This window comes from Mesoplasma florum L1, assembly GCF_000008305.1.
GTDB classification, from domain to species: domain Bacteria; phylum Bacillota_I; class Bacilli_A; order Mycoplasmatales; family Mycoplasmataceae; genus Mesoplasma; species Mesoplasma florum.
Map to the genome: position 1 here is coordinate 403,699 of NC_006055.1, position 57,671 is coordinate 461,369.

Sequence of the window (57,671 nt, forward strand, 5' to 3'; positions counted from 1 at the left end):
AGCTGATGAATTAACTCTTGCTGATGTTTGAGTTATATAATCAATTGAAATATCAGAAGCTAATAAATTTGAGTTTTTTGCTAAAATACTTGCTTGAATTGTTGAAGCATTATTATCTTGTAGATTACCTAAATTAGTATTAATTAAAACTGAACTTAAATTTTGTTTAACAACTTGAATAGTAAATGTTACATTTACAGAACCTGTATATCTTCCAGAAGCTGATGAATTAACTCTTGCTGATGTTTGAGTTATAGAAGTGATATTAATATCTTTTGTTGTTAATTTAGGATTTAATTTAATGACTGCTTGTTGAATTGTTAGCACGTTGTTATCAGATAAAATACCTAAATCTTTTTTAGTAATTACACTACTTAAATTTGGTTTTATTGTTTGTAATGTAAAAACAACTGTGAGTGAACCATTATATATAAAATCATTACCTATTATTAATGCTGATGTTGAATCTATTTCTGTGATTTCAAAACCATTAATGTTAATATCTGGATTTTTTGATAAGATTGCATTTCTAATCGTACTTTCTGATTTATTACTTATTGTACCCAGATCAGTATTTATGATATTGTCTTCTAAAGCTGGAACAATGTAAAAAGAAACTGTAATTTCACCATTATATTTATCTTGACCAATTAAAGTTGCTTTTCCTGAACTTTCACTTGTACTAATATTAGTTATTTCAAAATCTGATGTAACTAACTTTGGATTATTTAATAAAACAGCTTGTCTTATTTCATATTCTGTTGGTTTATTTATAATTCCTAAACTCTTTTTTTCAATGACTATTGCAATATTAATTTTTTTAGTATTAGTGCTACATGATACAGCTAAAATTGTTGTTGGAACTGTCAATGATATCGTGCCTAATAAACCTAATAATTTTTTCAAAACATTTTTCCTCACTATTTATTTACAAAATCATTATAAGTTATATAAAATTGTTAATAAATAAAAGATAAGTGTGATATGTAAGTTTATTTTTGAGTAAATTTAAAAAGTAATTTTATAAGTGTTTAAAAAATAAAGTTAAAATTAAAATTGCACATTTTTTTAATAATTTAAAATAAAAAATATGCTTTGGCTCGAAAGACCAAAACATATTTTTAATTATATTTTTTAATTATTTTTTAGCTTGTTGCATTGCACGCATTGTTTTTTTAATATCTGATTCACTTGGTTTTCTTCCCATGCTCATGTACATTGCGCGAATTTGTTTTTCTGTAACAGGTGGGTTGTCTTTTAATTGTTTTTTAACCATTGCTCTAGTAATGAAAAAACCAATAATTGCTCCTAAGATAATTGCTCCTAAGATAACTCCGATTAGCATTCCTGCTAATCCTCCTGCTGAAAATTCTGTTGTTAATAATACCATAATTTCACTCTATTCTATTTTTTCTTAATTTTAAATTATTTTATAACCTTTTTAATTTTATTAAAAATTTGCTCACTTGTAAATCCATATTGACTAATTACTGTATTAGCTGGTGCACTTGCTCCAAAAACATCAATTCCAATGTTTAATCCATTGTCACCTGTATATTTGCTTCATCCATAAGTTGTTCCCATTTCAATTGAAACTCTTAAAGTTGATTTATCAATAATTTTATCTTTATATGATTGATCTTGTTGATCAAATAAGTTTGTTGAAGGCATTGAAACTACTTTTGCAATGATGTTATCTTCTTTTAGTCTTTTAGCTGTTTCTATCGCTAAACCAACTTCACTACCTGTTGCTATTAAAGTTACTGAAGCATTAGGTTGATCAAAAATAATATATGCTCCTTTTTTAACTTCTTCATAAACATCATTATGTGGTAATTGAACTAAGTCTTGTCTAGTTAAAACTAAAGTAGAAGGACATTTTTTTAAGTCTTGTAAAGCTATTTTATAAGATGCTAATGTTTCAGCATAATCAGCTGGTCTAAATGTAATGTGATTTGGAATACTTCTAATCATTGCTAATTGCTCTATTGGTTGATGAGTTGGTCCATCTTCTCCAACAGCAACTGAATCATGAGTAAATATAAACAATTGTTGTGTATTCATAATTGATGATAAACGCATTGCTGGTTTCATGTAATCTGAGAATACAAAGAATCCACTTGAGAATGGAATTAAACCACCATGTTGATGAATACCATTATTTATAGCTCCCATAGCAAATTCTCTAACACCATAAAGAATATTTCTTCCACTTCTGTTATCAATATCAAATTGACCATCAGCACCTTTAATTCTTGTTGATGAAACTAAATCAGCTGAACCACCAATTAAAAATTTAACTTGAGAATTTATGCTATCTCAAATGTTTCCTGAACTAACTCTAGTAGCTTCTGCTTTTTCTGGAGTTTTACCTTTTAATGCTTCAAAATCAAAATTAATTTCTTTGTTAATAGCATCTGTAAATTGTTTTGCTAATTCTGGATTTTTAGTTTTTAAAGTATTTAATGTTTCGTTTCATTTTTTTTCAATTATTAAATTTTTTGAAATATTTTCATTTCAATGTTTATAAATATCAGTTGGTATTTCAAAATCATCAAATTTTCAATCAAAAACGTTTTTAACTGTTTCGATATCTGAACCAATTGGGGCACCGTGTACTGCACTAGTCCCTTGTTTTGTGGCCCCTATACCAATAATTGTTTTAACTTCAATATATGTAGGTTTATCTGATACTTTGGCATCATTAATAGCTTTTTCAATAGCTACTAAATCTTCACCATCATTAATTTTTAAAGTATTTCATTGAGCAGCTTTAAATCTTTCGTGCATATTTTCACTTTGAGCTTTTTCAACTTTGTCATCTAATTGAATATCATTTGAGTCGTGAATTAAAATTAATTTGTTTAATTTTAATCTACCAGCTAAACTAATTGATTCTTGAGCTACACCTTCTTGTAAATCTCCATCACCACATAAAACAAATGTATGGTGATCAACTAATTTTAAATCTGATTGATTATATACTGATGCTGTATGAGATTCAGCAATTGCCAATCCAACAGCCATAGCAATTCCTTGACCTAAAGGTCCAGTTGTTACATCAACCCCTTCAGTTAAGTGAGATTCAGGGTGACCTGGTGTTTTACTATTTCATTGTCTAAAGTTTTTAATTTCATCCATTGATAAATTATAACCAGCTAAATGTAATGCTGAATATAATAAAGCACTTCCATGCCCTGCTGATAATACAAAACGATCTCTATCAAATCACTTAGGATTTTTAGGATTGTGTTTCATAATTTTGTTAAATAAAGTATAAACGATTGGTGCAGCGCCTAATACAATACCTGGGTGACCTGAATTTGCTTTATTAATTGCAGAAACTCCTAAAATTCTTAAAGCATTTAAATTGTTGTTATTTTTGTTTATCATATTTATCTCCTTCATTCTTTAGTTTGCTTGGTGTTACATCATTTCCTTGTGCATCTATTACTTTTGTACTTTTTAATTGTTGTTCAAAACCATTTCTAAAGTAATTCAAGTATAGAACTTTTAATTCTTCTCTATATGCACTTTCTTCTGATGTCAGTTCACGATCCTTTTTGATTTTTGCCAAACGATTTATTTCTTGAATAACTTCTGGCATTGACATTTCTTTTGATTGACTCATTTTAATACCCCTTTAAACTTATTTTATACTAAACTAATGGTTTTCTTAATGTTGTTTCAACTTCAACATTACTTGTAGGAATATTTATTGTTACTTTCATTGGATTTTTAACTTTAAAGTTAAATCAACCTAACCCTGAAATAGATATTTCAAATTCTTTGTTTATATCTTTTTCATTAAATATAAACTCTCTTTTAACAAAGTTATTGTCTAAATTATATGGAACAATATTTTCTTTATTTCTTGTGTAATAATCAAATGCGTTTTTTGTATTAGTTCTATGTAATTTGATTTCTTTGTTATTGAAGAAATGAAAACTGTTAATTTCATCACTTTCTCATTCAAAATCAACTCAAGCAATACCTGCATAAAAGATTGAATTAAATGGCTTTAATTGAAAAGTATTTTGTGCAACTTCTTTATTGAAGTAAATATATTTTCAATCTTCTTTATCTAATAAATTAGCTGCAGAATTGCTTCTAGCGATTCCTGGTGTATCAAATATAATATCATCACTTGATAATTTAATTTGAATGAAGTCTAATGTTGTATTAAAGTATTTAGATTCAACTATTTGAGGTATTAAGTTATTAGTTCTTAAAAGTGAATTAATAATTGAAGATTTACCAACATTAGAGCTCCCAATGAAATATTTTTTAGTTTTAGTTTTCTTAATTTTATTTAACAAACTATTTGTAAAATTATTTTTAAAACTTGTGTTTAAAATAATATTTGCATCGTATATAGCACTTTTTGCAAATAGATCAGTTATATATCTTCTTATTTTTGCTAGTTTTACAGCTTTAGGGAGTAAATCTATTTTATTAACTACAATTGTAACTGGGTATCTTTTAATAGCTTCTTCAATTTCTTTAACTCTACTTCCTTCTAAATCAAAAATATCGATTATATAAAAGAATTCTATATCTTTTGGTTTATCATTTTGAATTAAAGTTTTTAATTTTAAAATAAATTGCTCAGCATTTATTTCTTGATTAATTAATTCATTATAGTTTTTAATTTTAAAACATCTTAAACAATATTCATTTTCTGGTTTAATGACATAACCAGGTTTATTTTGATCTTTATTTTGTTTTAAAATTCCACAACCTATACACTTGCTCATGTTTCCCCCATTTGTTTGTTCATAATATAACTTAAGAACTTTATTAAAACTAATATTTTTAATACATCATCATAACAATGTGATCTAGCTTCTTTTAAACTTTTAGATAGTTTATTGTGTTCATATTGTGAAACATTTTCTAAACTAAATAGTTTTAAAGCTCTACTACATAAGAATGTTATATTATCATCTTTAAAATTATATTTATTATGTAGATCTTCTGTGTAGTCGAAGAATTTTTTTAAACTTCTTATTTTAATAGAATCATCTACATCACCCTTTTTAAGGTTTTGTTCATTATAAAATTTTTCCCCATTTTTTGAATAATTAGAAAAACTTAAATTTTGTTCTAACGCATCATATATATCAAAACTATTTAACTTATAGCTTTTTGTATCTTTATTGAAAATAAATAAATCAGTTTTTTTATTCTTAAATAAAGCTTTATATGTATTAATTCATTGTTCGATTATTTTTTTATCATTATCTTGTCCTGCAAAAATAATTGTTCTAATGTTTTTGTTAACACACATATTAATAAAACATTTAATCATTGACTGATATTGATTTTTAAAATTATATTTATCATCATTGATTTTTCTTTTAATTGATAAACTGTTTATTGATTTATGATTGTTTCTTGTTAAAACTTCATTGAAATTCTTAGCAAATGAATAGTTCATTAAATAAACTATATCTTTTTCTTCTTCACTATATAATTTAGGTTTTATGTTTTCAAAGTCATGACTACGATTAAAAAATTCTGTATCTAATATTAGAACCGGAAATTTAATTTCTTTTAATTTATTTTGTAAACCTTCAAAATTAAAATGAATTGATTGGTATTTATTCAGTTTTATTGAATTATCTTTAATTTCCAAATTTTTATACTTCATAGTTCTCTTCTTTTCCTTTTTATATTTTAACAAATTAATATATTATTTCATTGTTGTATAATCTTATTTATAGGTTATAAACACTAAATGGAGGTATTTTTAATGATATTAAGTAAATTAACTAGTAACATTTTAATTAATGAATTAATTGATGATATAAATTCTTGCATTAAAAATATGAATTTAGTTGAGGAATTGAACCAAAGTAAAGATTATAATTTCAATAATTTGCATGAGATTTATAATAATAAATTAATAGAATTATTTGAATTAGATAACAATCTTTCTTCTATAAATATTTTTATAGAAGATTTTACTCAGCAGGTAAGTAAGATGTTAATTGATGAAAAGCAAACATTTAAATTAAATGATTCAAAAGAACAAGAAAATAAAAAAAGAGTTTTTGAATTCATTATTTTCATTCAAAATAAACTTTTAAATTATAAAAAAATAATTATATCTTTAAACTGAATTCTAGAAAAAATGGGTAATGCCATTGAAATAAATGAAAATAATAAGAATGAGTTTGATTCATTAGTTGATTTTAATATTGAAAGAAGATTTAAAAAAATAAGAGAAGATATTGAATTAAGTTCAAATTTATTAGATTCTCAAAATCTATTTATCAATGAATTTGAAAAATTGAATTTAAATGATAAAAAGGAAATACTAGAAAAATTATTAAACTCAATCAATTTTGATTCCATTTTAGAAATGCATGATATTGACGAAATTATTAGAATATCACAAATGTCTACTTCAATAAATTTTTTAATTAAGTTTATTGAAGTTATTAATAAAATATAAAATAAAAAACACTTTTAAAAGTGTTTTTTATTTTATTTCAATTACTAATTCAATAGAGTTATCTATATCTCCATTTTCGCTAACTAATACTGTTTCAATTGTTTCACCTAAGTCGTTTGTTTTTTCACTCATACCAACAACAACATATTGTGTGTTGTTGTAATCTATAATTTCTCCAACTTTAGCTATATGATCAAGTTTAATTATATCTATTTGGTCGACATCATCATCAGAATGTCAATTTAAGTTATCAATTGTACCTAATTCATCATCATCCATTGATTCAAATAAATCTGAATATTTTCCTTCAACATCATCTAGAAATTTTAAAGCATCCATTGTTGAATCAGTTTCAGTTTCTTCTAATGTTTCATCTTTTAATGATTGATTTAGTATACTTTCATATTTATCTTCAACATCATCTAAGAATTTTAAAGCATCGATTGTTGAACTTACTTCATTATCATCATCTAAATCAAGAGTTAGTATACTTTCATATTTATCTTCAACATCATCTAAGAATTTTAAAGCATCCATCGTGCTAGTTTCTTGATCAATTCCAGATGATAGTGTAACGTTTTCAAACATTGTATCATCAACATCTAAATCTTCTGGTTCAAATTGGAATAGAGTTCTTTCTTCTTCACTAAATATTAATTCATCAAGATCACTATTAACTTTTTCAGTGTAACTTTCAAGATTGCTAATTGTTTCTTCAATTTGTGTTAATTCTTTTTCAATTTCATGATCAAAATTTTCATCAATGTCACCATATAGAATTTTTGATTCAGATAAATGATTCATTTCTTCATTATTAACAGTTTTAATACTTAATTTTTCTACTTCATCATAAGAATCAAATTCGCCTTCATTGTTTATTGATAATCTGTTATCTGTATCAAATTCAAAGCTATTTAAACTATCTTCTCCAGTTCCTAAAAGACTTGCTGTTGTCATTTCTTCTAATTCTTCATAATCTTCTGTTTTAATTACATCTTGATCAAAAGTAAAATCAACTAATTCAGTTTCTTCTTCTGAAACAACATTTTTAAATGGTTTATTAACACCTTCTTTAATGTATGCTTTTTCATGTAAGAAATGAACTTTATCTTCTTCAGAATTAAATCTGATTTCTTTGTTAGGTTCTTCAAATGATAACGTTTCACCATTTAATTCATTGTAATCAGCTGTTTGAATAGAATCATCATTTTGTCCGTTTAAATCAGCTGTATTTAAGAATGTATCATCATGTTTTGTATCTTCTGATTCTTCAAATATAGCTAATGTTTCTTCTTCTAATTCTTCATAATCTTCTGTTTTAATTACATCTTGATTAAAAGTAAAATCAACTAATTCAGTTTCTTCTTCTGAAACAACATTTTTAAATGGTTTATTAACACCTTCTTTAATGTATGCTTTTTCATGTAAGAAATGAACTTTATCTTCTTCAGAATTAAATCTGATTTCTTTGTTAGGTTCTTCAAATGATAACGTTTCACCATTTAACTCATTGTAATCAGCTGTTTGAATAGAATCATCATTTTGTCCGTTTAAATCAGCTGTATTTAAGAATGTATCATCATGTTCTGTTTTTAAAGAATCATCTAAAATATTTAATTGTTCTTCATCATCTGAATACTCTATTTCACCAAGAATATCTATTGTTGAATAATCATCTATTTTGTCATCAAATAATGATAAAGTTTTTTCATCTTCAGGTAATTCATCATAATCTTCAAAAATTAAATCTTCATTATCAGATTCAAAAGAAATTGGATCTGTTGAGTCATCTAATAAAATTTGTGTTTTATCTGCTTGTAATGTTGCTGAAATGATTTCACTAATTGTTTTTTCACCATCATGAACTAATCCACTTGTTTTTAGTTCTTCAAAAGTTGATGTTAAATCTATTAATTCATCATCAAAGTTTAATTCTTCTGCTTTATCAAAATTATTACTTATTGTTCTATTAATTGAATCAATTAACGCTGAAGCATCATCAGATTCATTTTCAAAAGTTTTTGATGTGTTATCTTCTGTAATTTCTTCAACAGTTTCTTCTGTAAGTTCATTATCGATTGTTTCACTAACAATATTTGTAATTAAAATCTCACCTTCATCTGATAAAACCTCTTCAAATGCTATTTGTTTTGGTTTTTCTTCTTCTTGTCTTTTTCATAGGTTATTAGATAAAGAATTTAATCTGCTACGTTTTTGTTTATTTTGATTAATTTTGCTAAAAGGATCTTGTAAGTCTCTAATTAATTTTTCTGTTTGTTTTTCATTAACTACTTTAACATTATTCTTAGCTTCTAAAACTTCAACTCTCGCAACATATTTTTCTCATGCATTAGTTGAATCTTTTTTATTATCATCTAATCATATTAAATACAGTGTGTACTTTTTAATATGTTCTTGAATTTGTTTATCATAATTTGAAATATCTTTAGTTAAGATTGCTAAAGTTGCATCAGCTGAAAATTTTTGCTTTAAGATGTAATTATTTATTTTATTTATTAATTCTATTGAAACTCTTCTCATATTAACCTCTTTTATTAAATTATACTTTATTTACATATATTTTATTATTTAGAAATAACAAAAAAACGGTGTTTTTACCGTTTTTTTACATTTTATTTAGTTTATCTTGAATTAGTTCTAATTGTTGTTTGTATAATTCATATTTTTCTTTTTCTTCTTCTATTTTTGAAGGAGCTGCTTTTGATATGAAATTTTCATTACTTAACATTCTTTCAGATCTACTTATTTCATTTTCAAGTTCTTTTTTCTTAGTTGCTAATTCTTCTAACATTTTTTCTTTATCAATGAAATCATCGTTAGGAATTTCAATAAAGAAGTCAAGTACTGATAAACTTGTTGTTTCGCTAACCAAAGATTCATTGATTGATAAATTAGCATTAACAAACTCATTTAAAAAGTTATTTATTTCTAAATTGTATTTAGTTATTATTTCTAAATTACCATTAGTTGCATTTCAATTTAAAAGCACATTATTCTTGATATTATTTGTTGCTCTAAATTCTCTTATTGAATTAATTAATTCAATAACAACATTAATGTAATCTGTTTCAAATACAAATTCTTTATCAAATCAACTTTCTTCTAAAATAGAGTTTTTCATATCTAATGTTTTATAAATATGTTCAGTTACAAATGGCAAGTATGGGTGCAACATAATCAATATATTTTTTAATAAATAAACAATTGTTTGTTGAGTAGCTTCTTTTGTTTTTGGATTATTTAAATTAACTTTCGCAAATTCAATATATCAACTACAGTATGTATTTCACACAAAGTCATAAAGCATTTTACCAGCAATTGCAAATTCATATTTATCTATTAAATAATTAACTTGTTTTGAAACTTTACTAAATTCTGTTAAAACTCATTTATCAGTTTCATTTAGAGAATTTGAATTTAAGATTGCTTGTTCTTCTCAAGGTTTAAAGTCTTCTTCCAAATTCATTAAAACATATCTTGATGCATTTCATAATTTATTAATGAAATTTCAAGCAGCTTTAACTTTAGAATCACTATATCTAATATCTTGTCCAGGTGTTGAATTAGTTAATAATGAGAATCTTAATGAATCAGAACCATTGTTAACAATTACATCCATTGGATCAATTCCATTACCTAATGATTTACTCATTTTTGCTCCATGCTCATCTCTTACTAAACCATGTATTAGTACATCTTTAAAAGGTATTTGTCCAGTGTATTCAATTGTTTGAAATATCATTCTTGAAACTCAAGAAAAAATAATATCATGACCAGTTACTAATACACCATTTGGTAAATATTCTTTAAAATATTTAGATTCAAATCCTTCTCCACGCATTAAAGTGGCAAAAGGTCATAAACCAGATGAGAATCATGTATCAAGCACGTCTTCATCTTGAATTCAATTTTCTGCATCTTTAGGCGCTTCCATACCCACATAAATTTTTGTTTTATCTTCTTTGTTATATCAAGCTGGAATTCTGTGACCTCATCATAATTGTCTTGAAATAGTTCAATCATGAATGTTTTCCATTCATTTTTTTAATACTTGATCAAAACGTTCAGGGAAAAACTTAATTTTATCATTGCTTTCTTGAAGTTTTAAAATCATATCAGCAAAACTATCCATTTTAACAAATCATTGATCACTTAAATAAGGTTCTACTATTGCATTGCTTCTTTCACTAAATCCAACTTGATGAATCATAGGTTCTGCTTTAATAAAAGTTTTTTCTTTTGTTAAATTTTCAATAATTTTATTTCTTGCTTCAAAACGGTCTAAACCTTGGTATTCTTCTCCACCCATTTCATTTATTGTTCCGTCTTCATTCATACATATTGGTTTTTCTAAATTATGACGAACAGCAATTTCAAAATCATTTAAATCATGTGCTGGAGTACATTTCATAACCCCAGTTCCAAAATCTAATTCTACATAATCATCAGCAATAATTGGAATAGCTTGGTTATTAACTGGATTAATGGCTTTTTTCCCTATAAATGATGTATATCTTTCGTCTTTAGGGTTAACAACTAAACATTGATCAGCAAACATTGTTTCTGGTCTTGTTGTTGCAACATTTAAAAATTCATTAGTTCCTTGAATCATGTATTTAAAATGATACATAAATCCTTCAACTTCTTTATAAATAACTTCAACATTTGAAATCGCAGTTTTTTGCATTGGGTCTCAGTTAACTATTCTTTTTCCTTTGTATATTAATCCTTTATTATAAAAATCAACAAATATTTCTGTAACTATTTTATTAATATCGTCATCCAATGTAAATTTTTCCATACTGTAATCAAATGCTAGACCTAATTTAGATCATTGTTGTCTAATGATTGCTGCATATTCATGTTTTCATTTTCAAGCTTGTTCTAAAAATTTTTCTCTTCCTAATTCAAAACGACTAATACCTTGTTCTCTAAGTTTTGCTTCAACTTTAACTTGAGTACTGATACCAGCATGATCCATCCCTGGTAAATAAAGTACATCAAATCCATTTAATTTTTTAAATCTGATAATGGCATCTTGCAAGCTTCCATCTCATGCATGTCCAATGTGCAATTTACCTGTTACGTTTGGTGGAGGTAAAACAATTGAAAATTTTGGTTTTTTAGAATCTGGGTTAGCTTTGAAATACTCATTTTGAATTCATCATTCATATCTATTTTCTTCAACTATTTCATAACTATATTTAGCTTCTAATTCTTTTTTCATTTCTATTATCTCCATTTCAATATATTAATTTTATAATATTTACTCTTTAACAAAAAGTGAAAATAAAACATTTGTGTTTAAACGTAAAAAATAATGAGACAAACTCATTATTTTTTACGTTTTTTGTTTTGTTCTTTAGCATCTTGGTTAATCATTTCAGCAATTAATATTTGATTTTTTTGTCAATTACCAACTGATAAATGATATGAGTAAAATACAATTGTATCTATCATTAAGATTAATAAGAACGGAACAATTGAAATTGCAAATGCTACAAACATAATTCATATATTATCACTTGTTCATTTTGAAGTAGCTTTTGAATATCCTACTAATCCTAAAATACTATCATTTAATCCAGGAATTGTTATAACTCCGATTGATAATACTAATGCTATTAATGATGCATATATTAAAGGCTTAGAAATTTGTAATTTAATTTTATTTGATGCTTTTCAATTAGAAATTTTAATTAAATGTGCAAAGAATAATGGTGACATAACTATTGTTATAAACATTGCTGTTCTTCCAAATACAATATATTCATCTAAAATTTTATTTCTTATAATACCATCTGAAACATTATTCATGATTTCATGAATTTGACCTAATCATGTTGTTGAACTTAATTCAAAGTTAATTTTAAATTGAGCATAAAAATCATAATCTATTCAAGCTTTTGTATCTGTTGCCATCATTCCAATAAAGAAAGAACCAACAGAACATAATGCTGATAATACTCCAATTTTAATTATTGGTAATATTAATCCTTTTAATAAACCATTCTTACCAACCTGTGGTTTCAGTTTCATTAAAGTATCATCTAAAGGACCCATACCAATCGCAATCGCTAAACATGACTCAACAATTAAGTTGATATATAAAATATTTGTTGCTTCTAATGGTGATATTTTAAATATTAATGAAATTATTAAAATAGATAAAACGTTAGCCAAGTTGAATCCCATTAATAAAGTAATTGCTCGTTTAATTTTTTGATAAACGTTTCTTCCTTCGTTAACTCCAGTCATAATAGTTGCAAAGTTATCATCAGTTAAAATAACATCACTGGCTTGTTTAGCCACATCAGTACCTGTAATACCCATAGCAACCCCAATATCAGCTTTGCTTAAACTTGGTGCATCATTTACTCCATCACCAGTCATTGAGACAATATATCCCTTTTTCTGTAATGTAGCAACAATCTTAACTTTATGTTCTGGATTAACACGAGCAAACACTCTTATGTTATCAATAACTTCTTCCAATTCTGCATCAGACATAGTATCAAGTTTATCTGATGAAATAACTTGTTTTTCTTCATAAGCTAATCCTAAATCTCTAGCAATAGCTAAAGCAGTAATCGCATGATCACCTGTAATCATACAAACCTCAACTCCAGCAGCGTGAGCTTCTTCAATTGCTTGAACAGCTTCTTTTCTAACTGGGTCAATCATTGCAACTGCTCCAATAAAAGTAAGACCTTTTTCTTCAAGTTTATTATTTTTAACTTCTTTATACGCAAAAGCTAAAACTCTTAAAGCATCATCACTTAAATTAATACTTGCGCGCATAATTTCATGTTTATGAGATTCAGTTAATTTAATAACTTTGTTTTCAATCATTATATGATCACAAATACTTAATAATTGGTCAATAGCACCTTTTGTAAATGCTATTGTTTTTTTATCAACAGTATTTAAAGTACTCATTAACTTTCTTTCACTATCAAAAGGTATTTCATCAATTCTTTCGAATTTCTTACGATAAACTAATTCATCAACACCCATTAATTCTGCAAAATCTACTAATGCTAATTCTGTTGGATCTCCAATTCTTTCGTTTCCCTCAGTAATACTATCATTTGGTAAAACTAAAGCTTTAAGTAATAATTCTTTTTGAATACTTTTATCTAAATCAAGATATTCATCTGAATCCATAATTCTATTATTATCAATAACTTTTTTAACTGTCATTTTATTTTGAGTTAAAGTTCCAGTTTTATCTGTACAAATAACATTAACTGAACCTAAAGTTTCAACACTAGCTAATTTTTTAACAATAACATTATTATTTGCCATTCTTTTTGTTGAGAAACTCAATGTAATAGAAATTACAGCAGCCAATGATTCTGGTATAACACCGATTGCTAAAGTAATTGCCACCATTAAATAACTAGCTCATGCTTCAAATCCACCAACTAAAGATAATAATAAGAAAACAAAAATTCCTATTAGACCAGCTACACAACTAATCACATATCCAAATTTACTAATTTTTTTCTCAAGTGGAGTTTCAGTTTCTTCGTTTTTATCAATAGCTTCTGAAATTTTCCCTATTTCTGTGTTTAAACCAGTTCCAATAACAATACCAACAGCTCTACCAGCTGTAGTAAATGTTGACATGAATGCTATATTAGTTTTTTCTGCTAATATAGTTGTCTCTTTTATTGCTTTGTGTGTTTTTTCAACAGGAACTGATTCACCAGTTAAAATTGCTTCATCAATCATGAAATCAGCTGATTGTACAATTCTTAATTCAGCAGGTACATATTTACCAGCTTCAAGAATTACAATATCACCAACTACAAGATCAGATGCATCTATTTCTTTTTGATTATGATCTCTTAAAACTACAGCTTTTGGTTTAGAAAGTGATTTAAGTGCGTCAACACTCTTTCTAGCTTTAACTGTTTGAACTGTCTCTAAAACAGCATCAACAATAACAATAAGCATAATAACAACAAAGTCTATAAATTCATGAAAACCTATTTTTTCACCAGGAGATGAAATTAATGGAGCTACAACTGATATAACAGCAGCAAACATTAATATTAATTGTAATGGTTCAACAAAGGCATGCAAGAATGTAACTCATCAAGGAGTAACCTTTGCAGTTGGTAATTCATTTTTACCATTCTCTATAAGTCTTTTTGTTGCTTCTTCTTCTGTTAAACCTGTTTTTATATCAGTATCTAACTTATTTTCAATTTCTTTTATCTGACTACTCTCTCAACTATCCATTTTCTACCTCTAATAATCTAATTAAAGCATCATAACTTTCTTTAATATTTATTTTATCTAAATTTGAAACTTTAACAAACACATCATTTTGATCAAACTCTAAAGTTTCTTTTATTAATTTTTCGTTTTTTGCAATTTCATTTCTTTTTAATTTATCTAACTTTGTTCCAATCATTAATACTGGGATATCATTAGCTTTTAAAAAGTCATACATTTGAACATCATCATTTGTTGGTTTATGCCTTAAATCTACTAACATGCAAACAAGTTTAAGATTTTCTCTTGTTGTTAGATAATCCTCCATCATAATACCAAACTCAACTTTCATTGAATTAGAAATTTTAGCATAACCATATCCAGGTGCATCCACAAGTCTAAAGCTACTATTGTTAATATCAAAGAAATTTAATAATCTTGTTTTACCTGGTGTGTTAGCTACTTTAGCTAATTTTTTGTTATTTGCTAAAGTGTTAATAAAACTTGATTTACCAACATTACTTCTTCCTACAAAACAAACTTCTGGAATGTTATCTTCGATTCAACCAGACTTATTTGCTGCTGATTTAATAAATACGCTTTGTTTAAACATTTTACCTCCTAAATAAATTCTGTTTTCATTTTTAACTCAATTAAAAAGTCTTTTAATTCTCAATGATATGAAACTTTTATTATGTCATATCCTTCAATTTCTTTAACTTTAAAAATTATTTTTTTACGTTTAATATCATTTTTTATTTTTTCTATTTCTTCAAGACCAAAAACTTTATCTCATATAACTATTTTACTGTTCTTAACAACTACATATATTGATTTAATTTTAATTTGAATTAAAGTTATTCAAATAATTAGCATTATCATGTAGATTACACATATAATTGATTGTACTAATAACATTATGTTTGTAATAAATACTAAACAAATGATTGTGATAATAACAAATGCTAAACTAAATATCATTAGTGATATCAAATAACCAAGGCATATATATAGTAATTTTGAATTTTGAAAATATCTGCTATCTTGTTTAATCAATTTTTGAATTTGTTTAAAATATTTTCAATCTTTTATAGCAATGTAAAATGCATACGCCATTAAAATTAAACTTATTAATAGCGGAAATATAATTAATTTCATCTTACTCATTCTCCAATCTGAATTTTGAAATGATAGATTTCAGTTTTAGATCATTAGTTACAAAATATATTTCTTCATTTTTCGTTTTTAAGTAAATAGTTTTCAAATATTCACCGTTAAAATTTCAAACATAATTTTCAACTAATATAACATTATTAAATTTTATAATTTTAAATTCTGTGCCATTGTCTAAAACAATTCTTTTATTGCTTATATAAGTTAGCGTTTTTTCTAATTCGTTTTGTTTTCCTTTTATTTTAAAAAGAGAATAATTTTTTTTAAGATTTTTAATGTATTGATCATATTCATCATCAAATTCTTTTTTCTTATTTTTTTTATTTTCATTTTCATTAAAAGATACTTCTAATTCATCCACAAAATAAATGTTTTCATTTTCAGAAAGTTCAAATTTTGTTTTAATTGGTTTTAGTTTTCTAAGTATTTCGTCTTCTACTTTTTTATATTCAGCAATTTCTTTTAGATATTCATCATTAATTACTTTAAAAGGTTTGTGTTTAACTGAATAAACATATGACAAAATTCCAACAATTAAAAGTATTATTGCATATAAGATTATTATGCAAATTGCAATTATAAATTTTGAGTCCATTTTATTCTTCTTCAAAATCCATTTCATATTGTGATCAAATATCAATTAAATTAATTAATGATTCTGCTTTATTTAATATTTCTAAAAATTCATATTTTTTTTCATCATTTATAGTTCTATCAATTTTAAGTAAATTTATCATTAATTTACTTGCTTCTCTTAAATCATTTAAATTAGATTCTTCAAATGCTATTTTTAAAACTTTAATAAATTCATTTTCATTATCATAGACATTTTTAAATTTTGAAAGTGATTCACCATAAACTTCATTAACTTTTTTAATTATTATTTCTTTGAATATTTCTAAAATATTTTCTTGATTTACAATTATTTCATTTGCTTTTGATTTAGCTTCTATTGAATCAGTAAATTCAAATAAAAATTCATTAGGTGCTAAAAAATTACTCATAGCTATAGCTATTTGTAAATCTGAAATAATTTCAAATTCTTCCTTGTGGTTTAAAGATTTAATCTCTTTTAATAAATCTTTTTCTATGTCATTAAGTTTATTTAATAATTTAGTTAAATCCTCTAACTCTTCAACTTCATTTAAATTATCTAAAAGACTTGTTAATTCTTTTTTATTTTTTAATTCAGCTTCAACATTTTCTAAACTTGAAATAACAATTGCTAAACCAGGTTCTAAAAAATCAACTTCGATTTCGTTATTCATCTTCTTTCTCCTTTTAAAGTATAATTATATTTAATTATACCTTATAATATAAAAAAGAATAAGAATAGAGGAGTTATAATGATTCAAATATTTAAGTTAAAAGAGTTAAATCAAGTTGAATTATCACATTTGGAAGAATTAAATTCTTGATGAGATAAACCTGTTGATAAAAAAATTGCAAAATGCAAATTGTTTATTTCAAAGTTTGGACTGCAGCCAAATGATTACATTACATTTGATAGTTTAAAAGAAGTTAATTTTAATGATTATATAAGGGGTGTAAATAATTATTTAAATTTTTATACACCGAAATTAAAAACAATTGTAAGCGAAAGACATGCTTTTAAAAAATTTGATAAGTCAATTATAAATTATATGCAATTAAATGGTTATACAGCATCAATAAGTACTATAGCATCATTTTATACAGAAGAAGTAGATCATGATTTAAATAAATTTAATAAAATTGATGCAATTAATTTTGCAAATAAAGTTTTATTAGAAAAATGAAATAAATTCAAAAGAGAAGTTTTATCTACTTTTGGTGGGAATGAAATAATTAAAGATGTTATAAAAGGAATATTTGAAAACGAAGTTATTTATGATGGTGTATTTTTTGACTCAAGAATCATTGTAAATACAATTGTAAAATATGCATCAAATCTTTTAAAGAAAACTGAAATTACAGAAAAGCAATTTTTAAATATTATGTACTTAGCTTATCTTCAATCTAACTTTATTGAATCTTTTATTTATATTTACAAAGGTTTCACAATAAACCTAAAATAAAAAAACTATTAGGAATTAAACTAATAGTTTTTTATTAATAAACTTTTATTTCTTCACCGTTAATATCACTTTCAATAACGTTAACAAAAGCTAATGCAGCTTTCTCAACAGGGACAGGTTTTACACCTTTGAAATAATCTTCATATTCAACCATTGATTCATTAAAAACTGAAGGACTAACGCAATTTATTCTAATGTCTTTTTCTATATCAAAAGCGGCTGCTTTAGCAAAAGAAGCTACAGCTCCATTAATCAAGGCATACATTGTTCCCATTTTAATAAACTCTTCTTTAATTATTCCTGCAATTAAAGTTATGCTTCCTTTTTCATTTAAATACTTACTTCCTATTAAAACCATATTAACTTGTCCTAATAATTTACTATTTAAAGAAAACTTTATATCTTCTTGAGTTAAGTTTTCTAAAGGAGCCATTGTAGCTGAACCTGCAGCATTCACAATATGATCAACATTCCCAATCTTTTGAAACATTGCTTCAATACTTTCTTTTGAAGTCATATCTACCTGAATATCTCCAGATTTTCTTCCAGCTGTTATTATTTCATATTCTTTTTTGCTTTTATTCAATTCTTTAACTATAGCAGTTCCTAGTGTTCCATGACCACCTAAAATTAATACTTTCATTTAAATCTCCTTTTTTAATTAAATTGATTATATAACTATTTTAAAAAATTGATTATTTTTAGTTTATAAATTTAATAAAAAAAAGATGCAAAAAGCATCTTTTTAGCAAACTAAATTGCTTTATTATTATTTGTATTTACGGTTTTGTTTTTGTTTGTAAATTCTTTTTTCTTTTTTACTTAGGTGATATTCACGTTTTCTAGCTTCAGCTTTGTTTGATGATGCTACTTTTTGAAATCGTTTAAGAGCTTTTTCGATTGATTCTCCCTCGTGTACGATAATACTTGCCATTTTTTCAACTCCAATTCAATAAACTATTAATATTTTATCTCAATTGGGTTGTAAATTACAATACTTTTAATAAAAATAAAAAAATTTAACCTTTTTTTGTTTTGGTTAAATTTTATTTTCTATAAAAATCATCAAAGTTTTTTGTCAGATTTTTTTCTCATAATAAAGTAAGGTATAAATATTACTAATAAAACAATAGCCAATATTGTGAAAAAAATTAACATACAAAATTTATTAGCTGCTTTCTTTAAAGCTATTTGTTCAGCAACTCCAACAATTTCATATCCATAAAATGAATCTATGTTTCCCTTTCTCGAATAATTAAATATTAAAGAAAAAATTTGGATTATTGCAGTTAATGATAAAATCACAATAAAAATCATAATTTCTGAATCTAAACTAACTTTATCTGATTTATTAACTAAGAATAAAATTAATGTTGTTAATCCTCCATATAAATAAATACCAAAACAAGTTCAGTTTAAATATATATGTCTTTTTACTATTTTTTTATAACTTTTGATTATAAAGAATGGGATTCTTTCTTTTCCCATTAATAAGTCAGATTTATAACCTTTAACATCAATCATAATATGTCTTAAATCAATTAATGCAATTACCATAACAATAGAACTTAAAATTAAAATAGTAATCATGATAGCAGCACTTGGAATTAATTTTGGATCAATTCTTAAGAAGTTTTCTCCATCTTGTAATTTAATGTAATTTAATGCTATGAAAAATGCAGATACAATCGAACATATTATTGAAGTAAACATTAAGAATGCTATTTTATATTTTTCCATTTTAATTTCTTTTGCAATTCTTTTGTTTACTGTTACTGCTTCTAATTCTTTTTTTGAAAATTCAGGTGTAATACCTCTAAACTTATTTTCACCAAATACTGAATCACTAGAATTTACATAATTAGGATTTTTTATTTGATTTTGTTCATTTGGATTAGGCTGTTGAATCCCATTCATAATTTCATTATTCATTATTTGCTTTCCCTTTCTTTAAGTTTTGTTTCTCTAACTATTGAGTTAATTTCTTCATCTATTTTAATTTTTTCAATTTCTAGATTATTACTACTTTTATCTATTTTTACTTTTGTAACAGCAAACTTTGTTAGATAAATTAGCAAAGATATCAAAAGAAGTGATGCAAAGAAAATAAAAATAAATAAAAATGGAATTGGTTTCCCAAATATAACTAAAGCATTATTTATGTCAAATATCCCCTTCATGTCATTTCCCCTTTAAATAATTTTATCATTTTTTATTTTTATTTGTTTTTAGTTTAAATAGTGAGCACAGAATAAAAAACTAAACAATGAATGTTTAGTCTTATTTTATTGTTTTAATACTTAATTCACTTAATTGATTGTCTTCAACATAACTAGGTGCATCATTCATCATATCAATCCCTTTTGAATTTTTAGGGAAAGCTATAACGTCTCTAATTGATTCTGAATGAGTAAGTAACATGATTACTCTATCAATTCCAAAAGCAAAACCAGCATGATTTGGTGCTCCATATTTATATGCATTTATAAATCAACCAAAGTTTTTCTCAATAGTTTCATCATCCAATCCTACAGCTTCAAACATTCTTTGTTGAATTCCTGAGTCTGTAATACGAACTCCACCACTTCCAAGTTCAAATCCATTTAAAACTAAATCATATGAATCTGCTATTGCATCTTCTTTATTAGTTTCAAAATCATCAATTGATTTAATGTTTGGCATTGTAAAAGGGTTATGAGCAGCTACATATCTAGATTCCTCATCACTTCATTCATATAATGGGAAATCAATAATTCATAATAATTTATAATCATTAGGATCAGCTAAGTTTAAAATTTCAGCAACTTTATTTCTAACTGCACCAAGCATATCTGATATCTTCTCATATTTACCAACGTTTAGTAGAATAGTTGCTTTATCTTTAATATTAAATTGTTTAATTAAAGCTTGTTTTTCACCATCTGATAAACTTGAAGCGATTGAACCACTTCAAGTTCCATTTTCAAATTTAGCAAATGCTAAATTATTAAAACTCTTTTGTTTTGCAGTTTCTGTTAAAATTTCTAATTGTTTTTTGCTCAATAATTCTTCAACACAAATTCCTCTAATTGATAATTTATTTTCTTTAAAACTTTCAAATAATTTGATTTGAGTTTTATCAAATATTTCATTTAAAGTATTAATTTTTAAATCAAATCTAATATCTGGTTTGTCACTACCATATAAATCTATTGCTTCTCTAAAAGGCATTTTAATTAATTTTTCTTTAAAATCAATTCCTTTAACTTCTAAAAAGATTTTCTTAATTACCTTTTCAATTTGGTCTTGAACCTCTGTAGCAGATGCAAATGACATTTCCATATCTAATTGAGTAAATTCAGGTTGACGATCATTTCTTAAATCTTCATCTCTAAAACATCTAACAATTTGATAATATTTATCAAATCCACTAACCATTAATAATTGTTTATACAATTGGGGAGATTGAGGTAATGCATAAAAAGTATTTTTATTTAATCTTGATGGAACTAAGAAATCTCTTGCTCCTTCTGGAGTTGATTTCCCAAAGTATGGAGTTTCAACTTCAACAAAATTATCAGCTTCAAATTCTTTACGAATTATACTGTTAACTTTTGCTCTTAAAAGCATATTATTTTGTATCTTTTGACGTCTTAAGTCTAAATATCTATATGACATTCTTGTTTCTTCTGAAACTTCTACATCATTTTCAATAACAAAGGGAGTTAATTCACTTTTATTAATTAATTCAATATTTTTAACTTCAATTTCAATTTCACCAGTAGGTATATCTGCATTTTTTGATTTACGTTCAATAACTTTACCTGTTATTGAAATTACATACTCAGGTTTTAAATTATTAATTAATTCTTGTTTGTTTTCACCAACAACAATTTGTGTAATACCATAAAAATCCCTTAAATCAATAAATGTAATTTGTCCCATTTTACGAATTTTTTTAATTCATCCCTTTAATGTTACTTCTTGATTTACATTTGAAATGTTTAATTGATTACAATTATGTGTTCTTTTCATTTCTATTTTTCCCCTTTTAAGTATTTAACAATATCTTTAAATTTCAATTCTTTAGTTTCACCAGATTTTTGATCTTTTATTGCATAAATATCACTATTAATTGAATTTTCACCAATAATAACGATATTTTTAGATTTCAATCTTTCTGCTGATTTAAATCCAGCTTTTAAATTTTTAATATTTCAATTTGTATCAACTTTTAGGTTTGCTGTTCTAGCTTCTAATAAAAGTTTATTTGTTAAAAATTGAGCATCATCAGACAACGGTATTATAAATAAATCTAATTCATCTTCATCAGCAACTTTTATTTCTTGATCACTAAGAATCATCATTATTCTTTCAATGCCTATTGCAAAACCACTAGCAGGTAAATTTGGTCCACCTAGTTCTTCAACTAAATTATTGTATGAACCACCAGCGATAATAGCTTGGTCTGTTTTAATATTTTTAAATTCAAAAACTAAGCCTGTGTAATAATCTAATCCTCTTACTAAGTTAAAGTTTATTTTTGCTTCAATTCCTAGTTGCTTTAATTGATCAAATGTTTTATTCAATCTTTCTTTGTTTTCTTGACTTGCAAATAAAGTCATTTTTGGTGCTTCTGCAAATTTATTACCATCAATTTTACAATCTAATACACGTAAAACATTTTTATTAATTCTTATTTCACAATCTGAACATAAATCATCAAATAAATTCAAATATTTTTTAAGTTCTAATTCGTATTCTTTTCTTTCATTTCCACTTATTAAATAATTCATTTCAACAATTACGTCTTTATTAATTTTTAATTCTTTTAAGAATGACTGACCTAAAGAAATTAATTCAACATCATGACTAATTGAATCTATACCAAATGTTTCTACCCCTAATTGATTAAATTGTCTATATCTTCCAGCTTGTGGTCTTTCATATCTAAAAATAGGTCCTATATAAAATGTTTTGTATGGTAGATTCTCTTGAATATATAATTTATTTTCAATTAAAGCTCTTACAGTTGGAGCTGTTCCTTCTGGTCTTAAAACATATTCACGACCTTTTCTGTCTGTAAACTCATACATTTCTTTGCTTACAATATCACTTGAGTCTCCAACACCTCTAACAAATAATTCTTTAGATTCAAACATAGGAGTAATGATTTCACCATAGTTAAAAAGATTTAGAACTTTTCTAAATTTTTCTTCTACTGCATTTCATTCTTTAGAATTATTTAAAAATAAATCTTGAGTTCCTCTAGGTTTTTGAATCATAAAATCTCCTTTTGCTTTAAATATTATAACATTTTCATTTATTAACAAATAATAAGGTTTTACAAAATAAAAAAAATGATAGAAACCTATCATTTTGATATTAGTTTTGTTCTTGTTCGTCTTCATCAAATAATGAAGGATCTATTTCATAATGTTTTCCTTGCATAGCAGCCATTGTTGCATTTGCTTGTTCAGTTCTTGCTTTCATAATTTTTTGTACATCTTTTTTAGGATTTACAATTACTAACATTAATGCACCCATTAAAGTTAAAATTGAAGATACTAAAGTTATTACAGATAAAGTTATAATAATGTCTATTTGAGATTTAAAATCTGAACTTAAAGCTTTTATAAAATCATTATAATAATTACCAGTAACTTCTCCTGGGTTTGATGTATCAGAAATTTGTTGGATTGTTAGATTTTCAAATGCTTTTCATTTGTTCATAACTAAATCATTTGATATAGAAGCAGAAGAAGTTATAACTATATAAATAAGAAGAATCGCTATTATTAATAGCATAAAACCACTAACTCTATATTTTAATCTTGATGCATCTTGTTTTTTTCAAAAAGTAAATCCAATATAACCAAATCAAATTAAATAAAATGCTCCAAAAATTATAGCTCCTACATTTGTTGTTGATTGTGCAAAAATATTCATAGAGTTAGGTATATTAACTCTTGTTGAAGAAGTGTTGCTAATTACATAAAAGAAATCCTTAAATTGATCTCATTTTTGATCTTGAAATAATATGTGCATGTAAGAATTATCATTTTTAGAAAGATCAACTTTTATTGTTCCAACATATATTGTTAAAGCTACATAAAAAATAATTGTAATCAGCATAAGTACTGTGAATAATTTTTTAATAAGTGGCATATATTTTGGTTTTGTTTTAAAAGGATAAAATTTAGGATTCATAAAAATATTTGGTGGCACATTACCACCCATATTTCCACCAAAAAAGTTTTGTTGTTGATTAAAGTTTTGCTGATTCATGTTTTCAGTACTTGAATTAGTTTTCTTTTTGTCAGAATTTGCTTTTTCTTTCTCAGCATTTTCTTTTGCTTCTTTTTCAGCTTTCTCTTTTGCTTCTTCAGCTAATTTTTCATCCATTTTTTTAACATAATCTGAAGATAATTTAGCATTTGATTCGATGTCTTCAATTGTAAATATTTCTTCTTCATTTGTTAATGTTTTTCTCATTACTTTATAATTTTCGTTAATGAAAGTAACAACACGTGAATATTCAGCATAAATTTCTTCGCTATTGATGTCATCATCTGCTGCTTCAAATCTATTTGAAACTTTAGTTATTTTTACATAAGCCTTTGCAAATTCTGCTGCTACTTTTTTACGGTTATATCTACACTTGAACTTGTCGCTTTCCAAAAGTAATAATAAGTCAATTAACTTAATAACTTCTTTTCTAAAAGCTTCTTCTTTTCTTAGAAAATACTTTAATTTATCATTTTTAATAATATTAAACAGTAAATGTGAAATACTAATATAAATTTTTTTATTATGCATTTTTATCCTCCATGTTTTTAATAAATCTGTATTCAACTATATTGTCTTTATCCATAGTGTTATTTAAAACACCTTGTTGAATATAATATAATAATTTAATTTTATCATTTAATTCTCTAATGTTAAGTTTATTTGAAATAGCTATCTTAACTCTATAAGGGTGTGCTTTTGTTATTTGAACAATTTCTTCATTTCTAATTCCTTGTTGTTTCATAACATTTACATCTCTAAAGAAAACAACAGTTGAACTTAATAATGCTATTAATTTCGAAATATCATCATTCATAAGTAAATAATCTTTATAAAGTTTTAAAAATGTTTTTGTTTCATTATTAACAAAAGCATTTGATAATTCAAAGATGTCGTTATCAATATATTTAGATAGATTATTTTTTATATCATCAAGTGTTATAACATCTGATTCTATGTGAGAAAGTTTAGTTAATTCATTTGTTAAAGTTTGCATATCTTTTGGAATAGATTGAAATATAAAAGCTGCATCATGATCTGTTATTGATTTTTCATTTCTAGTGAAAAATGCTTTAATATAATTTAAAACTTCATTTTCTTGCATAGTTTTAACATTAGTTACTTCTAGATTTTCTTCTATATATTTAGCTATTTTTAATCTTTTAGAAATTCTTTCGTTATTTAATGTAAAAATTACAACATTGTCGGTTTTACTTTCAAGAATTCTATAAAGTGCTTCTTCTGAATAGTTTCTATGCAAACTTATTTTTTCTTCTGTTGCAAATCAAGCATCACTTATTATTAAAATTTTAGGTTCTCCAAATAAGGAGAAAGTATTTAATGAAGTATATATTTCGGATATATCATTATAAATTAAGGAATAATTTTCAACTTCATATTCTTTTTCAGTCAATAAGTTCTTAACTAATTTATTAACTGTTTTAGTTAATAAAAAATGATCCTCTGAATAAATAAAATACATACTTACCTCCACAAATGTTATTCTTATTTTATATCAATGTTTAGATAAAAATGTTTAAAGAATAAAAATGTTTAATTTTATCTACTTATTTGTTATAATCTAAATTGTACTAAAAATTATATAAAGGAGTTGAAATTATGCCAAATATTAAATCACAAAAAAAACGTGTTTTAACTAATGAAAAATCAAGAGCTTCAAATAAAGCAATTAAATCAGAAATTAGAACAGCGATTAAAAAAGCTTTAGCTGCTAAAAAAGATGAAGCTACTGATGCAACAGATTTAATTAATCACGCAGTTAGTTTAGTTGACAAAGGTGTTAAAAAAGGTATCTTAAAACCTAATAAAGCTGCAAGAGAAAAATCACGTTTAATGCAAGCGTAATTCTCAACTAAAAAGAAATAATGTAAGGCAACAATTGTTGCCTTATTTTTTTATTATCTTATAGCTTTTAAATAAGACAAAGATATTATCTAAACCATTTGTGATGTAATATTGTATTTTTAATTTTTTGAGTGTGTCTATTGTTTCTTTATGAGGAAACTTTTTATTTCCGCCTTCATTTTCACCACTAATTAAAGCAATTTTAGGTTTTATTAAATTAATGAACTCAAAACTTGAACTTGTCTTACTCCCATGGTGGCCTATTTGTAAGATATCTACTTTCTTAAGATTTAAGATATAAATAAAATCAATTCTATTCATTAAGTACATTTCTGTTTCTTTTTCAGCATCTCCCATAAATAAACTTCTTATATTTCCAATATCTACTATTAAAACTAAACTCTTATTATTTTCAGAATTAGCATATGGATTTATAAAAATATTAATAATAATGTTTTTTATTTTTATAGTGTTTAATATATCTTCATTTAAAATAATTTGCTTTATTTTAAAATTTTCTTTTAAACTGAATAAATTATTATAATGGTCTTCATGTGTATGAGAAATAAAAATTAAATCTATTTTATTGATACCTTGATACTTTAAAAAATTACTTACGAGTTCTGGACTTCTTTGCTTTCCAACTCCAGCATCAAAAATTATAGTTATATTATTCCACTTGTTATGATAAACAAAACTATTACCGTTACCTACATTAAGCATTGTCAAATATTCTGAGGGCTTAAATAAAAAGTTTAAAACTAAAAATAAGAAAAATGCAATTATTGAATATATCTTTATTTTTATTGATACTAAATCACAAACAAAGTTTATTATTGTTAAATAACCAAATAATATAAAAATAATATTGAAATAACCAACATTTAATATAAGACTTATTCTTTTAAGCAAAATAACTACAGTTAGTAATACATCGTATAAATTATTTAATAAATCTTTGTTAATTAAATACACTAATGGCGTAATTCAGTAATATACACTTATTATTGGTGATAATAAAAAAGCGTAAAACATCGAAGTACCATTTATTTGATAAGTGAAATATACATTCAATAAATTTAATAGCATAAAGAAGAAAATGAAATTAAAAAGTTTTTTTTCTTTATTAACTAAAGATCAAAAGAGAATAATTAAAACAATGTATCAAAAACCAGAACTAAAAGCAAAGTTAGGAAAAATTAAAATGATAACGACAATTGAAACAAGATTTTTTAAATATTTATCAGTTTTTAATGTTTTAAATATATCTAAAATTTGATTAAACATTATCCTTGTAAACATAATAGGTCAACAAGTTAAATAGCTTCATACAAACAATATAAAAGTTGAAATGTATTTAAATTTTCTAAGAGTTATTTTATTAAATAATTTAAAGATTAAAAACATATTTATAAAATTAAAATTAATTAAATATTTTAAACCCAATTGATTTAATTCAGAAACCATTAAATCACTTGAATCATACTTATTTAAGAAAAGCACATTAATTAATAAAGGAGCATTATTCAAATTAAAATGTTTATAAATTAAAACTCTTATATTGAAGTTATTTAATATTTCTAAATTTGATGTTTTAATTTGGTATCTAATATTATCCTTGCTAAGATATTCTTTAAAATCAAATTCGTAGTAATTAGAAATGCTATTTATTTGATTTACTTTTCCTTTTATGTTTAGTTTCATACCTACAACATAATTATTTTTGTTAGCTTGTATATAAAATTTTGTATTATTAATTTTAACTATTATGTAATTAGTTTTACATTTTAATATTTTTGCTTTTCCGACTATTTCTTGTTCTTCTTCAAAACTATTTGAATTTCAGTATTGATATATCAATAACATTATTATTGCAATAACTATTCAAGCAGTTACGAACAATATTTTTCTTTTGTTTTCTAATCAGGTAAATATTAAAAGTATCAAAAGGCTTATAAACAAATAAATTATTTCTTGTGTATAAAAAAATGATACATAGATACAAGTGAAATTAAAAAAATAAAATATAAAATAGGTTTAAAATGTAATAAGTTTTGAAAGTCCTTTTTCAAATAAGAATTGTTCATTTTTAGATTCACAAAATGCTTTCACCTCACTTTCAATAACAGAAGAAGGCTTTGCTTGATCAATAATTAAGAATAGTTCAATAGAATATGATGAGCTTAAGTTAAATACTAATAAATCGCTCATTTTTATATTCAGATAATTTATTTTTTGAATATATTGATCTTTGATGTCTAAAACTATTTTATCTTGTTTTAAATTTATTTTAATTGGTTCGAACCAATTCAAATTACTGTTAACCTTTTGAAATTCATTTCAATAATTTTTATAATTATTTTTAGGCAATTTTTTAGGGTATGTAAAATTTTCAATATTTGTTATTAATTCATATCTAATTTGAAAAATAAATTCTTCTTTATTGCTAAAATTATCAATACTAAAAAAACTTGTTACAAAAACAAGGATTAAAATGATAGTAAAGGCTATTAAATATTGAAACTTTTTCATATTAGTTATTAAGGTAAAAAAAATAAAAAAATCTACATAAGTAGATTTAATTTTAATTATTTGTTAACTTTATTTAAAATTTCTTCAATTCTATTAGCATTCTCCAAACTAGTATCATATTCAAAGAATAAATCTGGTACTGTTCTTGTATTTAATTTATGTGCTAACTTCATACGAATAGTTTTTTTATTTTCTTCAAGTTCACTTGCTATTAATTCTTTTGTTATTTCTTTATTTAACGGTAAGAATGATCAATAAATTTTAGCTATTTCACTATCATTTGTTAATCTTACTTCAGCAATTGAAAGTGCTCTTAAAACATCGTTTTTCATTTCTCTTTCAATAATAATTGTAAGTTCTCTTAAAATTGTAGCTTCTTTTCTACCTTTAATTTTGTGATTTGCCATAAATCCACCTCGAGTTCTATACTATTATTATAATATTTTTTTCAAGATTTCCAAAATTTCTTTTCCAGCTATTTTAATAAAATCGTTAAATTGAACATTGTTTGTGTTTTTTTCTCCAATTACATCACTAATAATTTTTATTACACTAAACTCTTTTTCAAACAAATAGGCTGTTTGAGCATATGCAAAACATTCCATATCTAAAACACTAATTTTATCTTCAATTTTATTAATAAAATTTTTAACTTGTTCAGTTGAGTGGATAAATATATCTGATGAAGCAATATTTTTTATTTTTGCTTTACTGATAGTCTTAATAATATCTTTATTACTTGTTTCATAATATTTTGGCATTCTTGGTACTTGACCATAAGCATAACCAAATGCAGTTGCATCAGCAACGCTGTTATAAATTTTATCAATAATTAAAATATCACCTTGTTTCAATTCTTTATCACAACCACCACTAGTTCCAATATTAATTATTGAATCTATATCGTATTTACTTAAAATATATGACAATTGAGCAGCTGCATTAACTAAACCAATTCCAGTTATACAAAACATAATTTCTTCATTTTTATAAATTGTAAACTTTTCATTTTCAACTTTATTTAATTTGTAAAAAGCAATTGAATCCTGCAATTCTTCATGCATAGCTCCTATAATTAATTTCATTATTTTTCTCCTTTTACATAAAAGTTATAAGTTTTTAAAAGTTTATCGCCAATAGAATCTATTCCATGAGTTTTAATTGCAACTTCATATTGGTTTATTAGTAATTTAATAAAACCATTTTTTAAATTTTTAAAACATTCTTCTCGATAATATTCAACATCTTTATAATCTCGTTCTGAACTAATTTTATCTGCACAAAAAACAATCATATCCAATGTTGACATATTTTCACAACCAACAGTGTGATTGTAAACTGCATTAATTATTTCTTCATCTCTTATTAATCAATCATATTTTAAATGAAACGCACCTGTATATGAGTGTCAGACAGGTTTTGGTTCAACTAATAATGCTTTTTCATACTTATTAATGTATAAAGCTTGTTTTTCTTCTGATCATCTTTTAGTAATATCATGCAATGTACCAGCAACTTTTGCTTGTTGAGGATCTATATTATTAATTTCAGCTAGTTTAGCGGCCATATCTCCAACATTCAAGCAATGTTGATATCTTTCTTCATCCATAAATGGTTTCATTCTTGTTTGAAGATATAACAAGTGATAATTTATATAATCATTTACTTTAGGTGTTAATAAATTCAACTCTTCAAGATTTCTTATTTTTGTTGAACTTAAAAAATTGTTATCAAAATGATAAATAGGTAAACTATATTTTATTGCTACATCTTTTTTATATTCATTAGTTCTTTCAAACACAATAAAATTAACTAAATTAATAAGTTCGTCAAAATTATTTCATTCTTCTAATCTATCTAAATTATCTGAACCAATAACAAAAGAAAAATCATATTCTGGATACATTTTTTTGAAATGTGAAACTGTTTCAAAAGTTGTTGTAACTCTTTGATTGTTCATTTCAAATTGATTAATTTTAATATAATTTTCATCTTCAAAAATAAGATTAAGTAAATTTAATCTTTCTTCATTTGAAGTTTTTGTAGACGATTTAAAAGGATTTAAAAATGTAGGTATTATTCAAACTTCTTCATAACCAAGTTTGTCATGACAAGTTTTTGCCATATTAAAATGATCAGTGTGTACAGGGTCAAAACTTCCACCAAAAAGTGCTATTTTTTTATTATTTTTCATCTTTTCATCTTTCGCTCATAATATAGTCTTTACCTTTTTGCACTTCTGTTTTACTTAATGTTGGATAATCTCATTGTCTTAATATTTCATAAGTCACTATCCCTACTGTATTAGCAACATTAATGCTTCGAGTTTGAGGTGACATTGGAAGTCTAAAAGTATTTTCATAGTTATCTTTAATAATTTGTTTTGGTATACCTGTAGATTCTTTACCAAACATTACAAAAACAGGTTTTTGATATGAATTAAAATCAAAATCACTATGTGGTTTTTCACCATATCTTGAAATACAGAATAAATCAATACTTGGATTTTTTTCACAAAAATCTTCTCAATCATCATATAGTTGGTATTCAACTAAATCAAAAGTTCCAGCACTAGCTCTGTTCATTTCTTCTTTTTTAAATATAAAACCTAGAGGTTCTATAATATGTAACTTAGCATTTGTAGCAACACAAGTTCTAATTATTGCTGCTACGTTTTGAGCTATTTCTGGCTCATATAAAACTATATTAACTTGTCTTTCCATTTTATTTAATTTCCTTTTCAATTATTTTTTTAATATCATTCAACGCATAAGCTCTAGCTGAACAATTAATTTTATCTTCTTCAGTTAAATCTGCACAATAAACATTAAACGGTTCAGGTTTAAAAATATAATCATATCCAAAAGTATGATCTGATACTTTTAATTCCTCACCCATTAAACCTTTTGTGATTCCTAAAGCTTCAAAACTTTGATTTTCTTCATAATTGCAAATTACAATAGCAGTTTGCATGCTCATGTTTTTATTATCTGAATCTTTAGTTTTTTGCATTATCATTTTACATATCTCTTTAAAATCAGTTACAGGGTATGCTCATCTTCTTGAATAAACTCCAGGAAAACCATCAAGCGCATCAAAAAAGTATCCTGTGTCATCTCCAATAGCTCAACCATTGATGTATTTTGATAATGCTTCAGCTTTAATCTTTGCATTTTCCAATAATGTTTCACCGTTTTCTTCTGGTTCTACATATTCTGGTAAATCTTTAACGCTTTTAATTTCATAATCAGGTAATAATAATTTAAATTCTTTGATTTTACCCTCATTATTGCTAGCTATTCATAATTCTTTTTTATTCATGACTGCCTTTCTGAGATAATTTGATAATATATATTATATATTTTAGAGGTTTAGGTATAAAAATGAAAGCAGTTAGCGGTTTAAGTAATAAAATAATTGTAAAAGAAAAAGTTTTAGTTAAAGAATCTTATTCATATGTTGATAAATACCTTGACAGAGACAATGAAATAAAAATTTATGAGCAATTAAGTAATTTAAAAAATGATTTTATGATAATACCTTTTGAATGAAAAATTAATAAAACACAAATGGTATCTAAAACTGAATTTTTTGATAATGCCATAACTCTTCACGAAACAGATATCTGTGTTAATAAAATGAAATCAATAATCAAAATAATTAGTAAAATACATAATTTAGAATTGATTGATATAAAGGTATTTAATCCTAAAGAATTTTTAAACTTCTTTATTAAAAATACAAAAGAATGCTTATTTGATTTAGACTTTATTAAAGATCAAGTTAATTTAATAATAGATAATTATTGAAGTGATAATTCTAAACCAGTCTTTTCTCACAATGACTTAGTAAAAGGAAATTTTATTAATTATAAAAAAGGGTGAAAAATAATTGATTTTGAATATGCTATGTATAACCACTATTTATTTGATTATGCTAGTTTTATAAGTGAATCTTTAAATAAAAAAAGATGGAATGTATTTTTAAATTTATTAAATTTATCTGAAGCAGAATTAAATAAAATAACTAATCTGATCTTATATCAAAATTACTTATGGATTTATTGAGCCAGTTATATGTTTGAACAAACTAATGATCAAATTTTTAAAGACATTGCCAAAGAAAAATTTGAAAATATAAAATAAAATCTTAGCTTTTAACTAAGATTTTTTTGTTTACTATTTTATTAACTATAACTATAGATAAATAAGAACAAATGATAATTCACATTCAAGTAAATGTTGTATCAGTAAGTCAATGACTTCCGTTAATTAAAAATGATATAACTAAAAATAATTGATGTACAAAGAATAAATAAATAGCAGCTATTTTTCCTTTTGATAAATTGTTAGGATTTTTAAAATCAATTATGAAAATGAACGCAAATCCACACATACCCATTTGAGCCATGTGACCTGATGGAAAAGCATTAGCATCAAATAATTTATCTAGAGATCAGTCTATTTTATCTGGGTTACCAATTAAACCATTAAATATTCATCATGGTTGAAAGACATCAGGTGATTTAACTCAATCTGGATTAAAATTTATAGCTATTCCATATTTTTCTTGAAACATGTTTACTCTTTCTTTTAAAACAACTTCCATTAAATTATAGTAATCTCTCCCCATTAATATTTTTAATGTTCCAACTAAACCGTATGCTAAAAAGAAAAAAACAATTATTTGTATACATTTAATTCAATATTTATTTTCATAAAAAAATGGTTTTTTAAATCAAACTAATTTTGCATATAATAATATACTCAATAATATCCCAAATTGTAAAACAGCTATAATAACTAACATTTTTCTAAAGTCTTTTGCACTAATGAATCTTTTAATATCAAATTTTAATATATCTCCATCAATAGTTTCAACTGTTCTGTTAAATTTTCATGAACTATCTACTTTTAAAAACATAAAAATAAATCAAGCAATTAGTATAACTGCAAAAAAGATTCAAGATCAAAAATCTTTATCTAACCCCTTTTTCTTATTTAAGTTTATTAAAATATATTCTATGATGATAAAAGCTATTAATGCAAAAACAATATATAAATCTGTATACCCTGATTGTAAATAATAAATTGAAAGATATTTTATAAAATCAATTTTTAATAACTGTGCAAATATTTCCATTATTTCATAATCATAAAATGATGAAAATATAAAAAAGAATAAATTTAGTAAAAAAATACCTATCAAAGGATAAATAATAAATTTATTTAGTTTGTTTTTTTCCTTTAAAAATTGCATTTTTTGACCGTTCCTTAAACATTCTTAATTTTTATTGTAGACAAAAAAAAAAAAAAAACACTTTTTTGTCTAAAAAAAGTGTTTTTGGCGATCTATGAGAATAAACCTGTAGCTCCAATTGCTGATGAAATAAGAATTCAAAGTGGTATTGTAATAATACTTGTTAATATTGTTAAAGTTCCAACATGAGATGCAATTTTTGGTTCTTTATTATAAATAATTGCATAACCTACAATTGTGTTTGCTGTTGGTGAAGCTATGATTGCAACACATAATACAAATGCTAGTGAAGTGATGCCTTTTCCAATAACTGTTTTAAGTAATAAACTAAATATTATGAATAATACAACACATATTAATGGTGTAATTATATTTTTTACAAAAGTAGCTCATCAAACTAATCACGATTGGAAAGATTCTTTAATTTGACTTTTAGCTAATACTGCTCCCATTGAGAATCATGCAAGTGGACTAGCTAATGGAGCTAATATACCTAATACTTGACTTAACCCTGGAATAAATTTATCGATTCTACTTATTGAATAATATGTGTTATCTATGTGTATTACTTTAACACCTGGAATTAATTGAAATAATCATAAAAATATCCCAATGAATGTAGCTATAATAACAGGATTTTTAAATACCTTAAGCATACTTATAAATGAAGTCTTCTGCTTTTCTTGTAACAAACTATTTTGTACTTCATTTTCATTATATCTTTTCTTTTTCATAATATTATCAGCTGCTGAATACATGAAAATTCAAAAACCAATTAAAAATAATGATGAATATAAATCTATTGATTGTTGTTGATCAGCTGGTGAGATTGCTTTGATAATCATTACACCAAAATAAACTGCTGATGAAAAAGCAACACTCATTCCTAAAGTATCTTGTAATGATTTTGATTTACCTATAAAAAAATATTTAGACCCAAAAGTTAAACTTGTATAAAATATCAAACCTAAAATTGCTATAAAAATAGATTCTCAAATATAATCAGTATTTATATCTATTAAAAAGCTTTTAAGCGCTAATGCAGGTAATGCTGCGTATAAAATTATCTTAACAACAACTTTTTCTCAATCAGCAAAAATAAGCGTTTTTCTTTGAAATATAAAACCTATAAAAATAATAAAAGAGGCAGCTATTAGAATACTTCAAAAATTAAAATTTGATAATACATCTACCATAGCTTTCATTGAACTACTATAAAACATTTTTTTCTCCAAAACTATATTTATAATAATTATAAAGTATTAATAATTTGATAAGTTATATAAATATAAAAAAATGAACCATTGGTTCATTTAAATTAAAATTTAAGTTTTACTAATTCTCTTGTTGCTGAAGTTAGCATTCTATAACCATCTTTTAAAACTAAGATATCATCTTCAATTCTAACTCCACCTAAACCTGGAATGTAAATTCCTGGTTCAATTGTTAAAGTCATGTTTTCTTTTAAAATAGTATTTCCTGCAGCTGATGCATATGGTTCTTCATGTATTTCAACTCCATAACCATGACCTAAACCATGAGTAAAGTATCCACCATATCCTCTTTTTTCAATGAAATCATAAACTTGTTTATGTATTTCACCAGCATTAACACCTTCTGAAACTAAACTTATTCCTAAAGATTGTGCTTCATAAACTGCATTATAAATGTCTTCTAATTTTGCATCTATTTCACCAATTGCTATAGTTCTAGTTTGATCTGAGCAATATCCATTGTAATAACAACCCATATCAATAGTTACAAGATCTCCAATTTCAATTTTTTTGTCAGTTGGAACAGCATGAGGCATACTTCCATTAACACCAGATGCAATGATTGTGTCAAATGATATTTTTTCAGCACCTTTTACTAAAAATTCATTATCAACGAATCTTTGTAATTCTTTTTCAGTCATTCCTGGTTTTACATATTCAAGAATAGCTTCAAAAACTTCATTAGTTATATCACAAGCTTTTTGTAGTTGTTCAATTTCTCATTCATCCTTAACAATTCTAATTTCTGAACAATTAATAGGAACTAAAGTTTGTTCTGTAAAAATAGATGCATATTTTTCAAATTCTGCATAATGAACTCAATCAGATTCAAATCCTAATTTTTTAACATTATGTTCTTTTAGTATTTCTTTCATTTGAACAAATAAATTGTTTGAAAATTCTCTTATTTCAATATCTTTTGGAATGTTATTTGAATTTCTTGCAGCTGTTATATATCTTCCATCAACTAATAAATAGCTTTTTGTTTTTGTTATCAATAAGTAACCTAATGAAGACTTAAATCTTGAAAATCAATATCTATTTTCAGGTGAATAAAATAAAATAGCTTCAGCTGAATTTGATTCTAATAATTTATTTACTATTTCTTGTTTTTTCATACTTACTCCTTGTTTTGTTATATATTATTTTGTCATTAAATAAAAAAAAATAAAATAGTTAAACTATTTTTTTTGTTTATGTAATTCGTGTTTGTTGCAGTTACTGCAGAATTTTTTAACTTCTATTTTTTCTTTTTTCTTATCGTTTTTACCAATGTAATTTTCATTTTTACATTCTGTACAACGTAGAATATATTTTTCACGCATAAACGTCACCTCACTAAACTTTTCTTGTATAGATACAATATCTATTTAATATTATCAACCTTTCTACTTTTTTACAAGTTAGATAGTCAATAAATTTATTATTAAAGATTAATTTGCTTATTTTAGATGATTTATAGTAAAATATTAATAATGATTTTAATCATTTATCTTAAGGAGGAATTATGAAGAAATTAATAGCCCTTTTAGGAGCCATTACTTTGACTGCTTCATCAGCATCACTTGTAGTAGCTTGTGGAAATACAACAGTACCAGAATATGACAATTTTGCAAAACTTGCTAATGCAACTAGACCAACATTAAATGATAACAATGAGATCGAACAAAAAGGTTCAACTTTGGTTTACTACATTGGAGCAGAAGATAATCTTTCTTCATTATCATTTGAATATGCATTAAAAAAATCAGTTGGACTTGATGAAAGTGCTTCTTTAGATGATGCATTTGAAAAATTGAATGAATCTAACAGTTCAACCAATGATTTTGCAGGAAAATTTAAAGGTATAGGTGATACTTTTACAGCTAATAACGTAAATGGTGATGATGCCTTAAGATTAGTTGAAACAAATGTTACTTATAACAAGAAAAAAGATTTATGATATTTTGAAAATCAAACTGACTTAAGTACTTTTAGTGCTGAAGCTACTGGAACTAAAATTGAAATGCATGGAACAACAGTTGATACTGTTGGAGATCTTTGAACAGATAAAGCAACTAAAAAAATATTAAATGATTGAATAAAACCTTCGATTGCTAGAATGGTTTATGCTAATATAGATAAACATAATCAATCATGAGATAAAACAAAAGATAAAGAACAGATTAAAAAAGTTAATGATGAAATAAACTCAAGAACTGAAGCTATTAAAAATTCAAAAGGTCCTTTATTCTTAATTATTAGAAATGGTGAGTTTGTAGGTTATTTAGAAGGATTTGAAGCTTATAATCAAGTTAAAAAAGATGGAGACAATCCAGATTTAGGTAAAAGCGATTACAAAGAAAATGATCTTATAAATAATTTTATAAACGGTATGCAAAGTGTTGTTCATACTAAAGATATAATGACAAAAACATATAAATCTGATAATACTAACTATAATTTAAATTCAACAGCATCAAATCAATGAAAATGACAGAATTGAGATAATTGAGTTATTAGAGATTCTAAAACATCATCAGAATCTGGAGAGAGTTATTCATATAATTTAAATAAATACTAAAATAGGTTTTATCCTATTTTTTATTTTGTTTTTTAAAATATAGTAAATAAAAAATCAACCCGAAAGTTGATTGTATTTTTTAAATGGTCCCCAAGGCCAGACTTGAACTGGCACGGGAGATAAAGCCCGGTGGATTTTAAGTCCACTGCGTCTACCGATTCCGCCACTTGGGGATGTATATGGTGACTCGCCGGAGGCTCGAACTCCGGACCCACTGGTTAAAAGCCAGTTGCTCTACCGACTGAGCTAGCGAGTCAAAGTTGGTTGGGCTAGCAGGATTCGAACCGGCGCATGAGGGAGTCAAAGTCCCTTGCCTTACCGCTTGGCTATAGCCCAATAAATGGTGGAGGGGGAGGGATTCGAACCCCCGAACCGAAAGGAAGTGGGTTACAGCCACCCGCGTTTGACCGCTTCGCTACCCCTCCATTTAAATGGTGCTGACTAAAGGACTTGAACCTTCGACCTATTGATTACTAGTCAATTGCTCTACCAACTGAGCTAAGTCAGCGATGCCTTTTTTTTTGCTATCCTCTTTTAACAAGGACATTATTTATTTTATATTATTAATTTTAAATAAACAAGCAAAATTTTAAAAAAAATGCTTTTTTTAAAATAAAAAAAGTTGTTAGTCAACAACTTTAAATATATCTTTAAGTTTTTTCTTTTCTTTAGATTTTTTAGGTTTAGAATTTCCTGCTTTTTGGAAGTCTTCTCTATTTTTCAAATTAATTTTATTTATTGTTTTATGATCTAATAAAATTTCTTTATCAACTCATTTTTCCATGTTTTCAATAATAACTTTTCTTGTATTTTTTGTTAGATCTTCTGTTTTTAATGAAATATGTTTTAAAGGCATTATTGGTTTCCCAAAAACAACTTTTATTTCAATATGTTTTGGTCTATCTTTGCTAAATACTTGGTATGAGTTAATTATTGTAACTGGAACAACAGGAGCGTTAGCCATTTGAGCTACTTTTAATGCTGCTGGTTGGAATTCTCCTACTTGTTGTGAATGACTTCTAGTTCCTTCTGGGAATATAGCTAATGAACGTCTAAAGTCTACAACTAATTGTTTTCCTTCTTTGAAAGCTTCTAATGCACTTCTTGGGTTTTTTCTATCAAGTGGGATACAATCCATTAAACGAACAAATCTACCAAATTTTTTATCTTCTCATAATTCTTTTTTAGCAATAAACGCTAAAGGCTGTTGAAGATAAAAATTATTTAATGCTACAAGTGCAACTGGATCAAAGTTTGATTGATGGTTAGGTGCTAATATAACTCCACGATCTAATCAATTTTCAATTCCTTCACATTTAACAGTTATATCAGAAACATATAAAATTCTTTTCGCTGCTTTTTTAACAAAATTATAGCAATATTCTTCTGAAAAATATCCTGGGCTTTTTAAATTCTTTTTACTTATTTTTTTAGCTTTACGCATCATGTTTCACATTGGTAATCACATGTATGTCATTTTTCAAAAATTAAGTTTTAATTTTTCCTTTTTTTTCTTTTTAGTTTTTGATTTAGTTGTTTTTGTTGAACTAACATTTGTTACTTCAGTAGTTTCAACGACTTTAACTTCTTCAATTTTAACTTCTTCAACTTTTTTAGCTGGCTGGTTTTTTGCAACTGGTTTTGTTGCAGTTTTTTTAGCTGGTGATTTTGGTGTAGCTGCTTTTTTAGTTGCTGGTTTTGTTTCAGTTTTTTTAGCTACTGGTTTTTTAACTTCTTTTTCTTTTGTCATTTTATTTTCTCCTATTCATGTATTCAACATAAAAGTGTTCTTTTTCCACTATATTTATTTTATCAAAATTATCATAGTTAAAGTTTTTGATATGTACATTTCCTTCAAAATCATCTTTTATCATGCTTCTAATGATTTCATCACAATCATCAAAGAATAATTCATATATTTGGCTTCCACCAATAATGTAAACATCTTTTGATGTATTGCCTTTAAATTCTTTTAAAATAAAATCTTTTTTATTAATGAAATTTACATTTTCTGACATGTGTTCTTTGTACTTTTCAGTATCTCTTGTAAGTACATAATTGATACGATTTGGTAACCCTTTAAAGTTCATTGACTCAAATGTTTTACCACCCATTAAAACATTTTGATTTAACGTTGTTGTTCTAAAATGTTGCATTTCTTCTTTTATAGATCAAGGAAGTGAATTGTCTTTACCAATTACTCCTTTTTCTGTTTGTGCTCAAATCATTTTAATCATTTTTCTTCACCGCCATACCAACTGAATATTTTTTTTCATGAGAAATTGAAATCAATATATTAGTTAATTCTTTATTTAAAATAATTGGTGTTTTTTCTAAGTAACCTATATTAATTTTACTCATTGGCAATACTTCATTATTTTTTAATGTTTTAATAATAGATTCTTTTACAGCTCATCTTCCAGCAACAAATTCAATCTTTGCTTTTTTTGAAGATAGTGTTGATAATTTTTCTAACTCATCTTTAGTTAAAACTTTATTTAAAAAATTTTGTCTTAAATTAACTCTTTTGTTTTCAACAATATCAATTCCAATATTTTCAATCATAATGCATCCTTTTATTTTATTTAATTTTATCAATTAATAGCCTATAAGAAAACCTCACAGTCTAATCTTGTGAGGTTTTTTGTTAATCTATTGATATTTTTACATTAAAATCATTAATTTGCTTATATTCAATCTTAGCTGCATCTAACATTCTCTTAGAAGCTTTAACTTCGTTTGAATCTTTATATTTATCTTCAAGGTAATATACTTTTTTAATTCCTGCTTGAATGATAATTTTTGTACACTCGTTGCATGGGAACAAAGTAACATAAACATCTGAGTCAGTTAAGTTTGTTCTTGCGCTTACAATAGCGTTTAATTCAGCATGAGCTACATAAGGGTATTTAGTATCAATTCATTCTCCTTCTCTTGTTCAAGGAAATTCATCATCATTAACACCTCTAGGAAATCCATTATAACCTGTTGATATAATTTGATTTAAATTGTTAACAAGAATAGCTCCAACCTGAGTTGATGGGTCTTTACTTCTCATTGCACAAACTTTAGCAACAGTCATAAAGAATTGTTCTCAGTTTAAAAAATTCTCTCTTTTCATTATAGTTTGATTCCTAATTTAATGTTTGTAATAACATCAGCAGTTGAAGCTAAATTAATTGTTGCTACAGTTGGAGGTTTTGGATATAGATTTTCATTTCATGCTCCATCTTGAAATCTACCTAATCATCCAATTTTTTCAAATACTTGATTATAATGATCAAAATCTCCACCTATTTTATTTTTTGCATAAAATTGTAATGCTGTAATAACACTATAGTTATATGCTGGTGCTTTTTTAAGAGTAACAACAAAAACTATTGCTACAACTATAAATACTAATAAGAATAATATTAAAATGTTTTCTCTTCATGTTCAGTCTTTTACTGGTTTTTTTACTAAACCTGCAAAAATTGATCCAAATATAATTCCTGACATCAATACTGAGAATGAACTTAATTGGTCTTGGCTATTGAAAATAGCAAGAATAATTAAAACTATTGGTCAAATAACTTTTACTTTTCCAAATCTTGCTATTGGTGATGTTTCTCCAGAAACATTCATAGCTAATATTCCAACCATAATTCCAATAATTGGAAGAGAACCTGAAGTAATAGTATATGGTAATGTTGCTGAAACAACAAAACCAAGTGTTATATACGCTAAAACAAAAGAAATAGCTAATTTTCATACATTACCGATAATAATTTCAGTGATTTTACTTATTGAGAATAATGAAGTTGTTAATAAGAAAATCATTAAAGCACTAAATACTATCCCATTTCCTGAGTCCATAGCACTAAAACCATAAGTGAAAACTCTTCATCATTGACCACCAGCTATTGTTAATGTTTGGTTTGTACCACCAAATATTATCATTGGTGCTTGTCATGCTCTTGCTGACCATTTAACTATTTGACCAGCATCATTGTATGACATACCTTCTAGAATGCTTAAGTTCATGAATAAACCAATAATAGTAAACGAAACGGGCATTATTATGAAAAAGAATAAAATGATTCATGTAAAACTAATGTTATTATTTTTAATTTTATTTAAAGCTATTTTAAAATTATTCATTTTAATTTCATCATTTAAATCTTCGTCTTGAATTAAGTTTTCTTCTTTATTTTGAGCTGTTTGTTTATTATTTTTAAACTTTGAAATTAATGGTAAAAATTTTACTAAATTATTTTGAAGTTCTTCTGGAGTTGTAATAACTAGAATTTCAGTTTCATCTTCTGTTAATTTATTTTCATATTCACTAATAACAATTTTTAATTTCTTAACTTTCTCATTCATAAAGTTTTTTTGAGCAGTCATTTCAATATTTGATCAATTTTCTGTTGAACCTTGTATTTGAAGATCTATTATTACATACTGATTAGAATTATTAATAAATATTGCACGTGACTCTTTTATTTTTTTATCAACGTTTTTGTACTTATATTCTTTTTTCAAAAACTTAACCAATGCTTGATAAGTGTTAGATTGTTTTTCAGTCATTTTCAACCCCGCCTTCCTGAAGAATTTTATCAGTAAATTCTTTTGGTAATTCTGCTTTTAATTTTACCATTTCTTTTGTGATTGGGTGTAAAAATTCTAATTTATACGCATGTAACATTTGTCCAAAATCAGTTTGTTTCTCTGCTAACTTACCATATGAAGGATCATTTACAATTGGATGTTTAATGAAATTGAAGTGAACTCTAATTTGATGTGTTCTTCCAGTTTCAATAGCACACTTAACTAATGTTGTTTTGTCTAAACGTTTAATAACTTCAAAATTAGTTACTGCATATTTAGAATTTTTAGAAGTAACCATCATTTTTTTTCTATCATTTTGGTGTCTACCTATCGGTGCATCGATAATTCCTTTATCTTCTTTTATTTCACCTCAAACTAAAGCTACATATTCTTTGTATATTTCATGGTTCTTCAACATTTCTGTTAATACTTGGTGAGATTTGTCATTCTTAGCAACAATTAATAGACCAGTTGTTTGTTTATCTATTCTATGAACAATTCCAGGTCTCTCAACACCACCAATTGTACTTAAGAATTCAGCATCTCTTCCCAATAAAGCATTAACCATTGTTCCTTCTGTGTTTCCAGCTCCAGGGTGAACTACCATGTTATTTGGTTTATTAACAACTAAAATATCATCATCTTCATAAACAATATCTAAATCAATTTTTTCAGGATTTATTGTTGATGTTTTTACTTCAGGAATATTGATTTCTATTTCAATATCTCCAATTAAATTAAAATTTTGTTTTGTTTCAACATTACCATTAACTATTACATTGCCATCTTTGATTAAAGTTTGAATGTAACTTCTTGAATATTCAGTAGATTCAGCTAAAGCATCTACTAAGTATTTGTCTAACCTTACTTTTTCAACATTAGCTTTTATTTTCATTTTTATCTACCTCTTTATTTATTTCTTTTTGTTTTTTTGGTTTAAATATGTTGATCATTTCTATAATAAAACACACTGCCCCAATTCCGATTCCAATATTCACCCACATGTCAGCTAAATTAAATATATAGCCTGAAGAGCCTAAGAAGTCAAAGCCTCATACAAACATATCTACAACTCCACCATAAATTTCTTGGCCATCTCTTATAGTAGCTGGAGCTCAAGCTCTTGCTAATAAGTTTGCAAAACCACCAGCCAGTAATATTGAACAAGTAATAATTCATTTTTTATCATTTAAAAATATAAATACAATGATTAGTAGTGCAACAAATAATGCTGCTAAAGTTACTGTTTTAGCTAAACCATCTGCATAATCACCGCGACCATAAGCAGAACCTAAATTTATTTTGTATTGAATATTTAAAAATCCATTTATAAATGTTTTTGAGTCGTTTTCTTTCATTGTTGCAACAACAACTCATTTAATTATTCAATCTAACAGTATCAAAAAGCTCATTATAGGGGTAGCTATAATCAGTTTAAATTTTCATTTAAAATCATATGATTTTAATCCAAAAATTAAATTAGATATTTGATTTTTAAACATAACTATCACCCCTTAATGCTTATAATGATTCTACTACTGAATTACATCTTTCACAAATTTCATTATTTATTAATGTGTCAAATATTCCTCAACATCTTTCACATTTTGTTCCATTTTTAAGTTCTACACCAACAAATGCAATTTTTTGCTCAGATAATCCAGAACAATCATTTGTGAAACTTAAAGAATTAACAATAAAGATTTTTTCTAATTCAGTTGTTGATTCAATATTTTTAAATTCATCTTTTAAACAAACTTTAACTGTTGCTTCAAAACCTTTATTAATTATTTTTTGTTCTCTTGCTATTTCTAAAGCTTTATTTACATCGTCTCTTAAAACCATAATGTTATTTCATTTTGTTACGAATTCATTTGATTCAATAAAGTCTTGTTTCTTATTATCTAATAAGTGAACTGAATCAGTTTTATTTAAATTAACCATTGCTTGGTAAACTTCTTCGATTGTATGAATTAATATTGGTCTTAATAAATCTATTAACATTCAAAGTTGCTCATATAAAACTGTTTGAACTTGTCTTCTTCTAATTGAGTCATTTTTCTCAATATATAAAATGTCTTTAATAAAGTCTAAGTAAAATGAAGATAAATCTTTAGTTACATAATTAACAACCAAATTATAAACTTGGTTATAGGATAGATTATCATAAGCTTCACTAGCTTTATTTTTAACAACACTTAAATTATTAAGCGCATATCTATCTACTTCAGTTAAATTTGTTTGATAATCCTTACTTGGATCAAAATCAAATAAATTAGCTAAAATAAATCTCATTGTATTTCTTATTTTTCTATAAGATTCTCCAATTTGTTTAATAATTTCAGGTCCTATTTTTTGATCATCAGTATAATCTGTTGAAGCAACTCATAATCTTAAAATATCTGCACCTTGTGTATTAGCAAACTCAATAGGATCGATTCCGTTTCCCAATGATTTAGACATTTTATTTCCTTTTTCATCAACAGTCATTCCGTGAGAAATTAGTTTTTTATAAGGTGATTTGCCTGAGTAGATAGTTGAGTTAATCATTGATGCATTAAATCATCCACGATATTGATCATTTCCTTCTAAATATAAATCATATGGTAATGGTAAATTTTTAAATCTTTCGCTTAATGCAATTGCACTTGAACCTGAATCAAATCAAACATCTAAAATATCTTTTTCTTTTTTTAGGTTTTTATTTCTATAAGCCTCTGGTAAGAATGTATCTGCTGGTTTATCGAATCAAGCATTAGTTCCTAATTCAGCTATTTTATCAATGGCAAATGCTAATATTTCATTATTAAGAACTAACTTATCATTTTGATCGTAAAATGCAACAATTGGCACTCCTCATAGTCTTTGACGTGAAATAGTTCAATCTGTTCTGTCTTCTAATACTTGATATAAACGTTTTTTTGCTCATTCAGGTTTTGTTGTTATTTGATCAACATTTGCTAAAATTTGATTTTTAGCTTTGTCTAAACCAATGAATCATTGTGATGTACAACGGTAAATAACAGGTTTTTTAGTTCTTCAGTCATGTGGATATGAGTGAGAAACAAATTTTAATTTTAATAATCTTTGTTTTGCTTCTAAATCCATACCAACAATTTTATTAGCATCTTCGTAGAATACTCCAACAAGTTTTTCATCAAATTCAGCAATTTCATTTGTAAACTTACCTTGATCGTCAATTGGAGCAAATGGTTCTATACCATGTTGTTTAACAATTATATAGTCATCTTCCCCAAATCCACCAGCGGTATGAACAATACCAGTTCCAGCTTCATCAGTAACATGATGTCCAATTACAACTGGATTAATTTTTTGTTCATATAATGGGTGAGCATATTTAACACCAACAATTTCAGGTCCTTTTAAAGTATCTAAAATTTCAAATGTTTCTCAGCCAATTTGTTCTGCAACTTTATTAACTAATGAAGACGCTAAAATGAATTTTCTATCATTAGCTTTAACAATGTTATATTCAATGTTTTCTCCAACAGCAGCCATTTGGTTTGAAGGAATAGTTCAAGGTGTTGTTGTTCAAATAACAATTTCAGTATCAGTATCAATTTTTGCATTACCTTCAACAACTTTCATAGCAACAAAAATAGTTGGTGATTTAACATCTTTATATTCGATTTCAGATTCAGCTAAAGCAGATTCACTTGAAGGAGATCAGTAAATTGGTTTTAATGCTTTGTAAACCATTTCTTTTTCATACATTTTTTGGAATAGTCTTAATTCACTAACTTCAAAATCATGAGTTAATGTAACATATTTAACATCGCTATTAGAAAAAATACCTAAACGCTTAAATTGGTTAGCTTGATTTGCAACTTGTTTTAAAGCGTAGTCTTTACACATGTCTCTAAACTCAACTGCTGGAGTTTGTTTACGATCAATACCCATTTTTGTTACAGCTGTTTCAATAGGTAAACCATGAGTATCTCAACCCATAATGAAAGGAGCTAAATAACCATTAGCATTTTTTCATCTGATTATCATATCTTTCAATGTTTTATTTAAGGCATGACCAATGTGTAAATCACCGTTTGCATATGGTGGACCATCATGTAACATAAATAAAGGTTTTCCTTCATTTAGTTTTTGTTTTTGATCATAAATTTTCTTAGCATCTCACATTTCTTGAATAACTGGTTCTTTATCTTTTAAGCCAGCTCTCATATCAAAATCTGTTTGACCGATTAATAATGTATCTTTATAAATGTTTTTCATTTTCTAATCTCCTTTAAAAATAAAAATCGCCCCTTATATAAGGAGCGACTAACCGCGGTACCATCCTAATTAATAAATTAAAGCTTAATTTATCATCTTCAAGGTTTTAACGGTGCCACCGCAGAATTCTACTCAATATAATTTTTCTTTTCTGTTGAAAAAAGGTGATATCTTTTAAATATTATTACTAGTTTACACCAACCACTAGCTCTCTTTGAATAATTAATTTAAAAAACTTGTCCTTTAGTTTTTATAATAATATTTTATATTATTTTTAATTAAATTTGATGTTTTTTAACAAAATCTGTTGTTCTTAAAATGTAATCTTCTGTAAACTTAATAATTGATTTAGTATGATTAATTCCTGTATCATAAATAATTAATTCATTCACTTTAGATTCTTCTATATTGTTTTTAACATCTTGCATTTTAAAACTATCTAAAAAGTTTGTTACTCTATCAAATCTGTTATGAATATACATAATAGGTATATACTTATGTTTTGTCTCAATTAAATTAATAAAATCAAGTTCAACTAGATTAACTCCATATTCATTTTTATATATTTTTAACATGTCTTCTAAAACCAAGTTAACATAATTCTCAAATATTTTTGGGGCATTATTAGCAACCATACTTCTTAGAAGTTTTGAAACTGACATATAAGCTGAATCTGATATTGCTCATTTAATATTATTTTCCTTAACAAATTTTTCTTCTGTTAAAGCTAGGTAGTTAACTGTAAATCCACCCATACTTGTTCCAACAAGACCAATTTCTTCTGGTTTATAATTTTGTGTTACTCATGTAATAATTGTCATTAAGTCTCATTTTTCTTTATAACCTCAAGTTACAACATCACTATCACTTGATCCATGATTTCTAAAATCAAAAGTTATTATGTTATACCCTAATGAACGATAGTGTCAAGTTAGATATAAAACATTGAATCTTCCTGAATTGAATCCATGAACACCAATTACTCATTTATTACTTGGCTTTGGATTTAATCATACACTAGCAACAATTTTTACACCATCTTTTGAAAGCGTTGTGAAATTAGCTGTTGGGCTTTTATATTCTTTTATTTTTAATTTTTTATTTGAATTTCTATTAGTTGAATTAAAGTTATTAATTGTTTTAACAAAATTAATTTTTAAACTTGCTGCTTCTTCACGTTGCTTAATTGTTTTGGAAAAACTTGAATTTCACATTTGAATCATTTTATGAGCTAAAGTTGAATATTCTGACATAATAACCTCTTTTCTATTATTTATATTTTACTATAAACATACAAATAAAAATGAAATAAAAAAAATAAGCAGTGCTTATTTTCTAATTAATATTTTGTAAATGTTACCTTCAATTTTTTTGTAGATACCATCATTAATGTAAATAACACCTGATATGAAATCTATAATTCTTCTTTTTTCTGCTTTTTCTAATCCTGAAAGATCAATTAAAACAATTTTATTAATTTTTAATTCATCTGCAATTTTAGCTGCTTCAGAAAAAGAAGTAGGCTTAATAATTTCAGTTCTTTTAGAAGGAATATCTTGATTGATTGTGTTTAATTCACTTTCATTTGAATATTCAACTTCTTCTTTAGTTGTTGAATCTTCTTCATCATACATACTGTATCCATTTACATCGTTTAAAGCTTGATCTATTTCCCCTGATTCAAGTTTTTTAGTTTTCATTTTATCTAGTAGTTCTTTAATTTTCATTTTCATTCTCCTACTATTTCAAGAATGTTGGGAAATCATCTTCAGTATCATCTGAATATGTTGATGCACCACTATTTACAGAATGCATAGTTTGGTGAGCATGTAGAACATCTTCTTCAAATGAAGTAGGTGCTTTTTGTTCTTCTTCAACATGAGTTGATTTGTATAAACTTGAAGTTCTTAAATTTGCAAATGTTGAAGCCGCGTTTGATTTTGTTCCTAAGTTTGCTGATGATTTAATCATTTCTTCATCAAAACCAGTAGCAATAACAGTTACAACTAATTCATCTTTTTCAGTTAATTCTTTATTAATAGCTACTCCAAAAACGATATTTACTTCTGGGTTATCAATTGCTTGATTAACAACATCAACAACATCATAAGCATCGTTTAATGAAATACCTTCTCCACCAGTAACATTAACAATAACATCTTTTGCACCAACGATTGCTGCTTCAAGTAAAGTTGATGAGATAGCATCATTAGCTGCTAAGTTTGCCTTATCTGGACCTGTTCCTAAACCAATTCCAAATAATGCGTTACCTTTTTTAGACATAACTGTTTTAACGTCAGCAAAGTCTAAGTTAATTAAAGCAGGAACTGCAATTAAGTCTGTAATTGTTTGAACACCTTGTTTTAATATTGCGTCAGCTTCAGCAAAAGCTTCTTGAATAGGTTTAGCACCAATGAACTCTAATAAGCGATCATTTGAGATAACAATTGTTGAATCAACGTATTTTTTTAATTCAATTATTCCTTCTTCTGCAAAAGTGTTTCTGTATTTACCTTCAAATCTGAATGGTTTAGTTACAATAGCAACAACTAAAGCTCCTGTTTCTTGAGCGATTCTTGCGATAACTGGAGCAGCACCTGTTCCAGTTCCTCCACCCATTCCAGCAGTTACAAAAATTAAATCAGCACCTTCTAAAGCAGCTCTTAAATCATTTTCAGATTCTAAAGCAGCTGTTTTACCTACTTCAGGGTTTGCTCCAGCACCTAAACCTTTTGTTGATTTTTCTCCTAAAATAATTTTATTAGGAACATTTGATCCTGCTAAAACTTGAGCATCAGTATTTGCAATATAGAAATCAACACCGTGAGCGCCTTGCTCAAACATTCTTGAAACGGCATTGTTTCCACCACCACCAACTCCAATAACTTTAATCTTGGCTTTTTGGCTAAATTCTTGTGTATTATTATTCATTTTGTTTTCTCCTTTTATGCTTCTACTTTATCTATTAGTATACCATCATTTTTCAAATATAATTGTCCGCTTGCCTGATTTTGACTACCAAAATCATCAAAAAACGCAAATTGCATATTAATAACATCATTTTTAATTTTTTGTTTTTTAGCTTTAAATTCGTCAAATATAAATTTGCTTGTAATTTTGCTTATTAATCCATAACTTTCAAAGTGTTCATTGTTTTTTAGAGCACCAATAACTTTTACTTGATTTACATAATCTGAAGATACTTTTGCTTCAGAAATTAAAGAAACACCATTTGGAATTTCTTGAATTAAACCAAAGTTAAATATAGGTGTTACATAGAAATCAATTTTTTCTTTTGCTACAAATGATTCTTTAATTTCTTTGTATGCATTTTTAACTGCTTTTTTCACTATTAATTGAATTTGTTCACCTGATAATGTTTTTGAAACTAAAGAATTTTTAAATTTTAAAAGTACAGTTTTTAAAATATTTTTTGAATCGAAGTTAATGTTGTTGTATAAATAGTGTTTACTCATTTCATCACTAAGTCCAAATTCATTTGATATTTTTTTAATTATGCTGTTCATACCATTGTTTGTTGATGCATATTCAACAAATGCGCCTTTTTTAAATAATCCAGCTTCAATATGATCTTCTTTTCAATCGACAACTATAATATCGCTTTCATCTTTTGAAGGTCTTTGAATTGAGTTATATAAAGCTTCAAGGTTTGTCATGTATGAATCTTTACCTTCTTCAATTTTTTCAATAACATTTTTGTGTGATTCAAAAACTTTTTTGTAAATTGATTTAATTGAAATTATTAGTTCAATTTCTTTACCTTGAACATTTAATTTATTAACTTCTTGTTTGTTTCCATCAATTTTTACTTGAACTAGTTCAATATCTAAGTGATATGCGTTATTTGCTTGTTGTTCTCTTTTAACTATCTTTTTAAAGCAATCATTTACGTATTCTTCTGTCATTAATATTGGCATTTCACTTGAAATTGTTTTTTTCTTTGTTGTAAAACTATAAGTTGAACTTGGAACAACCATAAAAATTTTATTATCTTTTAATTCTGATTGTTCTTTAACAATTGATTTAATCATTGCAGATATATCTTTTTTTAATAAAGTTGAAATAGAATCTCTAACAACTCCATTTTCATTTAAAAAAGTAGAGTTATTTTTAGCTTCGATTTCATTTTCAAAAATTGAAATAATGTTGTTTTTTAATACTCTATAAGCATTAATTTTAACTACACTTTTTCTTATTTCTACTGTTGTAAATGTTTTATTATTTTTTAACATAACTCTATCCTCTTTTTTTCTTTATTTTTTCTCAATTACTCAAAGCTTTGCGCTATGACTTCTATTATTATTTTCTACTTCTGTATTTGTGGGTTTTAATGGCTTTTTAAACAACAGTTTAAAGTCTTTTGATGATTCAATTTCATATGGTAAATTACTTAAGTAAAATTGTTGTTCATCAAGTGTATATTTCTTAAATATGTTTTTAACAACTTTTTCTTCTAATGAATGGAAAGTTATAACAACAACCCTTCCTTTTGGTTTTAATAAATTTAAACTTTGTTCTAACGAACTTTCTAAAGTTTCCATTTCATTGTTAACTCTTATTCTTAGAGCTTGAAATGTTTTTTTAGCAGGGTGTTTTTGTTGTTTCAATATTTTTGCTGGTAAAGATTTTTTTATTACACTAACTAATTCAAATGTTGTATTTATAGGTCTTGAAAGAATAATATTTTTTGCAATTGATCTTGCAAATTTTTCATCACCATAATTTCATAAAATTTGCTCTAGTTCTTCTTGTGTATATTCGTTCACTATTTTGTGAGCAGTTAGAGAATTATTAGCTCTATCCATTCTCATATCAAGTGGACCATCAAATCTATAACTGAAACCTCTTTCTGCCACATCAAATTGTGGCGAAGAAACTCCTAAATCATAAAGGATACCATCAACCTCGAAAATCCCTTGCATTGCCAACATTGCTGAAATGTTAACGAAATTTCCTTCTAGTATTTTGAAATTGTTACTAATTTTTGTAAGTTTTTCAGTTCCTTCTAATATTGCTGTTTCATCTTGATCAATTGAAAATAATTTACCATCTTTTAATTTTTTTAGTATTTCACTTGAATGTCCAGCTCTACCAAGAGTACAGTCAACATAAATTCCATTTTCCTTAATATTTAGATACTCAATTGATTCTTTCAATAATACTGGTATATGTTTTTCCATTATTTATTTAAACCTTGATAAATTGTTTCAGCAATTTCTTCCATTCTGTCACTGTTATCATTTTGATAATTGTCATATGATTTTTGATCTCATATTTCAACTCTGTCACCCATACCAAGTATGTAAACGCTTTTTTCAATGTTAGCCAGCTTCAATAAGTTATTTGGAATTTTAATTCTTCCTATCTTATCGATTTCAACTTCATGTGTATTGGCTATAATCTCACGAGTTATCATCCTTGTTTCTTTATTAAAAGAAGAAAGATTTAATATTTGAGAACTTCACTTTTCAAATTCTTCTTCAGTTCTCATTTCTAAACTTCCTTCGAAGCCCTTAGAAACATAAACTGTTGAGTTTAAAATCTTGTTTCTCATTTTTGAAGGGATGGTAAGTCTTTGCTTATCGTCCAGATTATGATCATATGTTCCAAAGAATAACATACCACTTTCCCCCATTTCTTCCCACTTTATAAATATATATTACTATATTTATTTAATTTTGTTAATAAAAAGAATTAAAAAAGTTAAAAAAACACAAAAAAAGATGAGGCTAACCTCATCGTTTTATTATTAAGAGAAATTAATCTTGAACAGATTTAACTTCTTTTCCTTTATAGAATCCACATTCTCTACAAACTCTGTGTGGTTTAATCATTGACCCACAGTTTTCGCATGAAACTAAATTAGAAGCTACTAAAGCTAAATGACTTCTTCTTTTATTTTTAGCAGATTTACTTGTCTTTCTAAATGGTACAGCCATCTTAAAACCCCCTTAACATTTTATTTTTTCATGAACTCATTCAATTTATCTCATCTATGATCTACTTTATTTTGTTCATTTTGATGAAATTCTTCCTCAGACATAATTGTCCAACCAAATCCAGTCTTTTTTATTATATCACTATTATTTGACAAATTAAAAGGTAAATTTATATTTATTTGTTCTATTACATAATTTTGTACATCGAATTCTTCGCCAACTATAATGTTAGCTTGATCGTTTATAGAATCAGAAAAAGAATATTCATCATTTCAATCAATTGAATCAGAGTATTCAAACTCTTCTCCAGTTCTTGAATCAATAGCATCAAGTGTGAAATTGATAATGCCATTAACTGCAACGGTTTCAATTGAACTTATTCAATCAACATCAATATCATAATCTAAATACTTAACTTTTTTCACTAAAATGTTATTAAGTTTTATTGATTCCAAATCATTTATTATTTCTGTTAATTCTGTATGTACTTGTTTTTCAAAATATTGTTTATTCATAGTACTATCTAACTTTAACTTTTAATTCTTTTAAATTATTTAATATTTTTTCAAAATCATCGTTAATCTCTTTTTCAGTTAACTGGTGATCTAAACTATTAAATGATAATTTAACAGTTAATGATGAAATATTTTCTTTATCCATTTGTTCATCTGAATATTTGTCTATTACTTTGTAATTTGTTAAATAATTTAGATCTTTTAACATTGCTTTAACGATTGTATCAAAATTAACATCATTACTTAATTCAAAAGAAATATCTCTTGTTGATTTTTGGAATTTAGAAATTTCACTAGTTACATGCACTTTATCAGCAATCTCAAGTAATAAGTTTAAATTTACTTCACAAATGAATGTAGGATAAATTTTATTAGCTTGTTCAAATGCAGGATTTAATTTATATATAAATCCAATTTTTTTATTTTTATATTTTACAGTTGCATTAATATAAGGATGAATTTCATCAATAGCTTTATCGTTAACTTCAAATGTAACATTTGTTACATCAACTTTATATAAATCTAAAACGCTCATTAAAATTGAACTTATATAAGCATAATTTGATTTAATATGTACTTGACTTAATGAATCAGTAATTGCTTCTCCTGAAACACCAAAACATAAATTTGATTGTCTGAATCCATTTAGTGCAAAGATATCAGCCATTTCAAAAAACTTTACTGATTTGTTTCCATTATTAGCATTAAAAATAATTGTATCTATCATAGATTTTGATAAATTATTTCTAAATGTTTCACGTTGAATTGATAAAGGACTCATTAAAACAACAGGATCTTTAACTTTAAATAAGTTTCAAGTTTTATTTGATTCTATATCAGTTAAAGAATATGTTTTAATATTGTTAAAACCTGCACCAACTAAATAATCGCTTAATTTATCTTTAAGTTTTTTATCTAAGTTTTTAGTTTTTTTGAAACTTACATATTCTAAAGGTTGTTCTATAATATTGTCATAACCATATAATCTAGCTATCTCTTCGCATAAATCATTCTTGCCATATAAATCAGTTCTATTTTTATCAACAGTAAATGTTAATTCAGACTTTTTAACAGATATTTCAATATCTAATGTTCTAAATAAACTTATTATTTCTTCAACAGTTATTTCAATACCTAGAATATCTTGAACTTTTTCTAAAGTAATTGAATATACATTGTCATAATTTTGTTTTTGAACTGTTGTTACAACTTTTTGAACATCTTCTAACATTTTATATTCATCTAATATTGAAACTAATTCATCTATTCCTTGATCATAAAGGTTTGGATTTAATGGTTTTGCATATCTTTGAGTATCAACTGTGCTAACATTTAAGTTTCTTTGTTGTTTACGCATTGATATTTGGTCTAAATTTAACATTACAACAAGCATTGTAACTGTTTCTTCAGTAACTTTAAATTTATCTTCAGTTTTTAGTCCTAAAATATTAACAATTGAGTTGCCTGATTTTAAAACAATTAATTCTTTTTCATCTATTGTTTGTTTTGTTAAAGTTAATTCTCCATTAACTTTATCAGCATCAATTAAAATAAAAGGTTGACCTGAAATTAAAGTTGCCATATTAGCTATATTTTCAAATTTGTTTTGAGCTGATTTAACATTTGAATGTTTTAATCATACGTCATGAGATGAATCGAAAGGTGTATTAGTATTTTTTAAACCAATAAAAGTATGTGAAACAGTATTTACTTCATCTTCAACTTTTTTATTTAAATCTATAGTTATTGATTCAGTTGGTTTTTCAAATTTAACTTTATGTTCATTGTTATTAATTTTTAAATCAAAATAGTTAGCTATTTCTTTTACTAATTGTTTTGCTGCTAAAGCATCACTTCTATTTAAAGTTAAATCTACTTCAAAAGTGTAATCATCAAAATTTAAAACTTCACTAATTTCTCTTCCAACCATTTCATCCATGTTTTTATAGATTGAATCAATGTAGTATACATCTTGTTGTTCATCTTCTGTTAAAACTGAATTAGGTAATCCAATCTCATTAAAACCACAAAACATTCCTTCTGAAAGTATACCTAAAATTTCTCTATTTTCTAATTCTAGACCATTAGCTAATTTAGCCCCAGGTAAAGCAACTATTGCAAATTTATCTTCTTCAATGTTTCTTGATGTTGATAAAATTGTTGCATATTTGTTTTCACCAATACGAGTTTTAGTTTTCTTTAGTTTTGTTCCTTCAATTGGATCTGACTCTTCGATGTGTCCTATAACTAATTTTGTATTCAATTTTGAATAATCTATTTCTTGTTCAACTTCAAATCCTAAAGAGTTTAAACAAACTGAAATTTGTTCATTTGTAATATTAGAAAGATCTAAGTATTTTTCTAATCATTTTCTTGTAATAATCATGTTCTACCTACTCTCCATAAAATTTAAATTGTTCTAAAAATTGAACATTATTTTCATATAAGTTTCTAATGTTTGAAATTCCAAATTTAAGCATTGCTATTCTTTCAATACCTGCACCAAAAGCTAACGCAGTATTTTTTTCTGGATCCATTCCATTTAATAGCATAACTTGTTCATTAATAATTCCTGATCCTAATATTTCAATTCAACCTGAATATTTACAAATTGAACAACCTTTACCAGAACATTTAAAACAACTTACATCAACTTCTACACTTGGTTCGGTGAATGGGAATAGACTTGGTCTTAATCTAATATTAACTTCTTCACCAAATAATCTTTTACACATGTATTTTAAAACTCATTTTAAGTTAGCAAAAGTAATTTTTTTACCAATACATAATAAATCTAATTGCATGAACTGGTGTGAATGAGTTGCATCATCGTCATCTCTTCGATAAACATTACCAATAGCAACACAGGCATAGTTACCTTCAAAGTTTTCGTCTTTAGCCATTTGTGTTAAAACTCTAGCTGTCATATGTGTACAGTGAGTACTTAAAACAGTTTCTTCATCTATATAGAAAGTGTCTTGCATATCTCTAGCAGGGTGCCCCACTGGCAAGTTTAATTTTTGAAAACAATATTCATCGCTTTCAACATCATTTCCATTTAATACATCAAAACCAATTTCTGTAAAGATTTGTGTAATCTCTTCAACAACAATATTAAGAGGGTGTTTAGTTCCAAATCTTGCTAATGTACCTGTTAGTGAAACGTCAATTTTTTCACTAGCTAATTTTGCATCAAGCGCTTCTTTTTTAATTCTTGCTACAAATTCATCAATTGTTGATGCAATAAATGTTCTTAACTCATGACTGGCAATTCCAATAGCTTGTTTATCATTAGTATCAGAATCTTTTAAAGATTTCAAAATTTCACTTAATTCTGATTCTTTACCTAATAAAGACTTTTTCAATTTTTCAGCTTCTTCAATTGTTTTTACTTTATTTAAATCAGATATAAATTGATCTTTAATCTTATTAATTTTTTTTAACATAAAAAACTCCTTTTGCTACTTTATTAAAGCTTCTTGTTTTAAAACAATTAACTTCATTTCATTTTCTTTTAAATTTTCTTCATACGCTTGAATAACTATACCAATAACAGAGTTATTTGGTTCTTCTTTTTGTAAGATCTTTAATTTTTTAAATATAAAGTTTTGAAAACTCTTTTTATATTTTTCTAACTCGTATTTAAAATACAAATCAACATCATATTTTTTATTATTCAGTGTTTTAATTTCAATACCTTCGTTCCAAAAGATAATCTGTTCAATCAAAACATCATTAATAAAAGCTTTTGTTGAACTATATATAAAAGCTAAAAATTCTTCATATATATTGTAAATAATTTTATCATTATTAGTTTGAATTAGGTAGTCTCAAATTGTTTGTTCGACCTCTTTATTGAAATTTCTTAAATAATCGATTGTTTCATTGAAATTAATCACAGTTTTTTTAATAAATTCTTTCTTATATTTCATATTTAAGTACTTCAAAAATATTGGTTTTGAAATGATATCAAATAGATTTGTATACTCTCATGTAAAATTTATTTCAAAAACTTTTACAGTTTGATCTTTTTTAATTCTTGCTTCTTGAAAGTGATTAATAATAGATTGTTTTACTTCCATATTTCTCCTACGCTAAACTTGTTATTTGAGTTAAAGGGTTTCTTTTTACTTGTTTATTTGATGCATACCAACCAAATAGTAAAACTACTGACATAACTGATAAAGTTATTAAAATAGTTTTTAAATCAACTGTCATAAAAATATAAACACTAAACTTGTTTGCTATTCATGTTAATAATATTTTTCAGAATATAACAGACGCAATATATGCAGCTATAAAAGATATTAAAGCCCCAATAGCATAACTACCCATTACAACTCAATTTATTTCTTTATCTTTATAACCTAAAGCTTGTAGAGTTAATATAACTATTTTAGCTTCTTCAACTATGATACCAATAATTACAACTAGAATTATTGCAAGAAGAACAGTTGTTAATAATACAAATATTAACATAACTCTATCAACTATTTCAGTTGCTTTATTTATAACTAAATTATTTATGATAAAAGAAACTGTTGATGTTCTTGAAGAAAAGTTTAAGAAATATGGATTAACAACAGATTTTAAGTTTGTAGTTACATTTGGACTCAAAGAATTAGTATATTTGAAAACTGGTCTTAAAATATCTAACATTATT

General features: G+C 25.5%; 58 protein-coding genes and 5 tRNA genes (2 of these 63 only partly in view). 6 read left to right on the forward strand and 57 right to left on the reverse strand.

Translation table 4 applies throughout. The features are described from left to right. The 6 genes from MFL_RS01805 to MFL_RS01830 all read right to left on the reverse strand — a co-directional run. Positions 1 to 906: the beginning of a glycosyl hydrolase family 18 protein gene (locus tag MFL_RS01805; protein WP_164919783.1), read on the reverse strand. It extends 2,421 nt beyond the left edge of the window; only the first 906 of its 3,327 coding nucleotides appear in the window; the start codon lies at positions 904 to 906; its stop codon lies off the left edge, out of view. Positions 907 to 1,138: 232 nt separating this feature from the next. Then, on the reverse strand, positions 1,139 to 1,390 hold the full coding sequence (locus tag MFL_RS01810; RefSeq protein WP_011183245.1) for a YneF family protein: 252 nt from the start codon (positions 1,388 to 1,390) through the stop codon (positions 1,139 to 1,141). Positions 1,391 to 1,425: 35 nt separating this feature from the next. Then, entirely contained in the window at positions 1,426 to 3,393 is a 1,968-nt protein-coding gene (gene tkt / locus MFL_RS01815) for a transketolase (protein ID WP_011183246.1), read from the reverse strand. Beyond that, positions 3,377 to 3,631 (reverse strand): DUF896 domain-containing protein, encoded by a 255-nt coding sequence (locus MFL_RS01820; RefSeq protein WP_011183247.1) that lies wholly within the window; start codon positions 3,629 to 3,631, stop codon positions 3,377 to 3,379. Before MFL_RS01820 ends, tkt begins: the two co-directional genes overlap by 17 nt. Positions 3,632 to 3,659: 28 nt before the next feature. Beyond that, positions 3,660 to 4,757 (reverse strand): ribosome biogenesis GTPase YqeH, encoded by a 1,098-nt coding sequence (yqeH, locus tag MFL_RS01825; protein WP_011183248.1) that lies wholly within the window; start codon positions 4,755 to 4,757, stop codon positions 3,660 to 3,662. After that, positions 4,742 to 5,653, reverse strand: coding sequence for a hypothetical protein (locus MFL_RS01830; RefSeq protein ID WP_011183249.1), 912 nt, complete (start codon positions 5,651 to 5,653; stop codon positions 4,742 to 4,744). The genes yqeH and MFL_RS01830 overlap by 16 nt, the downstream gene beginning before the upstream one ends. Positions 5,654 to 5,755: 102 nt before the next feature. On the opposite strand from MFL_RS01830, the gene MFL_RS01835 reads away from it, so the two are divergent. Continuing rightward, on the forward strand, positions 5,756 to 6,460 hold the full coding sequence (locus MFL_RS01835) for a hypothetical protein (RefSeq protein WP_011183250.1): 705 nt from the start codon (positions 5,756 to 5,758) through the stop codon (positions 6,458 to 6,460). A 27-nt stretch (positions 6,461 to 6,487) separates the two neighbouring features. Here MFL_RS01835 and MFL_RS01840 read toward each other — a convergent pair whose 3' ends face one another. The 7 genes from MFL_RS01840 to MFL_RS03735 all read right to left on the reverse strand — a co-directional run bounded on the left by MFL_RS01840 (position 6,488) and on the right by MFL_RS03735 (position 16,884). After that, complete coding sequence (locus MFL_RS01840) at positions 6,488 to 9,001, reverse strand: chromosome segregation ATPase (protein ID WP_011183251.1); 2,514 nt, start codon at positions 8,999 to 9,001, stop codon at positions 6,488 to 6,490. Positions 9,002 to 9,086: 85 nt separating this feature from the next. Then, positions 9,087 to 11,708 carry a valine--tRNA ligase gene (locus MFL_RS01845; RefSeq protein WP_011183252.1) on the reverse strand — a complete coding sequence of 874 codons (2,622 nt, stop codon included), beginning with the start codon at positions 11,706 to 11,708 and terminating at the stop codon, positions 9,087 to 9,089. Between the two features lie 107 nt (positions 11,709 to 11,815). After that, entirely contained in the window at positions 11,816 to 14,731 is a 2,916-nt protein-coding gene (locus MFL_RS01850; protein WP_011183253.1) for a cation-translocating P-type ATPase, read from the reverse strand. Then, complete coding sequence (yihA, locus tag MFL_RS01855; RefSeq protein ID WP_011183254.1) at positions 14,724 to 15,320, reverse strand: ribosome biogenesis GTP-binding protein YihA/YsxC; 597 nt, start codon at positions 15,318 to 15,320, stop codon at positions 14,724 to 14,726. The genes MFL_RS01850 and yihA overlap by 8 nt, the downstream gene beginning before the upstream one ends. An 8-nt stretch (positions 15,321 to 15,328) precedes the next feature. After that, a complete protein-coding gene (locus MFL_RS01860; RefSeq protein WP_011183255.1) occupies positions 15,329 to 15,865 on the reverse strand; it encodes a hypothetical protein in 537 nt (178 codons plus the stop codon). A gap of 1 nt (position 15,866) precedes the next feature. Continuing rightward, positions 15,867 to 16,475, reverse strand: a complete 609-nt coding sequence (locus MFL_RS01865) for a hypothetical protein (RefSeq protein ID WP_164919784.1) — start codon at positions 16,473 to 16,475, stop codon at positions 15,867 to 15,869. Position 16,476: 1 nt separating this feature from the next. Then, on the reverse strand, positions 16,477 to 16,884 hold the full coding sequence (locus MFL_RS03735; protein WP_144062331.1) for a hypothetical protein: 408 nt from the start codon (positions 16,882 to 16,884) through the stop codon (positions 16,477 to 16,479). An 85-nt stretch (positions 16,885 to 16,969) separates the two neighbouring features. On the opposite strand from MFL_RS03735, the gene MFL_RS03740 reads away from it, so the two are divergent. Beyond that, positions 16,970 to 17,182 carry a hypothetical protein gene (locus MFL_RS03740; protein WP_144062332.1) on the forward strand — a complete coding sequence of 71 codons (213 nt, stop codon included), beginning with the start codon at positions 16,970 to 16,972 and terminating at the stop codon, positions 17,180 to 17,182. A 44-nt stretch (positions 17,183 to 17,226) separates the two neighbouring features. Then, on the forward strand, positions 17,227 to 17,937 hold the full coding sequence (locus MFL_RS01880; RefSeq protein ID WP_011183258.1) for a hypothetical protein: 711 nt from the start codon (positions 17,227 to 17,229) through the stop codon (positions 17,935 to 17,937). Positions 17,938 to 17,971: 34 nt separating this feature from the next. Here the strand turns inward: MFL_RS01880 and MFL_RS01885 are convergent, their stop codons facing one another. From MFL_RS01885 to holA, 8 genes are all read right to left on the reverse strand, one after another. Next, entirely contained in the window at positions 17,972 to 18,580 is a 609-nt protein-coding gene (locus MFL_RS01885) for a short chain dehydrogenase (RefSeq protein ID WP_011183259.1), read from the reverse strand. Positions 18,581 to 18,706: 126 nt separating this feature from the next. Beyond that, positions 18,707 to 18,871, reverse strand: coding sequence for a 30S ribosomal protein S21 (gene rpsU, locus MFL_RS01890; RefSeq protein ID WP_011183260.1), 165 nt, complete (start codon positions 18,869 to 18,871; stop codon positions 18,707 to 18,709). Between the two features lie 119 nt (positions 18,872 to 18,990). Beyond that, complete coding sequence (locus MFL_RS01895) at positions 18,991 to 19,869, reverse strand: MSC_0882 family membrane protein (protein WP_011183261.1); 879 nt, start codon at positions 19,867 to 19,869, stop codon at positions 18,991 to 18,993. Further along, a complete protein-coding gene (locus tag MFL_RS01900) occupies positions 19,869 to 20,117 on the reverse strand; it encodes a TIGR04561 family membrane protein (protein ID WP_011183262.1) in 249 nt (82 codons plus the stop codon). Before MFL_RS01900 ends, MFL_RS01895 begins: the two co-directional genes overlap by 1 nt. A gap of 100 nt (positions 20,118 to 20,217) precedes the next feature. Further along, positions 20,218 to 21,951, reverse strand: coding sequence for an aspartate--tRNA ligase (aspS, locus tag MFL_RS01905; protein ID WP_011183263.1), 1,734 nt, complete (start codon positions 21,949 to 21,951; stop codon positions 20,218 to 20,220). A gap of 2 nt (positions 21,952 to 21,953) precedes the next feature. Further along, a complete protein-coding gene (gene hisS, locus MFL_RS01910; RefSeq protein ID WP_164919785.1) occupies positions 21,954 to 23,201 on the reverse strand; it encodes a histidine--tRNA ligase in 1,248 nt (415 codons plus the stop codon). Between the two features lie 100 nt (positions 23,202 to 23,301). After that, the gene (locus tag MFL_RS01915) at positions 23,302 to 24,735 is read right to left on the reverse strand and encodes a hypothetical protein (protein WP_011183265.1); all 1,434 of its coding nucleotides are present in this window, start codon (positions 24,733 to 24,735) and stop codon (positions 23,302 to 23,304) included. After that, positions 24,728 to 25,687: a DNA polymerase III subunit delta gene (holA, locus tag MFL_RS01920; protein ID WP_011183266.1), complete on the reverse strand. Its 960-nt coding sequence runs from the start codon at positions 25,685 to 25,687 to the stop codon at positions 24,728 to 24,730. The genes MFL_RS01915 and holA overlap by 8 nt, the downstream gene beginning before the upstream one ends. 137 nt (positions 25,688 to 25,824) lie before the next feature. Between holA and rpsT the strand changes: the two genes are divergently transcribed. After that, positions 25,825 to 26,070, forward strand: a complete 246-nt coding sequence (gene rpsT / locus MFL_RS01925; protein ID WP_011183267.1) for a 30S ribosomal protein S20 — start codon at positions 25,825 to 25,827, stop codon at positions 26,068 to 26,070. Positions 26,071 to 26,112: 42 nt separating this feature from the next. On the opposite strand, the gene MFL_RS01930 is transcribed toward rpsT, so the two are convergent. From MFL_RS01930 to MFL_RS01960, 7 genes are all read right to left on the reverse strand, one after another. Then, positions 26,113 to 27,972, reverse strand: coding sequence for an MBL fold metallo-hydrolase (locus MFL_RS01930; RefSeq protein ID WP_164919786.1), 1,860 nt, complete (start codon positions 27,970 to 27,972; stop codon positions 26,113 to 26,115). A gap of 135 nt (positions 27,973 to 28,107) precedes the next feature. Beyond that, positions 28,108 to 28,602 (reverse strand): hypothetical protein, encoded by a 495-nt coding sequence (locus MFL_RS01935; RefSeq protein ID WP_011183269.1) that lies wholly within the window; start codon positions 28,600 to 28,602, stop codon positions 28,108 to 28,110. Positions 28,603 to 28,658: 56 nt separating this feature from the next. Continuing rightward, positions 28,659 to 29,009 carry a 30S ribosome-binding factor RbfA gene (gene rbfA / locus MFL_RS01940; RefSeq protein WP_011183270.1) on the reverse strand — a complete coding sequence of 117 codons (351 nt, stop codon included), beginning with the start codon at positions 29,007 to 29,009 and terminating at the stop codon, positions 28,659 to 28,661. 27 nt (positions 29,010 to 29,036) lie between these two features. After that, the gene (mtnN, locus tag MFL_RS01945) at positions 29,037 to 29,687 is read right to left on the reverse strand and encodes a 5'-methylthioadenosine/S-adenosylhomocysteine nucleosidase (protein ID WP_011183271.1); all 651 of its coding nucleotides are present in this window, start codon (positions 29,685 to 29,687) and stop codon (positions 29,037 to 29,039) included. Then, a complete protein-coding gene (locus tag MFL_RS01950; protein WP_011183272.1) occupies positions 29,687 to 30,796 on the reverse strand; it encodes a nicotinate-nucleotide adenylyltransferase in 1,110 nt (369 codons plus the stop codon). The genes mtnN and MFL_RS01950 overlap by 1 nt, the downstream gene beginning before the upstream one ends. Continuing rightward, on the reverse strand, positions 30,786 to 31,334 hold the full coding sequence (locus MFL_RS01955; protein ID WP_041356987.1) for a tRNA (cytidine(34)-2'-O)-methyltransferase: 549 nt from the start codon (positions 31,332 to 31,334) through the stop codon (positions 30,786 to 30,788). The genes MFL_RS01950 and MFL_RS01955 overlap by 11 nt, the downstream gene beginning before the upstream one ends. After that, positions 31,327 to 31,923, reverse strand: a complete 597-nt coding sequence (locus MFL_RS01960; protein WP_011183274.1) for a non-canonical purine NTP pyrophosphatase — start codon at positions 31,921 to 31,923, stop codon at positions 31,327 to 31,329. The genes MFL_RS01955 and MFL_RS01960 overlap by 8 nt, the downstream gene beginning before the upstream one ends. 62 nt (positions 31,924 to 31,985) lie before the next feature. On the opposite strand from MFL_RS01960, the gene MFL_RS01965 reads away from it, so the two are divergent. Then, positions 31,986 to 32,747 carry a phosphotransferase family protein gene (locus MFL_RS01965; protein WP_011183275.1) on the forward strand — a complete coding sequence of 254 codons (762 nt, stop codon included), beginning with the start codon at positions 31,986 to 31,988 and terminating at the stop codon, positions 32,745 to 32,747. Between the two features lie 4 nt (positions 32,748 to 32,751). Here the strand turns inward: MFL_RS01965 and MFL_RS01970 are convergent, their stop codons facing one another. The 4 genes from MFL_RS01970 to rpmG all read right to left on the reverse strand — a co-directional run bounded on the left by MFL_RS01970 (position 32,752) and on the right by rpmG (position 36,460). Beyond that, the gene (locus MFL_RS01970; protein WP_011183276.1) at positions 32,752 to 33,861 is read right to left on the reverse strand and encodes a phosphatase PAP2 family protein; all 1,110 of its coding nucleotides are present in this window, start codon (positions 33,859 to 33,861) and stop codon (positions 32,752 to 32,754) included. Between the two features lie 92 nt (positions 33,862 to 33,953). Continuing rightward, a complete protein-coding gene (locus tag MFL_RS01975; RefSeq protein WP_011183277.1) occupies positions 33,954 to 35,084 on the reverse strand; it encodes an AEC family transporter in 1,131 nt (376 codons plus the stop codon). A 95-nt stretch (positions 35,085 to 35,179) separates the two neighbouring features. Then, complete coding sequence (locus MFL_RS01980; RefSeq protein WP_011183278.1) at positions 35,180 to 36,253, reverse strand: aminopeptidase P family protein; 1,074 nt, start codon at positions 36,251 to 36,253, stop codon at positions 35,180 to 35,182. Between the two features lie 63 nt (positions 36,254 to 36,316). After that, entirely contained in the window at positions 36,317 to 36,460 is a 144-nt protein-coding gene (rpmG, locus tag MFL_RS01985; RefSeq protein WP_011183279.1) for a 50S ribosomal protein L33, read from the reverse strand. Positions 36,461 to 36,642: 182 nt separating this feature from the next. On the opposite strand from rpmG, the gene MFL_RS01990 reads away from it, so the two are divergent. Further along, a complete protein-coding gene (locus tag MFL_RS01990) occupies positions 36,643 to 37,698 on the forward strand; it encodes a lipoprotein (RefSeq protein ID WP_011183280.1) in 1,056 nt (351 codons plus the stop codon). 84 nt (positions 37,699 to 37,782) lie between these two features. On the opposite strand, the gene MFL_RS01995 is transcribed toward MFL_RS01990, so the two are convergent. The 25 genes from MFL_RS01995 to MFL_RS02120 all read right to left on the reverse strand — a co-directional run. Beyond that, a tRNA-Leu gene (locus MFL_RS01995) sits at positions 37,783 to 37,871 on the reverse strand. Positions 37,872 to 37,878: 7 nt separating this feature from the next. Then, positions 37,879 to 37,954 (reverse strand) — tRNA-Lys (locus MFL_RS02000). 5 nt (positions 37,955 to 37,959) lie between these two features. Continuing rightward, a tRNA-Gln gene (locus tag MFL_RS02005) sits at positions 37,960 to 38,034 on the reverse strand. Positions 38,035 to 38,039: 5 nt separating this feature from the next. After that, positions 38,040 to 38,123, reverse strand: a tRNA-Tyr gene (locus tag MFL_RS02010). 7 nt (positions 38,124 to 38,130) lie between these two features. Then, positions 38,131 to 38,206 (reverse strand) — tRNA-Thr (locus MFL_RS02015). 117 nt (positions 38,207 to 38,323) lie between these two features. After that, the gene (locus MFL_RS02020; protein ID WP_011183281.1) at positions 38,324 to 39,448 is read right to left on the reverse strand and encodes a lysophospholipid acyltransferase family protein; all 1,125 of its coding nucleotides are present in this window, start codon (positions 39,446 to 39,448) and stop codon (positions 38,324 to 38,326) included. Position 39,449: 1 nt separating this feature from the next. Next, positions 39,450 to 39,935 carry a dihydrofolate reductase gene (locus MFL_RS02030; protein WP_011183282.1) on the reverse strand — a complete coding sequence of 162 codons (486 nt, stop codon included), beginning with the start codon at positions 39,933 to 39,935 and terminating at the stop codon, positions 39,450 to 39,452. Then, positions 39,928 to 40,263 (reverse strand): holo-ACP synthase, encoded by a 336-nt coding sequence (locus MFL_RS02035; RefSeq protein ID WP_011183283.1) that lies wholly within the window; start codon positions 40,261 to 40,263, stop codon positions 39,928 to 39,930. Before MFL_RS02035 ends, MFL_RS02030 begins: the two co-directional genes overlap by 8 nt. An 82-nt stretch (positions 40,264 to 40,345) precedes the next feature. Next, positions 40,346 to 40,819 carry a deoxycytidylate deaminase gene (locus MFL_RS02040; RefSeq protein WP_011183284.1) on the reverse strand — a complete coding sequence of 158 codons (474 nt, stop codon included), beginning with the start codon at positions 40,817 to 40,819 and terminating at the stop codon, positions 40,346 to 40,348. Next, positions 40,819 to 42,264, reverse strand: a complete 1,446-nt coding sequence (locus tag MFL_RS02045) for a hypothetical protein (RefSeq protein ID WP_011183285.1) — start codon at positions 42,262 to 42,264, stop codon at positions 40,819 to 40,821. Before MFL_RS02045 ends, MFL_RS02040 begins: the two co-directional genes overlap by 1 nt. Next, complete coding sequence (locus tag MFL_RS02050) at positions 42,245 to 43,180, reverse strand: RluA family pseudouridine synthase (RefSeq protein ID WP_011183286.1); 936 nt, start codon at positions 43,178 to 43,180, stop codon at positions 42,245 to 42,247. Before MFL_RS02050 ends, MFL_RS02045 begins: the two co-directional genes overlap by 20 nt. Beyond that, positions 43,164 to 43,787: a signal peptidase II gene (locus MFL_RS02055; protein WP_011183287.1), complete on the reverse strand. Its 624-nt coding sequence runs from the start codon at positions 43,785 to 43,787 to the stop codon at positions 43,164 to 43,166. The genes MFL_RS02050 and MFL_RS02055 overlap by 17 nt, the downstream gene beginning before the upstream one ends. A gap of 19 nt (positions 43,788 to 43,806) precedes the next feature. Next, a complete protein-coding gene (gene ileS / locus MFL_RS02060; protein WP_011183288.1) occupies positions 43,807 to 46,533 on the reverse strand; it encodes an isoleucine--tRNA ligase in 2,727 nt (908 codons plus the stop codon). Between the two features lie 278 nt (positions 46,534 to 46,811). Then, complete coding sequence (locus MFL_RS02065) at positions 46,812 to 47,789, reverse strand: alpha/beta hydrolase (protein WP_164919812.1); 978 nt, start codon at positions 47,787 to 47,789, stop codon at positions 46,812 to 46,814. 72 nt (positions 47,790 to 47,861) lie between these two features. After that, positions 47,862 to 48,260 (reverse strand): cell division protein SepF, encoded by a 399-nt coding sequence (gene sepF / locus MFL_RS02070; protein ID WP_164919787.1) that lies wholly within the window; start codon positions 48,258 to 48,260, stop codon positions 47,862 to 47,864. Positions 48,261 to 48,273: 13 nt separating this feature from the next. After that, a complete protein-coding gene (gene ftsZ, locus MFL_RS02075) occupies positions 48,274 to 49,464 on the reverse strand; it encodes a cell division protein FtsZ (RefSeq protein ID WP_011183291.1) in 1,191 nt (396 codons plus the stop codon). A gap of 14 nt (positions 49,465 to 49,478) precedes the next feature. Next, positions 49,479 to 50,786 carry a hypothetical protein gene (locus MFL_RS02080; protein WP_011183292.1) on the reverse strand — a complete coding sequence of 436 codons (1,308 nt, stop codon included), beginning with the start codon at positions 50,784 to 50,786 and terminating at the stop codon, positions 49,479 to 49,481. Positions 50,787 to 50,807: 21 nt separating this feature from the next. Beyond that, complete coding sequence (rsmH, locus tag MFL_RS02085) at positions 50,808 to 51,734, reverse strand: 16S rRNA (cytosine(1402)-N(4))-methyltransferase RsmH (protein WP_011183293.1); 927 nt, start codon at positions 51,732 to 51,734, stop codon at positions 50,808 to 50,810. Further along, on the reverse strand, positions 51,734 to 52,189 hold the full coding sequence (gene mraZ, locus MFL_RS02090; RefSeq protein WP_011183294.1) for a division/cell wall cluster transcriptional repressor MraZ: 456 nt from the start codon (positions 52,187 to 52,189) through the stop codon (positions 51,734 to 51,736). The genes rsmH and mraZ overlap by 1 nt, the downstream gene beginning before the upstream one ends. Positions 52,190 to 52,313: 124 nt before the next feature. Further along, on the reverse strand, positions 52,314 to 52,493 hold the full coding sequence (rpmF, locus tag MFL_RS02095; RefSeq protein WP_011183295.1) for a 50S ribosomal protein L32: 180 nt from the start codon (positions 52,491 to 52,493) through the stop codon (positions 52,314 to 52,316). A gap of 20 nt (positions 52,494 to 52,513) precedes the next feature. After that, complete coding sequence (locus MFL_RS02100; RefSeq protein ID WP_011183296.1) at positions 52,514 to 53,008, reverse strand: YceD family protein; 495 nt, start codon at positions 53,006 to 53,008, stop codon at positions 52,514 to 52,516. A 4-nt stretch (positions 53,009 to 53,012) separates the two neighbouring features. After that, positions 53,013 to 55,394 carry a phenylalanine--tRNA ligase subunit beta gene (gene pheT / locus MFL_RS02105; RefSeq protein ID WP_011183297.1) on the reverse strand — a complete coding sequence of 794 codons (2,382 nt, stop codon included), beginning with the start codon at positions 55,392 to 55,394 and terminating at the stop codon, positions 53,013 to 53,015. A gap of 7 nt (positions 55,395 to 55,401) precedes the next feature. Continuing rightward, on the reverse strand, positions 55,402 to 56,454 hold the full coding sequence (gene pheS / locus MFL_RS02110; protein WP_011183298.1) for a phenylalanine--tRNA ligase subunit alpha: 1,053 nt from the start codon (positions 56,452 to 56,454) through the stop codon (positions 55,402 to 55,404). Between the two features lie 15 nt (positions 56,455 to 56,469). After that, positions 56,470 to 57,090: a hypothetical protein gene (locus tag MFL_RS02115; RefSeq protein ID WP_011183299.1), complete on the reverse strand. Its 621-nt coding sequence runs from the start codon at positions 57,088 to 57,090 to the stop codon at positions 56,470 to 56,472. A 7-nt stretch (positions 57,091 to 57,097) separates the two neighbouring features. Beyond that, positions 57,098 to 57,671: the end of an ABC transporter permease gene (locus tag MFL_RS02120; RefSeq protein ID WP_011183300.1), read on the reverse strand. 3,653 nt of this gene lie beyond the right edge of the window; the window shows 574 of its 4,227 coding nt (coding positions 3,654-4,227); its start codon lies off the right edge, out of view; it ends in the stop codon at positions 57,098 to 57,100.